Annotated in this window: 54 protein-coding genes and 2 pseudogenes (2 of these 56 cut by a window edge); 39 read left to right on the plus strand and 17 right to left on the minus strand. The window is 70.8% G+C overall.

Features of this window, described 5'->3' with window-relative positions:
• The 4 genes from B5557_RS34090 to B5557_RS34105 form a co-directional block, all read right to left on the minus strand.
• On the minus strand, positions 1-771 hold the 5' portion of the coding sequence (locus B5557_RS34090; protein WP_079663075.1) for a COX15/CtaA family protein. It extends 243 nt beyond the left edge of the window; 771 of the gene's 1,014 nt are visible here — the first part of the coding sequence; the start codon lies at positions 769-771; its stop codon lies off the left edge, out of view.
• 55 nt (positions 772-826) lie between these two features.
• Entirely contained in the window at positions 827-1,543 is a 717-nt protein-coding gene (locus B5557_RS34095; RefSeq protein WP_079665154.1) for an ABC transporter permease, read from the minus strand.
• A 50-nt stretch (positions 1,544-1,593) separates the two neighbouring features.
• Positions 1,594-2,517 carry an ABC transporter ATP-binding protein gene (locus B5557_RS34100; protein WP_079663076.1) on the minus strand — a complete coding sequence of 308 codons (924 nt, stop codon included), beginning with the start codon at positions 2,515-2,517 and terminating at the stop codon, positions 1,594-1,596.
• Positions 2,518-2,605: 88 nt separating this feature from the next.
• Positions 2,606-3,403, minus strand: a complete 798-nt coding sequence (locus tag B5557_RS34105) for an aminoglycoside N(3)-acetyltransferase (protein WP_079663077.1) — start codon at positions 3,401-3,403, stop codon at positions 2,606-2,608.
• A 183-nt stretch (positions 3,404-3,586) separates the two neighbouring features.
• On the opposite strand from B5557_RS34105, the gene B5557_RS34110 reads away from it, so the two are divergent.
• The 8 genes from B5557_RS34110 to B5557_RS34145 are packed head-to-tail and all read left to right on the plus strand — an operon-like array spanning position 3,587 to position 10,150.
• The gene (locus B5557_RS34110) at positions 3,587-4,330 is read left to right on the plus strand and encodes a helix-turn-helix transcriptional regulator (RefSeq protein WP_079663078.1); all 744 of its coding nucleotides are present in this window, start codon (positions 3,587-3,589) and stop codon (positions 4,328-4,330) included.
• Entirely contained in the window at positions 4,327-5,748 is a 1,422-nt protein-coding gene (sufB, locus tag B5557_RS34115; protein WP_079663079.1) for a Fe-S cluster assembly protein SufB, read from the plus strand. The genes B5557_RS34110 and sufB overlap by 4 nt, the downstream gene beginning before the upstream one ends.
• A gap of 60 nt (positions 5,749-5,808) precedes the next feature.
• The gene (gene sufD, locus B5557_RS34120; protein WP_079663080.1) at positions 5,809-6,990 is read left to right on the plus strand and encodes a Fe-S cluster assembly protein SufD; all 1,182 of its coding nucleotides are present in this window, start codon (positions 5,809-5,811) and stop codon (positions 6,988-6,990) included.
• The gene (locus tag B5557_RS34125) at positions 6,990-7,310 is read left to right on the plus strand and encodes a non-heme iron oxygenase ferredoxin subunit (RefSeq protein ID WP_079663081.1); all 321 of its coding nucleotides are present in this window, start codon (positions 6,990-6,992) and stop codon (positions 7,308-7,310) included. Before sufD ends, B5557_RS34125 begins: the two co-directional genes overlap by 1 nt.
• Before the next feature lie 7 nt (positions 7,311-7,317).
• Positions 7,318-8,082, plus strand: coding sequence for a Fe-S cluster assembly ATPase SufC (gene sufC / locus B5557_RS34130; RefSeq protein ID WP_079663082.1), 765 nt, complete (start codon positions 7,318-7,320; stop codon positions 8,080-8,082).
• Positions 8,079-9,335 (plus strand): cysteine desulfurase, encoded by a 1,257-nt coding sequence (locus B5557_RS34135; RefSeq protein ID WP_079663083.1) that lies wholly within the window; start codon positions 8,079-8,081, stop codon positions 9,333-9,335. The genes sufC and B5557_RS34135 overlap by 4 nt, the downstream gene beginning before the upstream one ends.
• Positions 9,336-9,353: 18 nt before the next feature.
• Positions 9,354-9,821, plus strand: a complete 468-nt coding sequence (gene sufU, locus B5557_RS34140) for a Fe-S cluster assembly sulfur transfer protein SufU (RefSeq protein WP_079663084.1) — start codon at positions 9,354-9,356, stop codon at positions 9,819-9,821.
• Positions 9,818-10,150, plus strand: coding sequence for a metal-sulfur cluster assembly factor (locus B5557_RS34145; RefSeq protein ID WP_037743875.1), 333 nt, complete (start codon positions 9,818-9,820; stop codon positions 10,148-10,150). The genes sufU and B5557_RS34145 overlap by 4 nt, the downstream gene beginning before the upstream one ends.
• Positions 10,151-10,243: 93 nt before the next feature.
• On the opposite strand, the gene B5557_RS34150 is transcribed toward B5557_RS34145, so the two are convergent.
• Entirely contained in the window at positions 10,244-11,092 is an 849-nt protein-coding gene (locus B5557_RS34150) for an AbfB domain-containing protein (RefSeq protein WP_079663085.1), read from the minus strand.
• 187 nt (positions 11,093-11,279) lie between these two features.
• On the opposite strand from B5557_RS34150, the gene B5557_RS34155 reads away from it, so the two are divergent.
• From B5557_RS34155 to dapD, 3 genes are all read left to right on the plus strand, one after another.
• Positions 11,280-11,600, plus strand: a complete 321-nt coding sequence (locus B5557_RS34155) for a DMT family transporter (protein WP_079663086.1) — start codon at positions 11,280-11,282, stop codon at positions 11,598-11,600.
• Entirely contained in the window at positions 11,600-12,145 is a 546-nt protein-coding gene (locus B5557_RS34160; RefSeq protein ID WP_079663087.1) for a TetR/AcrR family transcriptional regulator, read from the plus strand. The genes B5557_RS34155 and B5557_RS34160 overlap by 1 nt, the downstream gene beginning before the upstream one ends.
• A 119-nt stretch (positions 12,146-12,264) precedes the next feature.
• Complete coding sequence (gene dapD / locus B5557_RS34165; protein WP_079663088.1) at positions 12,265-13,254, plus strand: 2,3,4,5-tetrahydropyridine-2,6-dicarboxylate N-succinyltransferase; 990 nt, start codon at positions 12,265-12,267, stop codon at positions 13,252-13,254.
• A gap of 92 nt (positions 13,255-13,346) precedes the next feature.
• On the opposite strand, the gene B5557_RS34170 is transcribed toward dapD, so the two are convergent.
• Positions 13,347-13,850, minus strand: a complete 504-nt coding sequence (locus B5557_RS34170) for a hypothetical protein (RefSeq protein ID WP_079665155.1) — start codon at positions 13,848-13,850, stop codon at positions 13,347-13,349.
• Positions 13,851-13,991: 141 nt separating this feature from the next.
• Here B5557_RS34170 and B5557_RS34175 point away from each other — a divergent pair, with 141 nt between their 5' ends.
• On the plus strand, positions 13,992-14,549 hold the full coding sequence (locus B5557_RS34175; protein ID WP_079665156.1) for a SigE family RNA polymerase sigma factor: 558 nt from the start codon (positions 13,992-13,994) through the stop codon (positions 14,547-14,549).
• Entirely contained in the window at positions 14,546-15,760 is a 1,215-nt protein-coding gene (locus tag B5557_RS34180) for a hypothetical protein (protein ID WP_079663089.1), read from the plus strand. The genes B5557_RS34175 and B5557_RS34180 overlap by 4 nt, the downstream gene beginning before the upstream one ends.
• A gap of 30 nt (positions 15,761-15,790) precedes the next feature.
• Here the strand turns inward: B5557_RS34180 and dapA are convergent, their stop codons facing one another.
• Positions 15,791-16,690, minus strand: coding sequence for a 4-hydroxy-tetrahydrodipicolinate synthase (dapA, locus tag B5557_RS34185; protein ID WP_079663090.1), 900 nt, complete (start codon positions 16,688-16,690; stop codon positions 15,791-15,793).
• 423 nt (positions 16,691-17,113) lie between these two features.
• Between dapA and B5557_RS34190 the strand changes: the two genes are divergently transcribed.
• The 4 genes from B5557_RS34190 to B5557_RS34205 all read left to right on the plus strand — a co-directional run bounded on the left by B5557_RS34190 (position 17,114) and on the right by B5557_RS34205 (position 19,569).
• Positions 17,114-17,536: a phage holin family protein gene (locus B5557_RS34190; protein WP_079663091.1), complete on the plus strand. Its 423-nt coding sequence runs from the start codon at positions 17,114-17,116 to the stop codon at positions 17,534-17,536.
• A complete protein-coding gene (locus B5557_RS34195; protein WP_079663092.1) occupies positions 17,533-17,976 on the plus strand; it encodes a DUF3618 domain-containing protein in 444 nt (147 codons plus the stop codon). Before B5557_RS34190 ends, B5557_RS34195 begins: the two co-directional genes overlap by 4 nt.
• A 206-nt stretch (positions 17,977-18,182) precedes the next feature.
• Positions 18,183-18,806, plus strand: coding sequence for an ArsR/SmtB family transcription factor (locus tag B5557_RS34200; RefSeq protein ID WP_079663093.1), 624 nt, complete (start codon positions 18,183-18,185; stop codon positions 18,804-18,806).
• Positions 18,807-18,822: 16 nt separating this feature from the next.
• Positions 18,823-19,569 carry an SRPBCC family protein gene (locus tag B5557_RS34205; RefSeq protein ID WP_079663094.1) on the plus strand — a complete coding sequence of 249 codons (747 nt, stop codon included), beginning with the start codon at positions 18,823-18,825 and terminating at the stop codon, positions 19,567-19,569.
• An 11-nt stretch (positions 19,570-19,580) separates the two neighbouring features.
• Here the strand turns inward: B5557_RS34205 and B5557_RS34210 are convergent, their stop codons facing one another.
• Entirely contained in the window at positions 19,581-21,407 is a 1,827-nt protein-coding gene (locus tag B5557_RS34210; protein WP_079663095.1) for an endonuclease/exonuclease/phosphatase family protein, read from the minus strand.
• Positions 21,408-21,844: 437 nt separating this feature from the next.
• Between B5557_RS34210 and B5557_RS34215 the strand changes: the two genes are divergently transcribed.
• The 3 genes and pseudogenes from B5557_RS34215 to B5557_RS34225 form a co-directional block, all read left to right on the plus strand.
• Entirely contained in the window at positions 21,845-23,281 is a 1,437-nt protein-coding gene (locus tag B5557_RS34215) for a hypothetical protein (RefSeq protein WP_079663096.1), read from the plus strand.
• A gap of 171 nt (positions 23,282-23,452) precedes the next feature.
• Positions 23,453-24,919, plus strand: a complete 1,467-nt coding sequence (locus B5557_RS34220; RefSeq protein ID WP_079663097.1) for an alkaline phosphatase PhoX — start codon at positions 23,453-23,455, stop codon at positions 24,917-24,919.
• Positions 24,920-25,093: 174 nt separating this feature from the next.
• A pseudogene (locus B5557_RS34225) lies at positions 25,094-25,573 on the plus strand (TROVE domain-containing protein); the annotation flags it as partial.
• A 40-nt stretch (positions 25,574-25,613) separates the two neighbouring features.
• On the opposite strand, the gene B5557_RS34230 reads toward B5557_RS34225, so the two are convergent.
• The gene (locus B5557_RS34230) at positions 25,614-27,116 is read right to left on the minus strand and encodes an MFS transporter (protein WP_079663098.1); all 1,503 of its coding nucleotides are present in this window, start codon (positions 27,114-27,116) and stop codon (positions 25,614-25,616) included.
• Positions 27,117-27,283: 167 nt separating this feature from the next.
• Between B5557_RS34230 and B5557_RS34235 the strand changes: the two genes are divergently transcribed.
• Complete coding sequence (locus B5557_RS34235) at positions 27,284-27,856, plus strand: TetR/AcrR family transcriptional regulator (protein WP_079663099.1); 573 nt, start codon at positions 27,284-27,286, stop codon at positions 27,854-27,856.
• A gap of 44 nt (positions 27,857-27,900) precedes the next feature.
• Here B5557_RS34235 and B5557_RS34240 read toward each other — a convergent pair whose 3' ends face one another.
• From B5557_RS34240 to B5557_RS34270, 7 genes are all read right to left on the minus strand, one after another.
• Positions 27,901-29,127 carry a TerD family protein gene (locus tag B5557_RS34240; RefSeq protein ID WP_099937606.1) on the minus strand — a complete coding sequence of 409 codons (1,227 nt, stop codon included), beginning with the start codon at positions 29,125-29,127 and terminating at the stop codon, positions 27,901-27,903.
• A gap of 94 nt (positions 29,128-29,221) precedes the next feature.
• Positions 29,222-30,211, minus strand: coding sequence for a zinc-dependent alcohol dehydrogenase family protein (locus tag B5557_RS34245; protein ID WP_079663101.1), 990 nt, complete (start codon positions 30,209-30,211; stop codon positions 29,222-29,224).
• Positions 30,208-31,032, minus strand: coding sequence for a carbohydrate ABC transporter permease (locus B5557_RS34250; protein ID WP_079663102.1), 825 nt, complete (start codon positions 31,030-31,032; stop codon positions 30,208-30,210). Before B5557_RS34250 ends, B5557_RS34245 begins: the two co-directional genes overlap by 4 nt.
• Complete coding sequence (locus B5557_RS34255) at positions 31,029-31,967, minus strand: carbohydrate ABC transporter permease (protein ID WP_079663103.1); 939 nt, start codon at positions 31,965-31,967, stop codon at positions 31,029-31,031. Before B5557_RS34255 ends, B5557_RS34250 begins: the two co-directional genes overlap by 4 nt.
• Entirely contained in the window at positions 31,964-33,334 is a 1,371-nt protein-coding gene (locus tag B5557_RS34260; RefSeq protein WP_079663104.1) for an ABC transporter substrate-binding protein, read from the minus strand. Before B5557_RS34260 ends, B5557_RS34255 begins: the two co-directional genes overlap by 4 nt.
• A 122-nt stretch (positions 33,335-33,456) precedes the next feature.
• Positions 33,457-34,227, minus strand: a complete 771-nt coding sequence (locus B5557_RS34265; RefSeq protein ID WP_079663105.1) for a DeoR/GlpR family DNA-binding transcription regulator — start codon at positions 34,225-34,227, stop codon at positions 33,457-33,459.
• 296 nt (positions 34,228-34,523) lie between these two features.
• The gene (locus B5557_RS34270) at positions 34,524-35,333 is read right to left on the minus strand and encodes an NAD-dependent epimerase/dehydratase family protein (RefSeq protein ID WP_079663106.1); all 810 of its coding nucleotides are present in this window, start codon (positions 35,331-35,333) and stop codon (positions 34,524-34,526) included.
• 240 nt (positions 35,334-35,573) lie between these two features.
• Here B5557_RS34270 and B5557_RS34275 point away from each other — a divergent pair, with 240 nt between their 5' ends.
• A complete protein-coding gene (locus B5557_RS34275; protein WP_231976119.1) occupies positions 35,574-36,518 on the plus strand; it encodes a 5-dehydro-4-deoxyglucarate dehydratase in 945 nt (314 codons plus the stop codon).
• Entirely contained in the window at positions 36,515-37,678 is a 1,164-nt protein-coding gene (locus B5557_RS34280) for a hypothetical protein (protein WP_079663108.1), read from the plus strand. The genes B5557_RS34275 and B5557_RS34280 overlap by 4 nt, the downstream gene beginning before the upstream one ends.
• On the opposite strand, the gene B5557_RS34285 is transcribed toward B5557_RS34280, so the two are convergent.
• Positions 37,615-38,847 (minus strand): MFS transporter, encoded by a 1,233-nt coding sequence (locus B5557_RS34285; protein ID WP_079663109.1) that lies wholly within the window; start codon positions 38,845-38,847, stop codon positions 37,615-37,617. The two genes, B5557_RS34280 and B5557_RS34285, sit on opposite strands and share 64 nt — an antisense overlap.
• Before the next feature lie 132 nt (positions 38,848-38,979).
• On the opposite strand from B5557_RS34285, the gene B5557_RS34290 reads away from it, so the two are divergent.
• The 16 genes and pseudogenes from B5557_RS34290 to B5557_RS34365 form a co-directional block, all read left to right on the plus strand.
• A complete protein-coding gene (locus B5557_RS34290; RefSeq protein WP_079663110.1) occupies positions 38,980-39,570 on the plus strand; it encodes a TIGR03086 family metal-binding protein in 591 nt (196 codons plus the stop codon).
• 87 nt (positions 39,571-39,657) lie between these two features.
• Entirely contained in the window at positions 39,658-40,419 is a 762-nt protein-coding gene (locus B5557_RS34295; protein ID WP_079663111.1) for an MBL fold metallo-hydrolase, read from the plus strand.
• A gap of 196 nt (positions 40,420-40,615) precedes the next feature.
• On the plus strand, positions 40,616-41,296 hold the full coding sequence (locus tag B5557_RS34300; RefSeq protein ID WP_079663112.1) for a GntR family transcriptional regulator: 681 nt from the start codon (positions 40,616-40,618) through the stop codon (positions 41,294-41,296).
• On the plus strand, positions 41,293-42,204 hold the full coding sequence (locus B5557_RS34305) for a dihydrodipicolinate synthase family protein (RefSeq protein ID WP_079663113.1): 912 nt from the start codon (positions 41,293-41,295) through the stop codon (positions 42,202-42,204). The genes B5557_RS34300 and B5557_RS34305 overlap by 4 nt, the downstream gene beginning before the upstream one ends.
• On the plus strand, positions 42,192-44,003 hold the full coding sequence (gene araD / locus B5557_RS34310; protein ID WP_231976120.1) for an L-arabinonate dehydratase: 1,812 nt from the start codon (positions 42,192-42,194) through the stop codon (positions 44,001-44,003). Before B5557_RS34305 ends, araD begins: the two co-directional genes overlap by 13 nt.
• A 194-nt stretch (positions 44,004-44,197) precedes the next feature.
• Positions 44,198-45,133, plus strand: a complete 936-nt coding sequence (locus tag B5557_RS34315) for a carbohydrate ABC transporter permease (protein ID WP_079663114.1) — start codon at positions 44,198-44,200, stop codon at positions 45,131-45,133.
• The gene (locus tag B5557_RS34320) at positions 45,130-46,029 is read left to right on the plus strand and encodes a carbohydrate ABC transporter permease (protein WP_079663115.1); all 900 of its coding nucleotides are present in this window, start codon (positions 45,130-45,132) and stop codon (positions 46,027-46,029) included. The genes B5557_RS34315 and B5557_RS34320 overlap by 4 nt, the downstream gene beginning before the upstream one ends.
• Positions 46,030-46,040: 11 nt before the next feature.
• The gene (locus B5557_RS34325) at positions 46,041-46,640 is read left to right on the plus strand and encodes a hypothetical protein (protein WP_173877765.1); all 600 of its coding nucleotides are present in this window, start codon (positions 46,041-46,043) and stop codon (positions 46,638-46,640) included.
• Positions 46,637-47,878 (plus strand): Gfo/Idh/MocA family protein, encoded by a 1,242-nt coding sequence (locus B5557_RS34330; RefSeq protein WP_231976121.1) that lies wholly within the window; start codon positions 46,637-46,639, stop codon positions 47,876-47,878. The genes B5557_RS34325 and B5557_RS34330 overlap by 4 nt, the downstream gene beginning before the upstream one ends.
• Positions 47,878-48,732: a PmoA family protein gene (locus tag B5557_RS34335; protein WP_079663117.1), complete on the plus strand. Its 855-nt coding sequence runs from the start codon at positions 47,878-47,880 to the stop codon at positions 48,730-48,732. The genes B5557_RS34330 and B5557_RS34335 overlap by 1 nt, the downstream gene beginning before the upstream one ends.
• Positions 48,729-50,246, plus strand: coding sequence for a glycoside hydrolase family 43 protein (locus tag B5557_RS34340; protein WP_079663118.1), 1,518 nt, complete (start codon positions 48,729-48,731; stop codon positions 50,244-50,246). The genes B5557_RS34335 and B5557_RS34340 overlap by 4 nt, the downstream gene beginning before the upstream one ends.
• Positions 50,247-50,279: 33 nt before the next feature.
• Positions 50,280-51,404 (plus strand): annotated as a pseudogene (locus B5557_RS34345) (pectate lyase family protein); the annotation flags it as partial.
• A gap of 91 nt (positions 51,405-51,495) precedes the next feature.
• Positions 51,496-52,836, plus strand: a complete 1,341-nt coding sequence (locus B5557_RS34350) for an ABC transporter substrate-binding protein (RefSeq protein WP_079663119.1) — start codon at positions 51,496-51,498, stop codon at positions 52,834-52,836.
• 103 nt (positions 52,837-52,939) lie between these two features.
• Positions 52,940-53,737: a rhamnogalacturonan acetylesterase gene (locus tag B5557_RS34355; RefSeq protein WP_079663120.1), complete on the plus strand. Its 798-nt coding sequence runs from the start codon at positions 52,940-52,942 to the stop codon at positions 53,735-53,737.
• An 81-nt stretch (positions 53,738-53,818) separates the two neighbouring features.
• The gene (locus B5557_RS34360) at positions 53,819-55,165 is read left to right on the plus strand and encodes a pectate lyase family protein (protein ID WP_443031301.1); all 1,347 of its coding nucleotides are present in this window, start codon (positions 53,819-53,821) and stop codon (positions 55,163-55,165) included.
• Positions 55,166-55,257: 92 nt separating this feature from the next.
• Positions 55,258-56,328, plus strand: the 5' portion of a protein-coding gene (locus B5557_RS34365; RefSeq protein ID WP_079663121.1) for a pectinesterase family protein. The gene runs 63 nt beyond the window's last position; only the first 1,071 of its 1,134 coding nucleotides appear in the window; the start codon lies at positions 55,258-55,260; its stop codon lies beyond the right edge, outside the window.

Here is a 56,328-nt window from a genome sequence, read left to right on the forward strand (position 1 = left end):
GGAGTCGACCGCCTTCAGGACGAACCACAGGGCGAACGTCAGCGTCACGACGATCCACGCGAGCACGGCGTGCAGCTTGCTCACCGTCTCCCAGTCCAGCGGCATCCGCTCGACCTCGCTGGAGTCGCCCGCGTGCGGGCCGGAGCCGGTGACCACCGTGCCGACGGCGATCAGCAGCGCCGAGGCGCCGACCAGGAACCACACCAGCTGCCGCACGGACGTGCCGACCACCGGCTCGGGCGCCCCGTCGCCCTCCCGGGTGCGCTGCCACATCAGCGTGGCGACGGCGGTGAGCGCCGAGGCCAGCAGGAAGTGCGCCGCGACCGTGTACGGGTTGAGGCCGACGAGCACCACGATGCCGCCGAGGACCGCGTTGCCCATCACGAGCCAGAACTGCGCCCAGCCCAGCCGGGTCAGACTCCTGCGGTACGGCTTCTCCGAGCGCGCCGCGATGATCGCCCAGCCGACGGCCGCGCACAGCACGTACGTCAGCATGCGGTTGCCGAACTCGATGGCGCCGTGGAAGCCCATCGCGCTGGTCGCGGTGAGCGAGTCGGCGGTGCACTTGGGCCAGGTCGGGCAGCCAAGGCCGGAGCCCGTGAGGCGTACGGCGCCGCCGGTGACCACGATGACCACCGACATCACGAGCGCGAACAGAGCCGCCCGCTGCACCGTCCGGGGGGTGGGGGTCCAGCGTTCGGCGATGAAGGCGAGGGGGTTGCGCACGGCGGCTACGGCGTCGGCACGGGTCACGTTTGGCACGCCTCCCATCGTAGGCGGCCGCTTGTGCACGCTTTCACGAGGGGGCCCCGTCCGCCGTGTGTCCTTACTCCCAGCGGAAGAACCGGCCGGCCGCCGCGAGAGCGACGACCGCCCAGACCGCGAGGATCCCAAGGTCGGCCCAGGGCATGCCCGCGCCGTGCTGGAGGACGTCCCGCAGGCCGTCCGAGAGGGCCGAGATGGGCAGCAGACCGAGCACGTCCTGGGCGGCGGGCGGGAACCTGTCGAGCGGGACGATCACCCCGCCGCCCACCAGCAGCAGCAGAAAGACCAGGTTGGCCGCGGCCAGCGTCGCCTCCGCCTTCAGGGTGCCCGCCATCAGCAGACCGAGACCCGAGAAGGCGGCCGTGCCGAGGACCAGGAGCAGCAGGACGGCCACGGGGTTCCCGTGCGGGTTCCAGCCCAGCGCGAACGCGATCACCGTCAGGAGGATCACCTGGAGGACCTCGGTGACCAGGACCGACAGGGTCTTCGCCGCCATCAGGCCCCAGCGGGGCAGCGGCGAGGAGGCGAGCCGCTTCAGGACGCCGTAGCGGCGTTCGAAGCCGGTCGCGATGGCCTGACCGGTGAAGGCCGTCGACATCACGGCGAGCGCGAGGATGCCGGGGGTGAGGAAGTCCACCGCCTTGCCCGCGCCGGTGTCGACGATGTCCACGCTGCTGAACAGGACCAGCAGAAGCGTCGGGATCACGACGGTGAGCAGCAGTTGCTCGCCGTTGCGCAGGAGCATCTTCGTCTCCAGCGCCGCCTGGGTCCCGATCATGCGGGGCAGGGGCGCGGCCCCGGGGTTCGGCGTATAGGTGCCGGTGGCGGTCACGAACGCAGCTCCTTGCCGGTCAGCTCAAGAAAGACGTCTTCGAGGGTGTGCCGTTCCACCGAGATGCGGTCCGGCATCACCCCGTGCTGCGCGCACCAGGACGTGACCGTCGCCAGCAGTTGCGGGTCGACCTTGCCCATGACCCGGTAGGAGCCCGGGGTCAGCTCGGCGGCCGAGCTGTCGGCGGGCAGGGCCTTGAGCAGGGACTGTACGTCGAGGCCGGGGCGGCCGGTGAAGCGCAGGGTGTTCTCGGCGCCGCCGCGGCACAGCTCCTCGGGGGAGCCCTGGGCGATGACGCGGCCCGCGTCGATGATCGCGACGTCGTCGGCGAGCTGCTCGGCCTCGTCCATGTAGTGCGTGGTGAGAATGACCGAGACACCGTCCGCGCGCAGGTCCCGTACGAGGTCCCAGGTGGCGCGGCGGGCCTGCGGGTCGAGGCCGGCCGTCGGCTCGTCCAGGAAGACCAGTTCCGGGCGGCCGACGACGGCCATCGCCAGCGCGAGCCGCTGCTGCTGGCCGCCGGACAGGCGACGGTAGGTCGTCCGGCCGCAGGAGCCGAGGCCGAGACGCTCGACGAGGGCGTCGACGTCCAGCGGATGCGCGTGCAGCTTCGCCACGTGCCGGAGCATCTCGTCGGCCCGGGCACCGGAGTACACCCCGCCCGACTGGAGCATCACGCCGATCCGGGGGCGCAGGTCGGAGGCCTGTCGCACCGGGTCGAGGCCGAGGACGTGCACCGTGCCGGAGTCCGGCTCGCGGTACCCCTCGCAGATCTCGATCGTGGTCGTCTTGCCGGCGCCGTTGGGCCCGAGGACGGCGGTGACGCCCGGCCGGGCGCTCAGGTCGAGGCCGTCCACCGCCGTCTTCGTCCCGTACCGCTTCACCAGGGCCTGGACCCGGACGACAGGCTCAGTTCGCATGGCTCAAGAGTCTAGGTTCGGTGGCGGGGGCTCAGACGGGCGGGTGCGGGAAGTGGCCATGCACGCCGGGCGGGCAAGGCGGGCGCGTTCAGCACTCCTCCTCGCGGGACCGGTGCAGCGGCAGCCACCGCTGTGCGTACGCCACGGCGTCCGCGACCGGAAACAGCCGTACGTCGGCCGCGCCCACCGTGCCCCGTACGACGGCACGGTCGCGTTCGAAGTCATGGCCGAGCTCGTCGAACCGGTCGGAGTCGATCGACACCTCGCGCACCCGCTCCCACCCGTCGGCGCCGGGCCGGCCGACGTCCACGAGCGGGGCGGGTATCCGGTATTCGGCGAGGTGGAAGCTGGTGCAGGTGTCGTATCCGGCGCCGAGGAGCAGCACCCGCGCGCCCAGTTTCTCCAGCCGGGCCAGCGGGCTGTGCTCCCCGAGCCGGCAGTCCGGGGCGTGTCCGTCCACGACCTCCGCCGCCCGGGCTCCCACGGCCGCGAAGGACGTCTGCGGGTGCGCGCTGCGTCGCGCGCCGGGCCAGGTGCGGACCGTCTCCGGGATCACGCCGACGCCGAGGCTGGGGGTGACGAGGGGGTCGTAGGCGGGCATGGTGGCCCGGATCGTCTCCCACCACTCCTCGGGCACCGGCGGATTGCGCCACACCGCCGGATCGGACAGGTCCCCGGTCTGGGTCGGGACCACCACAGTGCCGTCCGGGCCGAGCACGTCCAGCAGTGCGCGCACGACCGTGACGGCGCCTCCACAGACCCAGCCGAGGGAACTGAGCGAGGAATGGACGAGGAGGATTTCTCCGGGTTCGACACCCAGCGCGCGAAGGCCCGCGGTGAGGGTGTCCCGGGTGACAAGTGGGCCGGTGGGAGGGGGTGTGGGCATGGTCCGGCAGTGTCCCCGAAGGGGCCCTGGGGAGCCAGTGATTTAATCGGCCGGCCGCCTCGCTTTGATCGATCAAAGATCGTTTCCCCAGGTCAGATTAGGTATGCCTAAGTGACGCAGGGCACCGTCCGCCTGTCCGGGCGCGGCTTGCCTGCCTCTGAGGAATTACGCAACAATGGCGTTGTGAAAAACGTCGGCGAGGCTCTGGAGACCCCCACGGGGGCCCAGCAGGACGAGCACGCGACCGGTGAGCGTTCGACGCGCAACCGGGTCGCGCGGTCGATCCTGGACCACGGGCCGTCGACCGTCACCGAGCTGGCCGGACGGCTGGGGCTCACCCCCGCCGCCGTGCGCCGCCACCTCGACGCGCTGGTCGCCGACGACGTCGTTCAGGCCCGCGAGCAGCGGGTGTACGGAGCGCGGACCCGCGGACGCCCCGCCAAGGTCTTCGTCCTCACCGACTGCGGCCGGGACGCCTTCGACCAGTCCTACGACAAGCTCGCCGCGGACGCCCTGCGCTGGATCCAGGAGCGATTCGGCGGGGACGAGGCGGTCGTCGCCTTCGCCCGCGCCAGGATCGCCGAGCAGGCCGCCGCGTACCGCAAGGCCGTCGAGGCCGCCGCCCCCGAGGAGCGGACCGAAGCCCTGGCCAAGGCCCTGAGTGCGGACGGGTACGCTGCTACGGCGCGTAGCGCACCGGTCGGCGAGCAGCTGTGCCAGCACCACTGCCCCGTCGCTCACGTCGCGGAAAAGTTCCCGCAGCTCTGCGAGGCGGAGACCGAGATCTTCTCCCAGCTGCTCGGCACGCACGTCCAGCGACTGGCGACCATCGCCCACGGCGACGGCGTGTGCACGACGTTCATCCCCAAAGTTTCCACAGCCACCCACAACGCATCTGCAAGCACGGCCGGGAGGAACCCCGCATGACTCTCCCCACGGAGACTGCTCACCCCGAACTCGAGGGCCTGGGCAAGTACGAATACGGCTGGGCCGACTCCGACACGGCCGGCGCCTCTGCCAAGCGCGGCATCAACGAGGACGTCGTCAAGGACATCTCCGACAAGAAGTCCGAGCCGGAGTGGATGACGAAGCTGCGCCTCAAGGGCCTGAAGCTCTTCGAGAAGAAGCCCATGCCCAACTGGGGCTCGGACCTCTCGGGCATCGACTTCGACAACATCAAGTACTTCGTGCGCTCCACGGAGAAGCAGGCGGAGTCCTGGGAGGACCTGCCCGAGGACATCAAGAACACCTACGACAAGCTCGGCATCCCGGAGGCGGAGAAGCAGCGCCTGGTCGCCGGTGTCGCGGCCCAGTACGAGTCCGAGGTCGTCTACCACCAGATCAACGAAGAGCTCGAGGCGCAGGGTGTCATCTTCATGGACACCGACACCGCTCTGAAGGAGCACCCGGAGCTCTTCAAGGAGTACTTCGCGACCGTCATCCCGGCCGGCGACAACAAGTTCGCGTCGCTGAACACCGCGGTGTGGTCGGGCGGCTCCTTCATCTACGTGCCGCCGGGCGTGCACGTGGAGATCCCGCTCCAGGCCTACTTCCGCATCAACACGGAGAACATGGGCCAGTTCGAGCGGACCCTGATCATCGTCGACGAGGGCGCCTACGTGCACTACGTCGAGGGTTGTACGGCCCCGATCTACAAGTCGGACTCGCTGCACAGCGCGGTCGTCGAGATCATCGTCAAGAAGAACGCCCGCTGCCGCTACACGACCATCCAGAACTGGTCGAACAACGTCTACAACCTGGTCACCAAGCGCGCTGTGGCGTACGAGGGCGCGACCATGGAGTGGATCGACGGCAACATCGGCTCCAAGGTGACGATGAAGTACCCGGCCGTCTACCTGATGGGCGAGCACGCCAAGGGCGAGACCCTGTCCATCGCCTTCGCGGGCGAGGGGCAGCACCAGGACGCCGGCTCCAAGATGGTCCACATGGCGCCGAACACCTCCTCCAACATCGTGTCGAAGTCCGTGGCGCGTGGTGGCGGTCGTACGTCCTACCGCGGTCTCGTCGAGATCGGCGAGGGCGCCCACGGCTCCAAGTCGAACGTGCTGTGCGACGCACTGCTCGTCGACACCATCTCCCGCTCCGACACATACCCCTATGTGGACGTCCGCGAGGACGACGTGTCCATGGGCCACGAGGCGACCGTCTCCAAGGTCTCCGAGGACCAGCTCTTCTACCTGATGAGCCGAGGCCTCAGCGAGTTCGAGGCGATGGCGATGATCGTGCGCGGCTTCGTCGAGCCCATCGCGAAGGAGCTGCCCATGGAGTACGCCCTCGAGCTCAACCGGCTGATCGAGCTGCAGATGGAAGGCGCGGTCGGTTAAGACCCACCCCCCGACAGCAGCGAGCAATTTCTGACGTAGGAAGAGAGCAGACCGACAGCCATGGCTGAGGCTCAGAACATCCCCGTGGGGTCCACCACCGCGGGCCAGATCGCGGTGGCCGCCGAGTCGACCGTCGCCACGCGCATGAGCGCGCCCCCGTCCTTCGACGTCGCGGACTTCCCGGTCCCGCACGGCCGTGAGGAGGAGTGGCGGTTCACGCCGCTGGAGCGGCTGCGCGGGCTGCACGACGGCACCGCCGTCGCGACCGGCGAGGCCGTCAAGGTCGCCGTCGAGGCCCCCGAGGGCGTCACCGTCGAACTCGTGGACCGTGACGACCAGCGGCTCGGCAAGGCCGGCACCCCCGTGGACCGGGTCGCCGCCCAGGCGTACTCCGCGTTCGAGAAGGCCGGCGTGGTCACCGTCCCCAAGGAGACGGTGCTCACCGAGCCGATCCGCATCGCGGTGCACGGCGAGGGCGGGGTGGCCTACGGCCACCAGGTCATCGAGCTGGGCGCCTTCGCCGAGGCCGTCGTCGTCATCGACCACACCGGTGACGCCGTGATCGCCGCCAACGTCGACTACATCCTGGGCGACGGCGCCAAGCTCACCGTCGTCTCCGTCCAGGACTGGGACGACAAGGCCGTGCACGTGGCCCAGCACAACGCCCTCATCGGGCGGGACGCGAGCTTCAAGTCGGTCGTGGTGACCTTCGGCGGCGACCTCGTCCGCCTGCACCCGCGCGTCGCGTACGCCGGTACCGGCGGCGAGGCCGAGCTGCTCGGTCTGTACTTCACGGACGCCGGTCAGCACCAGGAGCACCGCCTGCTGGTCGACCACAACGTCCCGCACTGCAAGTCCAACGTCGTCTACAAGGGCGCCCTCCAGGGCGACAACGCCCACGCGGTGTGGATCGGCGACGTGCTCATCGAGGCCAAGGCCGAGGGCACGGACACCTACGAGATGAACCGCAACCTGGTGCTGACCGACGGCGCCCGGGTCGACTCCGTGCCGAACCTGGAGATCGAGACCGGCGAGATCGTCGGCGCCGGGCACGCCTCCGCCACCGGCCGGTTCGACGACGAGCAGCTCTTCTACCTGATGGCCCGCGGCATCCCGGCCGACGAGGCCCGTCGCCTGGTGGTCCGCGGCTTCTTCGCCGAGCTGGTCCAGCAGATCGGTGTCGACGACATCGAGGAGCGCCTGCTCGCCAGGATCGAGACCGAGCTGGAGGCCACGGTCTGATGACGGCCTTCGTACGCGCCTGCGGACTGAGCGAGCTGGAGGAGGACACCCCGAAGCGGGTGGAACTCGACGGCACGCCGGTCTCGGTCGTCCGCACCGAGGGGGAGGTGTTCGCCATCCACGACGTCTGCTCCCACGCGAACGTCTCGCTCTCGGAGGGCGAGGTGGAGGACTGCCAGATCGAGTGCTGGCTGCACGGCTCCAGCTTCGACCTCCGCACCGGTAAGCCGTCCGGCCTTCCCGCGACGCGCCCCGTCCCCGTATACCCCGTAAAGATCGAAGGGGACGACGTGCTCGTCTCCCTCACCCAGGAGTCCTGAGGCACCCATGGCAACGCTTGAAATCCGAGACCTGCACGTCACCGTCGAGGCCGACAACGCCACGAAGGAGATCCTCAAGGGCGTCGACCTCACTGTGAAGCAGGGCGAGACGCACGCCATCATGGGCCCCAACGGCTCCGGCAAGTCGACCCTCGCCTACTCGCTCGCGGGTCACCCGAAGTACACGATCACCGGCGGCACCGTGCTGCTCGACGGCGAGGACGTCCTGGAGATGTCCGTTGACGAGCGCGCCCGCGCGGGCCTGTTCCTGGCGATGCAGTACCCGGTCGAGGTCCCCGGCGTCTCGGTCTCCAACTTCCTCCGTACGTCCGCCACCGCCATCCGCGGCGAGGCCCCCAAGCTGCGCCTGTGGGTGAAGGAGGTCAAGGAGGCCATGGAGCGCCTCAACATGGACCCCTCCTTCGCCGAGCGCAACGTCAACGAGGGCTTCTCCGGCGGTGAGAAGAAGCGCCACGAGATCCTCCAGCTGGAGCTGCTCAAGCCGAAGGTCGCGATCCTCGACGAGACGGACTCCGGTCTGGACGTCGACGCCCTGCGGGTCGTATCCGAGGGCGTCAACCGCGTCCGCGAGACCGGCGAGGTCGGCACCCTGCTGATCACGCACTACACGCGCATCCTGCGCTACATCAAGCCCGACTTCGTCCATGTCTTCTCCGCGGGCCGGATCGTCGAGTCCGGCGGCGCCGAACTCGCCGACAAGCTGGAGGAAGAGGGCTACGAGGCATACACGAAGGGTGGCGTATCAGCGTGACGCAGCTGCCGGGTCTCCTCGACACCGAGGCGCTCCGCAAGGACTTCCCCATCCTGGACCGACAGATCCACGACGGTAAGAAGCTCGTGTACCTGGACAACGCGGCGACGTCGCAGAAGCCGCGCCAGGTACTGGACGCCCTGAACGAGTACTACGAGCGCTACAACGCCAACGTCCACCGCGGTGTGCATGTGCTCGCCGAGGAGGCCACGGCGTTGTACGAGGGCGCGCGTGACAAGGTCGCGTCGTTCATCAACGCGCCGAGCCGCGACGAGGTGATCTTCACCAAGAACGCCTCCGAGTCGCTCAACCTCGTGGCGAACATGCTGGGCTGGGCCGACGAGCCCTACCGCGTGGACCACGAGACCGAGATCGTCATCACGGAGATGGAGCACCACTCCAACATCGTGCCGTGGCAGCTGCTGTCGCAGCGCACGGGCGCGAAGCTGAAGTGGTTCGGCCTCACCGACGACGGCCGCCTCGACCTGTCCAACATCGACGAGATCATCACCGAGAAGACGAAGATCGTCTCCTTTGTGCTGGTGTCGAACATCCTGGGCACGGTGAACCCGGTCGAGGCGATAGTGCGCCGGGCGCAGGAGGTCGGTGCGCTCGTCTGCATCGACGCCTCGCAGGCCGCGCCGCACATGCCGCTGGACGTGCAGGCGCTGCAGGCCGACTTCGTGGCCTTCACCGGCCACAAGATGTGCGCTCCGACCGGCATCGGTGTCCTGTGGGGTCGTCAGGAGCTGCTGGAGGACCTTCCCCCGTTCCTCGGCGGCGGCGAGATGATCGAGACGGTGTCGATGCACTCCTCGACCTACGCGCCGGCCCCGCACAAGTTCGAGGCGGGCACCCCGCCGGTCGCGCAGGCGGTCGGGCTGGGCGCGGCCATCGACTATCTGTCCGCGATCGGCATGGACAAGATCCTCGCCCATGAGCACGCGCTCACCGAGTATGCGGTGAAGCGGCTCGGCGAGGTCCCCGACCTGCGGATCATCGGCCCGTCGACGGCCGAGGACCGGGGCGCGGCGATCTCCTTCACGCTCGGCGACATCCACCCGCACGACGTGGGCCAGGTGCTGGACGAGCAGGGCATCGCGGTCCGGGTGGGTCACCACTGCGCCCGCCCCGTCTGCCTGCGGTACGGAATTCCCGCGACCACGCGAGCGTCGTTCTATCTGTACTCCACGCCGGCCGAGATCGATGCTCTGGTCGACGGTCTGGAGCACGTACGGAACTTCTTCGGCTGAGGGGTTGGCGAGCGACGCATGAAGCTGGACTCGATGTACCAGGAAGTCATCCTGGACCACTACAAGCACCCGCACGGGCGTGGTCTGCGTGATGGCGACGCCGAGGTGCACCATGTGAACCCGACCTGCGGCGACGAGATCACCCTGCGCGTGAAGTACGACGGCACGAAGATCGAGGACGTCAGCTACGAGGGCCAGGGCTGTTCCATCAGCCAGGCCAGCGCGTCCGTCCTGAACGACCTCCTGGTCGGCAAGGACCTGGCCGAGGCGCAGCGGATCCAGGAGACCTTCCTGGAGTTGATGCAGTCCAAGGGCCGGATCGAGCCCGACGACGTGATGGAGGAGGTGCTGGAGGACGCGGTCGCGTTCGCCGGCGTCTCCAAGTACCCGGCCCGGGTCAAGTGCGCCCTCCTCAGCTGGATGGCGTGGAAGGACGCGACGGCCCAGGCCCTGGGCGGAGCCGACGCCGAAAGGAAGACGGCATGAGCGAGACCGTTGAGATGAAGCCGGCCTCGGAGGAGGAACTCCGCGAGGCGCTGTACGACGTCGTCGACCCCGAACTGGGCATCGACGTCGTCAACCTCGGGTTGATCTACGGCATTCACATCGACGACGCGAACATCGCGACGATCGACATGACCCTGACCTCCGCGGCCTGCCCGTTGACGGACGTCATCGAGGACCAGGCGAAGTCCGCCACGGACGGCCTGGTCAACGAGCTGCGCATCAACTGGGTCTGGATGCCGCCGTGGGGCCCGGACAAGATCACGGACGACGGGCGCGAGCAGCTGCGCGCGCTCGGCTTCAACGTCTGACGACCGTCTGACGGCCTGACAGGTGTGGCCCCCCGGCAGCTGCCGGGGGGCCACACCTGTATGCGGCGCAGCTGTATGCCGCGCCGACCGCGCTCAGCCGAGGCCGTCGACGAGGCGGAACATGAAGTCCTGCCGGTTGGTGGTGTTGTAGCCGTACGGGTCCAGGCGCAGCTGGAAGTTCTTGTGGCGCAGCGCGTAGTTGGGGTAGTTCACCGACTGGAGCAGCATCCCGCCCGAATACCCGGAGTATCCCGGGCAGAAGGTGGCGTCCTGCTTGAACAGCGCGGAGCCGTCGTTGCGTTCGGCGCGCAGGATGAAGTCGCGGTGCCGCAGGTACGTGCCGTCGTGCGTCTTGAACGTGTAGCAGGAGCTGTTGTACAGGCCCTTGACCACGGTGAACGTGGAGTCCTCGCGGAACTCCGAGCCGCCCGGCGCGTCGAGTCGCACCAGGGAGCCGCTCACATGCCAGTAGCGGTCGGGGTAGTTGACCGCCTGTACCGACCGCTCGTTGCCGGACGTTGCCGGGCTGGACGGCTTCCCCGGCGGCGACGCCGGAGGCTTGGCCGAGGCGTGCGGAGACGAACTGCCCTGCGGCCGGGGGGAGGACGAGGACGAGGGCGAGGGCGTCGGTGATGCGGACGCGGACGTGCCCGGCTTGCTGCCCGCCGGTGTCGTCGACCCGCTCGCGGAGGGCGTGGCGAAGGAGATCAGACCGCCCGCCGTCTCGTCGTCCGACAGTGTCTGGCCCTCGCGTGCTTCCGTGTTCTTCCCGTCAGCAGGCTTGTCGTTCAAGGCGATTGCGGTCACGCACGCCACGATGGTGGCCACGGCGAGAGCGCCGGCCAGCCACAGGCGTCGTGTTCCGGGTGCCCGGGAGGTGTCCGGGGCCCAGCCGTTCTCCCAGGGTTGGCCCTGGGACGGCCGGGACTTGTTTTCTGGCATGCGCTGTTCCTCCAGCGGCGCGTCCCTGACGGCGGCCGCGGCTGCGATGGCCCGGTGTGTGAACGGTGAAACAGTAGTGGAACCTGTGGCTCGCGTTCAGCCGTTTGGTCGAGCGCTTTCTATAACGCTTTCGAATCACGGAGCATCATGTGTACGGGTGTACGCATCGTTGTGTACGATTGTACGCATGGGATATGTGACGTTGGCCGGTGCCATTGCCGCCGAGGTGGCGGCGACGACCGCCATGAAGTACAGCGAGGGCTTCAGCAGGCTCTGGCCCTCGCTGATCACGGCCGTCGGCTACGTCGTCTCCTTCGTCCTCCTCGCCCGGACGCTGAAGACCGTGGGGATCGGCACGGCGTACGCGATCTGGTCCGGGGCCGGCACCGCGACCATCGCCGTCCTGGGGCTGGCGCTGTTCGGGGAGGCCCTGACGCCCACCAAGGTCGCCGGCATCCTGCTGATCGTCGGGGGAGTCGTCGTGCTGAACCTCGGGGGTGCGCACTGATGCCCCGCCGCTACGACCCCGAACGGCGCCAGCGGATCATCGACGCGGCGATCCGGGTCGTCGGCGAGAAGGGCCTCGCCGGGCTGAGTCACCGCTCGGTCGCCGCCGAGGCGGACGTGCCGCTCGGCTCCACCACCTACCACTTCGCCACCCTCGACGAATTGATGACGGCGGCCCTGCGGCAGGCGGGCGAGGGCTTCACCAAGGCCGTCGCCTCGCGCGGCGGACTGACCGACCCGCGCGTCGACCTGCCCGCCGAACTGGCCGGGCTGCTCGGCGAGTGGCTGGCGGGCGACCGCACCGACGTCGAGCTGGAGTACGAGCTCTATCTGGCCGCCCTGCGCCGCCCGGCGCTGCGCCCCGTCGCCGCCGAGTGGGGAGAGGACCTCGCCGCCCTCCTCGCCCCCCGCACCGACGCCCTCACCGCACGCGCGCTGGTCGCGCTGATGGACGGGATCTGTCTGCAGGTGCTGCTGACGGACGCGCCCTACGACGAGGAGTACGCACGCGAGGCGCTGGCGCGGCTCATGGCCCCGGCCCGCTGACCGTCGGTTCCCCGGTCTTCCGGCGTGAACGCACCAGGTCGGCGGGGTCCACAGCCCGCCACCTGAGACACCGCTGTGCGGGTTGGCCTCCACGGCCCCCCGCCGGTTAGGTTGCCCGTATGACCGACACGACTGCTCCCCGCACCACCGGCGCCGCGGCCGCCGGCCTCGCCACCCTCGCCGCCGACGGCACCGTCCTCGACACCTGGTTCCCCGCGCCCGCGCTGTTCGCGGAGCCCGGCCCGTCCGGCACCGAGCGCCTGTCCGCCGAGAAGGCCGTGGAACTGCTCGGCGAGGGCGCGGCGAAGGCGATCGGTCCGGACGCCCGTCGGGGCGTCGAGGTCGTCGCGGTCCGCACGGTCATCTCCTCCCTCGACGAGAAGCCGATCGACACGCACGACGCCTATCTCCGTCTGCACCTGCTCTCGCACCGCCTGGTCAGGCCGCACGGGCAGAGCCTGGACGGCATCTTCGGTCTCCTCGCCAACGTCGCCTGGACCTCGCTCGGCCCGGTCGCCGTCGACGCCGTCGAGCAGGTCCGCCTGAACGCCCGCGCCGAGGGCCTGCACCTCCAGGTCACCTCCATCGACAAGTTCCCGCGCATGACGGACTACGTCGCCCCGAAGGGCGTCCGTATCGCCGACGCCGACCGGGTCCGCCTCGGCGCGCACCTCGCCGAGGGCACCACGGTCATGCACGAGGGCTTCGTCAACTTCAACGCGGGCACGCTCGGCACCTCGATGGTCGAGGGCCGCATCTCCGCGGGCGTCATCGTCGGCGACGGCTCGGACATCGGCGGCGGCGCGTCCACCATGGGCACGCTGTCCGGCGGCGGCAACGTGATCATCGCCATCGGTGAGCGCTGCCTCATCGGCGCCGAGGCGGGCGTCGGCATCGCGCTGGGCGACGAGTGCGTCGTCGAGGCCGGCCTGTACGTCACCGCGGGCACCCGGGTCACGATGCCCGACGGCCAGATCGTCAAGGCCCGTGAGCTCTCCGGCGCCTCCAACATCCTCTTCCGCCGCAACTCGGTCACCGGCGCGGTCGAGGCCCGCCCGAACAACGCGGTCTGGGGCGGCCTGAACGAGATCCTGCACAGCCACAACTGATCAGCCACAACTGATCAGCCACAACTGACCGCCGCAGCAGATCGCGTCCGACACGCGCAGCGTCCTCCCGCCCACCGGGGGAGGGCGCTGTGTCATGTGGGCAGTCCTGCCGCGAACTGCGCCAGTGCCGTGAAGTCCTCCTCGCGCAGCCCGATGCGGGGGTTCACGTGGTGCAGCAGGGCCGGGGCGAGGTGGTGGGCGGTGACGTAGGCCGCGTCGGCGGGTGACTGCTCGTCGTCCACCCAGGCGAAGGGGCGGCCCGCTGCGTGGGCGACGATCGCCTCCGTCTTCCAGTGGACGCCGTCGGGCCGATGGGCGAACAGCACCGCGCCGAAGTCGACGTACGGAAGCTCGGGCAGCCCGATCACGGGGGCGATCCAGCGGTTGGCCTCGGCCATCCAGGTCGTGGCCCAGCACAGGTCGTAGGGGAGGCGGAGCAGGGCGGCGCCGTGCCCGGGGTGCAGCCAGACCCGCAGCGGCCGCGCCCGGCCCACGGACGCCCTGATCGTCGTATAGCCCACCGGCCGCTTCGACGGCGTGGCGGCGTACGGATTCAGGGGACCGTCGACATCGAGGTAGAGCACCGGCCGACTCATGGGCTCACCGTACGACAGCACCGCCGCGCGTCCGACGGAATTTCCCGCGGACCGTGGGCATAGCGGGGGCGGGCCACGCGCGTCACAAGGGGCACAGGGACCGGACAGACGGGTCCGCTCCCGGGGGAAGAGAAGGTGACGATGGATGCCGAAGCGCTGGAGAGCTTCCGACAGTTCGTGGACAGCAGGTCGTCGGCCCTGCTGAGGACGGCCGTCCTGCTCAGCGGCGGCGACCGGCACGCCGGGGAGGACCTGCTCCAGAACGCCCTGGTCAAGGCCGCGGGCCGCTGGCACCGCATCGACGAGCCCGAGGCCTACGTACGCCAGGTCCTCTACCGGCAGCAGATCAGCCGGTGGCGTCTGAAGTGGCCGCGGCGCGAGGTGAGCGTCGCCGAGCCGCCGGACGGCGGAGCCGGCCCGGACGCCTCCTCGGCCGCCGACCTGCGCGTGGTGATGCGCGCGGCCCTGTCCCGGCTGACCGCGCGGCAGCGCACCGTGCTCGTCCTGCGCTATTTCGAGGACCTGCCGGAAGCCGAGGTCGCCGCCCTGCTGGGCGTCTCCGTGGGCACCGTACGGTCCACCACCCACCGCTCCCTCGACCGGCTGCGCGCCCTCGCGCCCGAACTGGCCGCCCTCGGCCCCGCGGACGCCGAGCAGGCGTCGTCCCGTGACTTCTCGCCCGTGGAGGTGCGTCCGTGAACGTCGACGAAGTCGTGCGCGACTCCTTGCGGGAGCTGGCCGAAGAGCAGTCCCCGGCCGGTCCGGGGCTCGCCGGCCGGGTGCTGGCCCTGCGCCGGCGCCGCCGTACCCGCCGGCTGGTGGCCGTCGCCGCCGCGACCGCCGCCGTGGTCGCCGTCACCGTGGCGGTGCCGATGCTGGACTCCGGCGGCACCACGGACGTACGCCCGGCGGACGTCACCGCGCCGAACCGGATCTCCCCGCACCCGGACCAGTCGCCCCCGCGCGACATGATCGCCGCCGGCCGGACCGCGCTGGCCGCGTACTACGGCACGACCCTCGTCCAGCGCTCCGCCGACGAGGCGGTGGCGGTCCGGACGTACTGGCTGCTCAACCCGGCGACGAAGAAGTACGTGAAGACGACCAAGTGGTCGTGGGTCGCCGTCGCCCCGGGGCTGAGGACCGCCGCCGTACTGGAGCAGAGCCTCCCCGTGCGCCGGATCGGTCTGCTCGACCTGGCCAGCGGCGAGGTCAAGCGGTGGGTAGCGGTCGACCACCCCGTGGGCGGACTCGCCTTTTCCCACGACGGACGGGAACTCCTCACGACGACCTACAGCCGCAACCCCGATCTACGGGTCAAGTGGCCGGGCGACGACGGCTGGATGCCGTATGCGGAGAAGTCGTACCGAACCGGTTTCCACATCCTCGACGTCGTCTCCGGGAAGGGCTCCTGGACCGAGGTCGGCCCCGACGTGGACCGGCTGGCGTCCGTCCGTGTCAACAGCCGTCAGGACTTCACCTTCAGCCGGGACGGCAGCCGCGTCTGGGCCGACATGCCCATGCCTCCGGGCTACTTGTGCGTCGACCGCAAGGGGTCCGGGGCCAACCAGTCGGCCGGTGAGAAGTACGTGTCCTGGTACGTCCCGGCGGGTCTCTCCCCGGACGGGAAGCGCCTCGCCGGTGACTTCGCGGGCGGCAAGTACAAGTCGTCGTCCTGGATCCTCGACCCCCTCACCGGAAAGAAGGTCACCGAGACGCGCGGCCGGCAACTGCTCGCCTGGGCGGACGACTCCTCGCTCGTCGCCTGGGACGACAGCCCGGACGGCAACGAGTCCCGCCAGCGGCTGGTTCTGGTGACACCGGACAGTGAGAAGGTCGTGCCGCTCAGCGGCTACCGCTCCACCAAGGTCGACACCCCGGGACGTTGGGAGCCGATCTTTGCGGACCGCTGACTGGCCCTCGCCGGGCATCCACCGGGCGGTTCAGCCCACCAGCCGTTCGTAGGCCGCGCGCAGCCCGTCGACCGTCTCCCGGTCGGCGGGCCGGAGCGGCGCCCGCACGGGACCGGCCGGCAACCCGAGCTCGGCGAGCAGCCCCTTGGCGGTGACCGTGCCGGGCAGACCGGATGCCATCATCAACTCCACCAGTTCCGTGGCCCGTTGCTGGAGCAGGGCCGCCTCGGCGGTATCGCCCGCGTCGAACGCGTCCAGGACGGCGCGGAGTTGGGCGGGAACCACGTTGGCGACCGTGCTGACGTAGCCCGCCGCGCCGACCGCGTAGAGCGCGAGATTGTGCTCGTCGCAGCCCGCGTAGTACGCCAACTCGGTTCGGGAGAGCACCTTTTGCGCGCCGAGGAAGTCGTAGGAGCAGTCCTTGACCGCGACGATCCGGGGGTGCTCGGCGAGTCGGAGCAGGGTGACGGGTTCGATCCGGGTGCCGGTGCGGCCGGGGATGTCGTAGAGCATGACCGGCAGCCCGGACGCGTCCGCGACCTCCCGGAAGTGCGCCTCCAGGGCGTCCTGCGGGGGTCTGCTGTAGTACGGGCTGACGACGAGGACCCCGTCCGCGCCGGCCTTCTCGGCGGCCGTCGCGAGGTGGGCGGTGTGGCGGGTGTCGAAGGTCCCCACCCCCGCCACGATCGACGCCCGCTCGCCCACCGCCTCCCGCACCGCCGCCACCAGGTCCGCCTTCTCGGTGTCGGAGGTGGTCGGCGACTCGCCCGTCGTCCCGGAGAGCACCAGGCCGTCGCAGCCGGCCGACACCAGCCGGTCGGCGAGCCCCTGCGCCCCGTCGAGATCGAGCGCGCCGGAGCCGGTGAAGGGAGTGATCATCGCGCAGAGTGCGCGGCCGAAGGGAGGGGGAGCGGAGGAGATGGTCGCCATGGGGGTAGTGTCGGCCGGGCAACGGCGAAGCTCCACTTAAATTTCGTACGAGGTACCGGTAAGAGTTTCTACGAGGTGGGGGGCGCGTCGCGGTCGCGGTCGCCGTGGCGGTTGCTGTCGCATGTGTTTGGCGCGCGGTCTCCGGACCGTGCCCGAACTCGCCGAAAAGAAGGCCCTGTTGCCGGACTGCCGCGACTGAGTGCGGAGCCGGCCGACCGGGCCGGCCGAGCACGGTCCCGGAGGCGCCCGGCACGGGTAACGGAGTCCGGCCGGGGTACCCGGATGTTTCCGGGACCGGCAGGAAAAACAGAACCGACGGGACCAGATCCGTCAGGAGCAGAACCGGCAGGAGCAGAACCGGCAGGAACAGAACCCACGGGACCGGAGATCCATAGGACCGGAACCGAGAGGAGGCGGAACCCCGTGACCGGGACCACGGACATCCGGCCCGTCCGCGACGACGGGCACCACAGTGTCGGCGAACTCGTCGGCCGGGCCACCGAGCAGCTCTCCCGGCTGGTACGGCAGGAACTGGCCCTCGCCAAGGAGGAGTTCGCCGAGAAGGGGCGGCGCGCCGGGCGTGGCGGCGGCCTGCTCGGCGCCGCGGGCGCGTTCGCCTACGCCGGCCTGCTCGCCCTCGCCGGCACGGCCGTCGCCGCCCTCTCGCTGACGCTGCCCGTCTGGGCGGCGGCGCTCATCGTGACGGCAGTGCTGTTCGCGATCGCCGGCCTGCTGGGCGCGGCCGGCCGCACCCAACTGCGCCGGGCCGCGCCGCCCACTCCCGAGGAGACCCTCGGCAGCGTCCGGGCCGACGTCGAGGAGATCAGGGAAAGGGCGCACCGATGACGGACAGGACAGCTGCGGACCTGCGTCGGCAGATCGAGCAGACCAGGCACCAACTTGGGGCCACGGTCGAGGAGTTGGCGGCCAAGGCGGACGTGCGCGGGCGCACCCGGGCGCGCGCCGCCGATCTGCTGGACCGCGCCGGAGCGATGACCGTGCAACTGCGCAGCACGGCCTCCCAGGCGGGGCACCAGATACAGGAGCGCGCAAGCCGCGCGACCGACACCGTCCACGCCGTCCAGCACAGGGCGACCCACGCCGGTCACGCCGTCCAGCACAGGGCGACGCACGCCGGTCACGCCGTGGAGGACCGGGTTCCCGCCCCGGTCCGGGTGCCCGTGCGGTTCGCGATGCGGCACCCGCGGCCGATCGTGATCGTGGGCGCGGCGGGAGTGGCCCTCGTGGCGGCGGGGTGGCTCGGGAGGCGTCGGGCCAGGCGTTGATCACCGGCCCCCTCGCACGGCGCACGGCGCACGGCGCACGGCACGCGGCGCGCAAGAAGAACGGGTTCGGCCCGGCACCTCGCAGGGGGTGCCGGGCCGAAACCGTTGGGCAGCCGGCAGCCGGCAGCCGGCAGTCGGCCGGTCCGCCCTCCGCCGAACATTCGAATCGCCTGGACAAAAAAAGTGTTCGGTGAGACGGTGGACGCATGCTGGACGTCACCGTGATCGAGGACCCCGAGGCCGCAGCCGTTTCCCTGGACCCCATACGGGCCAGGCTGCTCGCCGAACTCGCGGCCGGACCCGCGTCGGCCGCGATGTTGGCCGGCAAGGTCGGACTGCCCCGGCAGAAGGTGAACTACCACCTCAAGGCACTGGAGCGGCACGGCCTGGTCGAGCTGGCCGGCGAGCGCCGCAAGGGCAACGTCACCGAGCGGCTGATGCGGGCCACCGCCGCGTCGTATGTGATCTCGCCGCTCGCACTCGCCGCCGTGCAGCCGGATCCCGACCGCTTCCGGGACCAGCTGTCCGCGCGCTGGCTGCTCGCGCTCGGCGCCCGGCTGGTGCGGGACGTCGGCTCGCTGATCACCGGTGCCGCGAAGGCCCGCAAGCGGCTCGCCACCTACGCGCTGGACGGCGAGGTGCGCTTCGCCTCGGCGGCCGAACGAGCCGCGTTCATCGAGGAGTTGACGGCCGGGGTGAGCGCGCTGATCCGCAGGTACGACGCGCCCGACGCGGAGGGCGGCCGGGACCACCGGATCGTCGTCGCCGTGCATCCCACGCTCAAGGACCAGCAGCCCACTCGGCCCACCAGCCAGGAAATCGACCAGTAGGACTCAGGAGCACGCCATGACCAACGAAACGTCCAAGGAATTCGAGATCGCTCGCGAGTTCGAGGTCGACGCCACGCCCGAGGAGGTGTGGGCGGCGATCACCACGGGGACCGGAGGGTATCTGTGGCCGATGGAGCCGCCCGAGCCGCGGGTCGGCGGCACGGGGCCCTTCGGGTCCAAGGTCACCGCCTGGGACCCGCCGCACCGCTACACCAACCGCGTCGAGGACGTCGACGGCATCGCCGAGCAGACGCTCAACCAGCTCGACTACACCATCGAGCCGCGGGACGAGGGCCGGCGCGCCTGGGTGCGGTACGTGCACAGTGGCATCTTCGTCGACGACTGGGACAACCAGTACGACGGCGCCGCCAAGCACACCGACTTCTATCTGCACACCCTGCGGGAGTACCTGGTGCACTTCGCGCCCCGGCCCGCCGCCTTCGCCACCTTCGACGGGCCGGAGGCCTCCAAGGCCCCCGACGCCCTCGCCGCGGTCGCACGGGCGCTCGGCGTCGGGGAGGACGTGGCGGCAGGCACCCGGGTGACGGTCCGGGGACCCGACGAGTTCGACGCCGTGGTCGACTTCCGCGACCCGTACTTCATCGGGCTGCGCACGGAGCGGGGTCTCACCCGCGTCTTCGGACGCAACCACTGGGGCCACCCGGTCGGCGTCTCCCTGCACGACTTCACGCCGGGCGCCGACATCAAGGAGTGCGAGGCCGCCTGGCAGGGCTGGCTGAACGAGGTGTTCAGCCGGCCCTGACCGAGCCGGGGTTACGGCTCGAAGCGCAGCACCTGCGGGTCGTGGTCGCTGATCTGGTCGTGGAACTCCGAGTTGATGTGCACGCTGTCGTACGCGAAGTCGCAGCCGCGCCGGATCGAGGGGCTCACCAGGATCTGGTCCAGGACCTGCTGGTTGCCCTGGTAGTCGTAGGTGTAACGCTCGCTCTTCGGCAGCGACTTGATCGCCGACCACAGCTCGCCGTCGCCTTCGAGGATCTTCGCGGTGTCGGAGAACTCGAAGTCGTTCATGTCGCCGAGCGCGATGACGTCCGCGTTCTTCTGGACGTCGAGGATGCTCTTGGCGAACGCGTTGACCAGCGTCGCCTGCGCGTGGCGCTGGGTCTCCGAACTGCGCACCACCGGCTGGTACTGCGAGGTCAGACCCTGGTCGCCGCCCTTGGAGTTGAGGTGGTTGGCGATCACGAAGACCGTCTTCCCGCGGAAGACGAACTCGCCGGCCAGCGGCTTGCGGCTGGACTTCCAGGCCTCGTTCCCGGGGTCGATCCGGCCCGGGGAGGCCGTCAGCTGCGCCTTGCCGTGCACCTTCGTGACGCCCACCGCAGTGGTGGAGTCGCCGCCCGAGCGGTCGGTGAAGGAGACCCGCTCCGGGTTGAACAGGAACACCTGACGGATGTTGCCGCCAGGCTCGCCGCCGTCCTGGTCGTTGACCGGGTCGATCGAGCGCCAGTCGTACGTCGGGCCGCCGGCCGCCACGATCGCGTCGATCAGCTTGTTCACCGTCACGTCGGCGGCGACCGTGCCGTCGTCCTTCGCGCCGTTGTTGTCCTGGATCTCCTCCAGGGACACGATGTCGGGCGACTTCAGGTTGTTCACGATCGCGGAGGCGTGCGCCGCGAAAGTGGCGTCGGACGGGTCGAGGTTCTCGACGTTGTACGTCGCGACCGCCAGCTCGCCCCTCTTCTGCTTCTGCGTCGTCTCCCGCTGCAGACCGCCGCTCTTCAGCGTGCCGAGCTGGTTGGCCACGACCGTGTAGCCGCCGAACTGGTTGTAGTCCAGCGGGCCGGCCGTGACACCCGTGAGGGTGTCGCCGACGTTCGCGACGGGGAAGTCGGCCGTCGCGCCCAGCGACTGGATCTGCAGCCGGCCGGTGTTCTGCGAGGTGTAGGAGCCGTACAGCGTGCCCCCGCGGCGGGTGGTGTTCTCCCGCGGCTTCACCGTGACCCACAGCTCGGTGTAGGGGTCGGTGGCGGTGACCACGCGCGCGTCGGCGACCTGGACGTTCATGCCCTCCAGGGACTCGTAGTAGTCCAGGGCGTATGTGGCGGGCCGCAGGGTCAGGCCGTTGATCGAGTTGCTCGCCGCGGTGTCGCCGGCCGGGGCGTACGCGGCCGGGACCGACTTCGCGTTCACGGCGGTCGCGGCCGGAACGGCGTTGCCGCTGGAGAGGACCGTCACCGTCGGCTTGGTGATCTCGGTGATCGACTGGTTGCCGGTGGAGGTGCCCCCGGGGACGAACTCCGACACCGTGCCGGTGACCGTGACGGAGTCGCCGACGGCGACCTTCGGGGTGGAGCCGGTGAAGACGAAGACGCCCTCACTGGTGGCCGGGTCGGCGTCCGGGTTCGGATCCTGGATCCAGAAACCTTTGGACGAGCCGTAGGTGCGTACGCCGGTGACGATTCCGGCCACACCCGTGACCGCCTTGCCGGCGTACGGCGATATCCGGGTCGTGCCCTGGATGTCGTGAATGGCCACCGTGTCCGCGTGCGCGGGCAGGGTGAGGGCGACGGTGGAGGCCGCGGAACAGACGGCGGCGACGGTGAGCGCGGCGAGACGCGCGGACTTCTTGCTCGGCAACGGAATCCCTCCGGGGACGTACGTGAGCGCCGGAACGAGGTGGAACGACGTGGAACGAGGTGGATCGGGCGGAACGAGGTCGAGCCAGGTGGAGCGAGGTGAGCCAGGTGGAGCGGGGTGGAGCGAGGTGGAGCAGGGTGGAACCGGGGGTCGAACGAGGGGGGAGACAAGCGTGAAAGCGAGCGTGGAGCGCGGAAACGAGGGGGCGTGACCGGTGGGGCGGAACGCGACGCGCGTAGAAATCCAGTGCACAGCTGTCCAGTGGATTTCTACGCGCGTCAATCTCCTGCCTGGTCACGCCAGTTGTCAAGGTTTCAGCCATGTACGCAGGCCGACGGGGAGATGAACCGGGCGGCATGGGCCCATATCCGTCTAGGCTGAGTGGCCCAGTGCCCCCAGCGGGCCGGTGGCACGACGCGCCCGAGGAGAACCAGCCGATGTCAGACAGCTCCCCCCTGCCGCCGGTGCGGCTGCACACCGAAGCGGAGCTGGCGCGCGACGCCCTGTCCACGCCGTTGCTCTCCCGGGCCGCCCTGCTCGCCCGTTGGGCCGGTCCCGACACCCGCGTCGACGCGGGCGGCCAGCTCGTCGAGGAGCAGCTGCCCGCCGCCGCGCAGGCGCTCGGACTGACCGGGGACGACGCCGCCGCCGAGGCGAGCGAGGCCTGGCGGGTCGCCATGGACACCGGGCTCGTGGAGGTCGTCGACGAACAGGCCGACACCGTCACGACCGGCGAGGACCTGGCCCTGCTCACCGGCGGCTCCCCGCACGACATCCTCGCCGTCTGGCTCGGCGCCCTGGAGTCCGTGATCGCCGACGCCGCCGTACCCGACCTGGACGCACTGATCGACGTCATGGACGAGGGCGGGGCCGTCGACTTCTCCAAGCTGGACTGGGACCCCGAGGCCGAGGCCGGGTTCCTCGACGGTGTGCTCGGCAACCTCTACCTGCTGACCGCCGGCGAGGACGGCCCCGGCGACGCCCCCGTCCCGCTCCCCGCGCTCGCCGCCTCGATGATCATCCCCGGCGACATGAACGAGCCCACCAACGACGTCCTGGAGCAGGTCTCCGACGCGATGATGCGGCTCGACGACCAGTTCCGGCTGCTGGAACCGATCGGCCTGGTCGCCTACCAGCCCGTCGACGACGCCCTGATGGGGGACATGGACGCGGAGGCCGACGAGCCCGCCGCCCCGGTCGACGAGACCGACGTCACCCGCTACGGCATGGTCCGCCTCACCCCGCTCGGCCTGTACGGGCTGCGCGCCCGGCTGCTGGAGGCCGGCTTCGCGGCCCCCGCCGTCGGCGACCTCGCCGACAAGGGCGCCGACGCCCTCCTCGACGGCAGCGCCGGCTACAGCTCGCGCGCCGCCCTCGCCGAGACCGAACAGTGGCTCGCCCGCCGCGAACCCCTCGCCGCCGCACGGGAGTTGCTGGCCGCGGCCCGCGGCGCGGACCCCGGCGCCCCGCTGCGCCGGCTGCGCTGCCAGCAGGCCCTCTCCCTCGTCGGCACGCACGCCGAGCCCGCCGTGCGCGAGGTCCTCGACGACGCCGAACTCGGCGGCCTCGCCCGCGTCTGGCTGAGCGAGCTCGGTGCGACGGACGTCCCCGCGCCGTCCGAGGACCTGGTCTTCTGGCTCACCATCGACACCCTCGCCGCGCAGCTCGCCGCCGAGGGCAACTCCGACGAACTCCAGGCCCTCGTCGAGGGGCTGGCCCAGCAGCACAGCGGCTTCTTCGCCGCGGCCTGGCGCGTCGACCACCCGGCGACCCCGGAGGTCCTGGAGGCGATGGGACGCCTGCACCCGGACAAGCGCATCGCGAAAGAAGCACGCAAGGCGGCGTTCAAGGCACGCTCCCAGCAGGGCGGCTGACTCTTCCCAGGGGCCTCCTTGGGGCTCCCGTGGGGTGATCCGTACGGGTTCATGGAACCGGGTCCTTCGACGTCGCTCCCCGTTCAACTCCCGTTCAGACATGGGCGGGACGGTGGCGCCGAACCCAGGTCCGCCACCCTCCACGGCACTTTTCGAGTCTCAGGAGACACCATGTCGCTCACCCGCAGGGACTTCGCCAGAAAATCCGCGGTCACCGGTGCCGGGGTCGCGCTGGCGGGCAGCGTCAGCGCCCTCGCCACCGCGCCGAACGCCCTCGCGTCCTCGGACGTCGACTCCGCGGCAGACACGGCGGACGCGGCGCAGGAGTCGGCGGCCGGACACCACGGGGTCGGCTACGGGCCTCTGCTCCCCGACCCCGACGGCCTCCTCGCGCTGCCTGCCGGGTTCAAGTACCGCGTCATCACCTACAGCGGCAGGACCACGCTGGAGTCGGGCGAGAGCACCCCGTCCAACCACGACGGCACCGCCGCCTTCTGCGGACCGCGCGGCGCGACCCTCCTCGTCAACAACCACGAGCTCAAGGGCCCGCGGGCCAACTGGAAGTACCCGGTCCCGCTCACCGAAGGCCTCGTCTACGACCCGGCGGCCTCCGGCGGCTGCACGGTCGTCGAGGTACGCCCCGGCGGCCACGTCGCCGAGTGGGTCGGCATCGCCGGCACCTCCACCAACTGCGCGGGCGGCAGCACCCCTTGGGACACCTGGCTCACCTGCGAGGAGACCGAGGACAAGGCCGGCCAGAACGGCATGACCAAGGACCACGGCTACGTCTTCGAGGTCGACCCCGAGGACCGCCGCGCCAACCGCGGCCCGAAGCCGATCAAGGCGCTCGGCCGGTACGCCCACGAGGCCGTCGTCATTGACCCCAAGCGCGGCCACGCCTACCTCACCGAGGACGCCTCCGGCCCCAACGGCCTGCTCTACCGCTGGACCCCGCCGGCCGGCTTCCACCACGGCCGCGGCAAGCTGCGCACCCTCGCCGACGACGCCGGCGTCCTCGAGGCCTTCAAGTGCTTCGACTCCGGCGGCAAGTTCATCGACGACCTCTCCCGCGCCACGAAGATCGGCACGGTGTACGGCGTTGACTGGGTCGTCGTCCCCGACCGCGACGCGAGGACGACATCCGTCCGCAAGCAGTTCACCGAAGGACAGGTAACCCGCGCCCGCAAGCTGGAGGGTATGTGGTGGGGCGACGGCGGCACCTACATCGTCTCCTCGTACGCCCGTGACGAGAGCCCCGTGCAGCACGACGGCGCCGTCTGGTTCTACGACCCCAAGCGTCGCACGCTGACCCTGAAGGTCCTGCTCGGTGTGAACCCCGACCCGTCCGTCGACGGCGCCTTCGACGGCCCCGACAACATCACCGTCTCCCCGTACGGCGGGCTCGTCATCGCCGAGGACGGCGAGGGCGTCCAGCACCTGTTCGGCGCCACCGACAGCGGCCGTACCTACCCCATCGCCCGCAACGAGCTCAACATCGGCACCGCGGAGAAGCCGGAATACAGCGAGTTCACCGGCGTCACCTTCTCCCCCGACGGCCACACCCTGTACGCCAACATCCAGACCCCGGGCATCATGCTGGCCATCACCGGACCCTGGAAGCGGCAGAAGCGCGGCTGAGCCTAATTCGCTCGCTCTTCCCGAGCTGTGCCTCCTACAGTGAGATCACGAAAGCGCACCTCCCGGTGCGAAGGCAGCGGCTACTTCTTTGTAACAGAAATCCACGCCGCCGCCGACTTGATCTCGGGAGGCGCAGCATGGGGTGGATGCCCGGTGCGCAGGCAACGGTTACTTTCGGGCTCGATGTTCTACTCCCGGCTGTCCGACCGTTCCGAACTCAACCGGGCCGACGCGGCGGCGATCTTCGGCACGGCGCTCGCGCTGCGGGCGGCGCAGGCGGACCTCGTCGAGTTCGGGACCACGAGCCGGCGCCTCACGTTCGGCAAGGGCGAGTCGGTACTCAAGATCCTCGGCCGCTTCGGCGATCTGGGCGGCACCGACACCACCAGCGCGGTCCGCGCGCACTATCGAGGCCAGGACCGGGTGCTGATCGTCACCGACGAGCAGTACGCCTTCAGCCACCACGGTGACCCGACCGGGCAGATCCCGGCGCACGTGCCGGTCTACACCTGGAACCTGGCCGGGTACCGCGTGGGCCACGGTCCGTCGGGGACGGCGAACCGGCACACCTTCGGTGGGCTCTCGGACGCGGCGTTCCGGATGGTGCCCCTGCTGGAAGCCGCCACGGACGCCGACTGGCCGTGGAGCGCCTGATCTTCGGCGTGCCACACCGGTCCGCCCGCCCCGGGGCTTCCTATGCGGCGGCCTTCGGCCGCCCTCTGATCGCGAAGACCGCCGTCAGCAGTGCCGTCAACGCGATCAGGGCGGCCGCGCCGAACGCGTGGGCCGCGCCATGGGTGAGGATCTCGGCCGGGGTGCCCGACGCGCGCCGGGTGGCCGTGCCGTACACCGTGACCAGAACCGACAGGCCGAGCGTGCCGCCGAGCCACTGCAGAGTCTGCAGCAGGCCGGACGCGGCGCCCACCTCCTGAGGGCGGATCTTCGCCAGGATCGTGGCGTTCAGCGGCATCAGGGCCAGGCCGACGCCGACGCCCAACAGCAGCAGCGGGCCGAGAAGCCCGGTCGCATAGGCGTCGTCGGGGCCGACCCGCCACAGCCAGGCGGCCGCGCCGGCGAGCAGGGTCATGCCGGTCAGGATCAGCGGCTTGGCGCCGAAGCGGGCCAGCAGGCGCGGCACGAACCGTACGGTCGAGAACATCACGACCGTCATCGGCAGGAAGGCGAAGCCCGCGCGCAACGGGCTGTAGTGCAGGACCTGTTGGCTGATGAGGGTGAGGAAGTAGAAGGCACCGAACATGCCCGCGGGCAGCAGCAGGACGCCGACGTAGGCGCCGGCCCGGTCGCGGTCGGCGAAGAGCCTGAGCGGCATGATCGGCTGCTCGGCGCGGGCCTCGATCAGGGCGAAGCCGGCCAGCAGCGCGGCGGCGCCGGTGAAGCCGAGCAGTGCCAGGGTGTCGCTCCACCCCTCTTCCGAGACCCGGATGAACGCGTACACCAGTGAGGTCGTCCCGGCGGTCCCGGTCAGGGCGCCGGCCGCGTCGAACCGGCCCGCGTGGCGCGGGGTCTCGGTGACAAAGCGAGGCAGGGCGAGGGCGACCGCGAGGCCGATGGGCACGTTGATCAGCAGGGCCCAGCGCCAGGACGCCCAGGCGGTGAGCGTCCCGCCCAGGATCAGGCCGACGGAGGCGCCGATGCCGGCCATGGAGGAGTAGACGCCGAGGGCGTGGTGGCGGCGGGGGCCCTCGGGGAAGTTGGTGGTGATCAGGGCGAGGGTGCTGGGGGCGGTGAGGGCGGCGCCGACGCCCTGGAGGGCGCGGGCGGCGAGCAGCCAGCCGCTGTCGCCGGCCAGCCCGGCGAGCAGCGAGGAACCGGTGAACAGCAGGACGCCGAGGGTGAGTGTGCGGCGGCGGCCGAGCAGGTCGCCGACGCGTCCGCCGAGCAGCAGCAGCCCGCCGAAGGCGAGCGTGTAGGCGTTCAGCACCCAGGACAGTCCGGTGGGGGAGAAGCCGAGGTCGCGCTGCATGGCGGGCAGGGCGACGTTGACGACGGTGGAGTCGACTCCGACCATCAGATAGGCGGTGACGACGACCAGCAGGACGGCGCGCAGCCGGACGTCGGAGCCGGGTGCCCCGGGCGGAGCGGACGGCCCGGAGGGGGATGTGCCTGTCGTGGACGAAGGCGTGGACGAAGGCGTGGACGAAGGTGTCGACGAAGGTAAGGGGGACGGCGTGGACATGGAGTACTCCCTGTCTGGTGTCCCCGCGTGATGTGGTGGAACATGCGGGCAGCACGGCAGGGCCCGGCCGTGGGCTCGCAGAGACCCGAACACAGTAAGCGGGGACTGTCTCCGTTTAGTCCTCGCTAAAATACGGAGAGAGTCCCCGGTTCGCAAGGAGTAACTGGATGACGCAAGGAAGACCCATGCGCGCGGACGCTCGCCGCAACTACGAGCGCCTGCTGAAGGTGGCGGCGGAGGCCTTCGCCGAGCATGGGGAGGGCGCCTCCCTCGACGACATCGCCAAGCGGGCGGGCGTCGGATCCGGCACGTTGTACCGGCACTTCCCGACCCGCCAGGCGCTGTTGGAGGCGGCCTACATCGACCGGATCGAGGCGCTGGCCGTGCGGGCCGACGAACTCGCCGGGGAACTCCCCCCGGGCGAGGCGCTGGTGGAGTGGATCAACGAGCTGTGCGTCGGCACGATCCAGGTCCGCGGCATGAAGGCCCTGCTGGGTTCCGCCGTCACGGACGGCAGCGCGGCCGCGGTCACCGCCTGCGGCACGCACATGAAGGACGCGGCGGCCCGGCTGGTGGAGGCGGCGCAGCGGGAGGGGACGCTGCGGGCGGACATCGAGCCGATCGACGTACTGCGCCTCGCGCACGGGGTGGCGACGGCGTCGGAGCTGGCGAAGGGGGACAGCAGCGCCATCCGCCGCTATGTGTCGCTGCTGACGGAGGGTCTGCGACCCGCGCGGTGACGGCGGCGGGCGCCCCCGTGCAGGCGGGCGCCCTTGGCCGGGTCCTACAGGGCCTGGGCGCCCGGCTTCACCATGTTCCGTACGGTGCGGGCCTTGACGAAGTCGCCCATGGCCGTCATCTCCCACTCGCCGGAGAACTGCCGGATCAGCTTGGCCATCAGCACGCCCGTCTGCGGTTCGGCGCCGGTGAGGTCGAAGCGGACGAGCTCCTCGCCGGTCGAGGCGTCCAGCAGCCGGCAGTACGCCTTGGCGACCTCGGTGAACTTCTGGCCGGAGAAGGAGTTCACCGTGAAGACCAGACCGGACACCTCCTGGGGGAGGCGCCCGAGGTCGACGACGATCACCTCGTCGTCACCGCCGCCCTCGCCGGTGAGGTTGTCGCCGGAGTGCTTGATCGCGCCGTTCAGGATGGAGAGCTTGCCGAAGTAGCAGCTGTCGATGTGGTTGCGCTGGGGGCCGTAGGCGATGACCGAGGCGTCCAGGTCGATGTCCTTGCCGCGGAACGCGGGCTCCCAGCCCAGACCCATCTTGACCTGCGAGAGCAGCGGACGGCCGCCCTTCATGAGGGACACGGTCTGGTTCTTCTGCAGGCTGACGCGGCCCTTGTCGAGGTTGATCTTCCCGGTGCCCGGGGCCGCGGCGGGCGGGGCCGGGGGAGCGGCCGGCGGGGCGGGGGCGGTGAGCCTCGGGTCCATGGGCGGGGCCGGCGGCGTGACCGGGGCCTGCATCGGCGGCGGGGGCGGGGTGACCGGCTGGGCCGGGGCGGCGGCCGGCGCCGGCTCCTCCACCGTGACTCCGAAGTCGGTGGCGATGCCGGCCAGACCGTTGGCGTACCCCTGGCCGACCGCGCGGGCCTTCCAGGCGCCGCCGCGCAGATAGATCTCCACGACGACCAGCGCCGTCTCGCTGCCGAGCTGCGGGGGCGTGAACGTGGCCAGCACATGGTCGTCGTCCGCGCTGCGGATCGTCGCCGTCGGCTCGACGCCCTGGAACGTCTGGCCCGCGGCGTCCGGGCTCGCGGTGACGACGATCTTCTCGATGCCGGGCGGGAGCGCGGCCGTGTCGACGATGATCGCGTCGGGCGCCGTGCCCCCGCCGGAGCGGTATGTCACGCCCGGGCCGTGGGGCTGGTTGTAGAAGATGAAGTCGTCGTCCGAGCGCACCTTGCCGTCTGCGGTGAGCAGCAGGCCCGAAACGTCGAGTCGCACCGGGGCGGCGACGTCCACCGTCACGCGGGCGACGGAGAGAGGGATGTTCGAGCCGGGGGTCATAGCTGTCATGCCCCGTGAACGACTGAGACCACTTTGCCGTTCCCTTACCCGCGCCCGAAGCCGCTGCCCGGGTGAGGAACCCGAGAACGCTCGGTCAGGGCACCACCACGATCTTGCGCCCGACCCCCGCCGCGAACTGCTCCAGCGCCTGCGGGTAGTGCTCCAGCGGGATCCGGTCGCTGATGAAGACCTCCGGGTCCAGCACCCCGTTCGCGAACAGCTCGGCCGCCCGCTCGAAGCTGTGCAGGACCGCCATGGACCCCGTGACGGTGATCTCCTGGTTGTAGATCCGGTACGGGTCGATCGTGACCCGGGTCGCGTAGTCGGCGACGCCGAACTGCAGGAACGTCCCCGCCTTCGCCACCCGGTCCAGGCCGTCCTGGATCGCCGCCGCATTGCCCGTCGCGTCCACGACCAGGTCCCAGCCCTGCGGACGCTCCAGCTCGTCCGGGCTCGCCGCCGCCCCGGAGACGCCGAGCCGCCGGGCCGTCTCCAGGCGCGCCGGGTTCACGTCCACGACGTCCACGCCGGCCGCGCCCGTGCGCTTGGCCAGCTCCAGCATCATCAGCCCCATCGTCCCCGAGCCGTAGATCAGCACGTGCGCGCCCAGCCGCGCGCGGAGCACGTCGTAGCCGCGCACCGCGCACGACAGCGGCTCCACCAGCGCCGCGTCCTGGGTGCGCACGTGCTCGGGCAGCCGTACGCAGTTCGCCACCGGCGCGACCGCGTACTGCGCCGCACCGCCGGCCGTGGTGACGCCGATCGCGGCCCACCGTTCACAGAGGTTGTTGTGGCCGGTGCGGCAGTAGCGGCACTCGTGGCAGTACAGGGACGGGTCGACCGCCACCCGGTCGCCGACGGCGACCTCCGTGACCTGGGCGCCCACCCCGACCACCGTGCCCGCGAACTCGTGCCCCGGCACGATCGGCAGCTTGGGCGCGAACTCGCCCCCCAGGATGTGCAGATCGGTGCCGCACAGCCCGCAGGCGGCGACCTCGACGACCACCTCGCGCGGCCCGGGCGTCGGGTCGGGGACCTCGGTGACGACGGCACGGCCCACGGACTCGATGACGGCGGCCTTCATTTCACGGCTCCCAAGGACAGGCCCTGGACCAGTTTGTCCTGGGCGGCGAACCCCGCGGCGAGCACCGGCAGGGAGATGACGAGCGACGCGGCGCACACCTTCGCCAGGAACAGCCCCTGGCTGGTGATGAAGCCGGTGAGGAAGACGGGGGCGGTCTCCGCGACCACACCCGTCAACACCCGCGCGAACAGCAGTTCGTTCCAGCTGAAGATGAAACAGATCAGGGCCGTCGCCGCGATGCCCGGGAGCGCGATCGGGGCGACCACACGCGCGAGGATCGTCGGCAGCCGCGCCCCGTCCACCCGTGCGGCCTCGATGATCGCCACCGGGACCTCGGACAGGAACGACTGCATCATCCACACCGCGATCGGCAGGTTCATGGAGGTGTACAGCACGACCAGCAGCCAGATGTTGTCCAGCAGACCCGCGTTCTTCGCGAACAGGTAGATCGGCAGCAGGCCCGCCACCACCGGCAGCATCTTCGTCGACAGGAAGAAGAACAGGACGTCCGTCCACTTCTTCACCGGACGGATCGACAGCGCGTAGGCCGCCGGGAGGGCGAGGAGCAGGACGAGGACGGTCGACCCGAGGGACGCCACCGTCGAGTTGACCAGCGCCGGCCAGGGGCTCGCGCCGCCGCCGGTGCCGAAGAACTCGCGGTAGCCGTCGAGGGTGAGCGAGGCGGCGAAGGACGGCGGGTTGGTCGCCGCGTCCTGCTCGGAGTGGAAGGACGTCAGGGCCATCCAGGCGACGGGCAGGAAGAACACGATCCCGGCCACCCAGGCCAACAGCCCGAGGCCGCCACGGCGTACGACGTTCATGCGCGGGACACCTCCTCGCGGAACAGGGACGAGACGACCCGCAGGGCGAAGGTCGCGATGACGATCGAGCCGATGACCACCAGGACGCCCGCGGCCGAGGCGAGGCCGTTCTCATGGGCCTGGTAGAAGCTCTGGTAGACGGTGTAGGGCAGGTTGGCGGTGCCCAGGCCGCCGGAGGTGATGGTGAAGACGGCGTCGAAGTTCTGCACGATGTAGATCGAGCCGAGCAGGGCGCCGAGCTCCAGATACCGGCGCAGGTGGGGCAGGGTGAGGTGGCGGAAGATCTGCCAGTCGCTCGCGCCGTCCACCCGCGCCGCCTCGATCTGCTGCTGGTCCCGGCTCTGCAGTCCGGCCAGCAGGATCAGCATCATGAACGGCGTCCACTGCCAGACGAGGGAGGCCTCGACGGCGAGCAGCGGCGTGTCGGATATCCAGTCGGGCTGTGGACCGCCCACGTAATGCAACAACCCGTTGAACAGGCCGTATTCGGGGTTGTAGAGGACGTGCTTCCACAGCAGGGCCGCGGCCACCGGCACCACCAGGAAGGGCGCGATCAGCAGCGTGCGGACCACGCCCCGGCCACGGAAGCGGCGGTCCAGCAGCAGCGCCAGCGCCAGCCCGAGCAGCAGGCTGACCAGCACCACGGCCGCCGTCAGCAGCACGGTCGTCCACACCGAGTGGCGCAGGTCGGCGTCGGTGAGGACCTGGTGGTAGTTGTCGAGGCCGGTGAAGCGGCGGGCCTTGGGATAGAGGGCGTTCCAGTCGAAGAAGGAGATCACCAGCGTGGCCACGAAGGGGAGTTGGGTGACCACGATCATGAAGACCAGGGCGGGCAGCAGCGGAGCCCGGGTCGCCCAGGCGCGCAGCCGGTCGGAGGGCTGCCGCAGGGGGCGTACGGGTGCGGTGGTCGGCGGGGCCGTCGTCGTCGCGGTCATCGTCCCTCGTACTCCTCGGAGATCCGCTCGGCGATCTTCTGGGACTTCTTCAGGGCCGACTCGACGGACTGGCGGCCGGCGATGGCCGCGCTGATCTCCTGGGAGACCCTGGTGCCGAGGTCGGTGAACTCGGGGATGCCGACGAACTGGATGCCGGGCGCGGGCCGCGGCTGCACCCCGGGGTCGTTGGGTTTCGCCCCCTCGATGGCCTGTTTCGTCATCTCCTGGAAGGCGGCGGCCTCTTTCACGTAGTCGGCGTTCGTGTACGTCGACGCCCGCTTGCCGGCCGGCACGTTCGACCAGCCGATCTCCCGGCCGACCAGCTGTTCGTACTGCTTGCTCGACGCCCAGGAGACGAACTTCCAGGCCTTGTCGGCGTTGCGGGAGGCCTTCTGGATGCCCCAGGCCCAGGTGTAGAGCCAGCCGGAGGCGTCGGTTTGCTCCACGGGGGCGGGGGCGTATCCCATCCTGCCCTTGACCGGGGACTTCGCCGCCTCCAGGGAGCCGGCCGCGGAGGTGGCGTCATACCACATCGCGACCTTGCCCTGGGTCATGTTGTTCAGGCACTCGGCGAAGCCGGACTGGGCTGCCCCGGACTCGCCGTGGGCGCGGACGAGGTCGACATAGAACGCCGTCGCCTTCGCGAAGGCGGGCGAGTCGAGCCGTGCCTTCCAGTCCTTGTCGAACCAGGTGCCGCCGAAGGTGTTCACGACGGTCGTCAGGGGCGCCATCACCTCGCCCCAGCCGGGCAGTCCGCGCAGACAGATGCCCTTCATGCCGGGTTCCGCGCCGTCCGCCTTCGCCGCGAGGTCGGCGACCTGCTGCCAGGTGGGGTGCGCGGGCATCGTCAGGCCCTTCGCCGCGAACACGTCCTTGCGGTACATCAGGAAGGACGACTCGCCGTAGAAGGGCTGGCCGTAGAGCTTGCCGTCGTCCGCGGTGAGGGATTCGCGCATCGGCTTCAGGACGTCCTGCTCGTCGTAGCCGGGGTCCTTCGCGACGTATCCGTTCATGGCCTGCAGCCAGCCGTTGCGGGCGTAGATCGGTATCTCGTAGTTCGACAGGGTCGCCACGTCGTACTGGCCCGCCTGGTTGGCGAAGTCCTGGCTGATCTTGTCGCGGACGTCGTTCTCCGGCAGGACGGTGAAGCTGACCTTGATGCCGGTCTCCTTGGTGAAGTGGTCGGCGGTGAGCTTCTGCAACTCCGTCATCTGCGGGTTGTTGACCATGAGGACGTTGATGGAGTCGCCGCCGGAACCCGCCCCGCCGGCCCCGGCCCAGCAGCCGGAGAGCAGCGGGGCGAGCAGCGTCCCTGCGGCGACCGCGGCGAGTGTGGCTCGCGGCCTCCGTCGGCTCTGGGTTCGCATGGATCACTCCTGGACGTAAGGGGAGATCTAGGGCGTCGAGCGGCATGGAGGTGCCCTAGGGGGTGAGTTGGATTTACGAACCGGGTCGGTCCGGTACGGCCGTACGAGGGTGGGTCGGTTTTTCAAACCCTGATGATCTGGGGTCCCAGCAGTGAGTAGCGGTGGGCTTCGGCCGCCGGGAGCAGGGTGCTCGTCACGATCGTCTCCAGCGTGCCCACCTCGGCGAACCGGCAGAAGCTGACCGCGCCGAACTTGGTGTGGACGCCCGCGAAGACCACGCGCCGGGCCGCCCGCACGGCCTGCGCCTTGACCTCGCCCACGGCCGGGTCCGGGGTGGTCAGACCGTGCTCGCGGGAGATGCCGTTGGCGCCGAGATAGGCGAGGTCGACGACGAAGCCGGCCAGCATCTTCGTCGTCCAGTGGTCGACCGTGGCCAGCGTGCCGGAGCGGACCCGGCCGCCGAGCAGCAGCACGGACGTGTTCTCCCTCCCGGCGAGCGCGCCCGCGACCGGCAGGGACGCGGTGACCACGGTCAGCGGCCGGTCCCTGGGCAGCGCCTCGGCGATGAGCTGCGGGGTGAAGCCCTCGTCGACGAAGACGGTCTCCGCGTCCCCGGCCAGGGCGGCCGCCGCAGCGGCGATCCGGCGCTTCTCGGGTACGTGGCTGGTGGCGCGGAAGGCCAGCGTGGTCTCGAAGCCGGCGCTCTCCACGGGGTAGGCGCCGCCGTGCGTACGGCGCACCAGCCCGTGGTCCTCCAGGGCGCGCAGATCCCGCCGTACGGTCTCCCTGGCCACGCCCAGTTCGGCGGCGAGCGCGGCGACGTCGACCGAGCCGGTGGCCCGCGCGGTGCGCACGATCTCGCGTCGCCGCTCCTCCGCCGTCCTCGGGGTCATGCCGTCACCTCGCTCTCCCGCCGTCCTGCCCGTTCGGGCCCGGTGCGGCCCATGGGGGAAGTTCTACAGCGGGTGCGCGGCACTGACCAGGCCTGTTGCAGGCCCGTCGCTGCCCGTCTCGGCCCGTTTCCCCGTCCCGGCCGCCCGCCTCGGACCTGCGGCGGAGCCGGAGGACGGGTGGGTTCGGGCAGCGCGCGTGCCCGGATACGGCGGCGGGCGGGCCCGTTCGGTGCCCGCCCGCCTCCCGCGAGGTGTGCTTCTCGGCCGGTACGGCCGGTATCCGGTACGGCGATGGGTCAGTACGGCCAGATCGGCGGGTCGCTGACGAAGTGGCCGCCCAGGTGGGCGTGGGCGATGTTCTCCGGGTCCAGCTCGCCCTGCTCGGCGATCAGCTTCTCGGCGTACGGCTCGGAGTCGTCCTGCGGCTCGTAGCCGAGCGCCCGCGCGGAGCTCAGGTCCCACCACAGCCGGGTGTTCGCGGAGGAGCCGTACACGATCGTGTGGCCGACATCCTCGGCGGTCAGGGCCGCGTGGAAGAGGCGGGCGCCGTCGGCGGGGCTCATCCACACCGACAGCATCCGCACGCCGGTCGGCTCGGCGAAGCAGGAGCCGATGCGCACCGACACGCTCTCCAGGCCGTGCTTGTCCCAGTAGAGCTGGGCGAGGTCCTCGCCGAACGACTTGGACAGGCCGTAGAAGGTGTCCGGGCGGTGCGGGGTGTCGACGGGGATCAGGGGGTCGTCGCCCTGGGGGCGGGGGGTGAAGCCGACCGCGTGGTTGGAGGAGGCGAAGACGATCCGGCCGACGCCCTCTTCGCGGGCCGCCTCGTACAGGTGGTAGGTGCCCTCGATGTTCGCCTTGAGGATCTTCTCGAAGGGGGCTTCCAGGGAGATGCCGGCGAGGTGGAGGATCGCATCTACGCCCCGCACGGCCTCCCGGACCGCCTCCCGGTCGGCCAGGTCCGCGACGATCGCGTCCGGCTCGCCGTCGATCGGGCGCAGGTCGAACAGGCGCAGCTCGTAGCCGTAGGCCGGCAGCAGGTCCCGCATCAGGGTGCCGAGGCCGCCTGCGGCGCCGGTGAGCAGGACGGTGCGCGGAGCGGGCATCCTCGGGTCTCCTTGGATCGGTCGCGGGACTGTTCGCAGCGGCGGACGCATGCGTGGCCATAGTTCACATTCGTGGACACGCTAAGGAGCCACGGCGTCACCCGTCAAGGGTTCAGCATGCCTGGCAAAACTGCTGGTGTCTCGGGGGTTGGTCGGCTTGACCGGGCTCGATCGGGCACCTTAGCGTGAGCCTGTTCAGGAATATGGACGCTGCTCAAGAATATGGACTCGGGAGAGCCTGTGACGTCAGCCCCGCTCGCCGCCCGCCTCCGCGTCCCCAGCGGACCGCTGTTCTTCCCCGTGACCGCCTACGGCCCCGACGGCTCCCTCGACCTCGACGTCTACCGCGCCCACGTCCGCCGTGGAGTGGAGGCCGGCTCCGCGGCCGTCTTCGCCTGCTGCGGCACCGGAGAGTTCCACGCGCTCACCCCGGAGGAGTTCGAGCGGTGCGTACGGGCGGCCGTCGAGGAGACCGACGGGCGGGTGCCGGTGATCGCCGGCGCCGGATACGGGACCGCGCTCGCCGTGCGCTACGCCGGGCTGGCGGAGGCGGCCGGAGCGGACGGCCTGCTCGCCCTGCCGCCCTACCTCGTCGTCGCCGCCCAGGAGGGCCTGCTGCGCCACTACCGGGAGGTGACGGCGGCGACCCGGCTCCCCGTGATCGTCTACCAGCGCGACAACGCCGTCTTCACCCCGGAGACCGTCGTCGCACTCGCCCGAACCGAGGGGATCATCGGCCTCAAGGACGGCCTCGGCGACCTCGACCTGATGCAGCGGATCATCAGCGCCGTCCGCACCGAGGTCCCCGGCGACTTCCTCTACTTCAACGGCCTGCCGACCGCCGAACAGACCCAGCTCGCCTACCGGGCCCTCGGCGTCACCCTCTACTCCTCGGCCGTGTTCTGCTTCGCCCCCGAGATCGCCCTCGCCTTCCACCGGGCCCTCACCACCGGCGACGACACCACCGCCCACCGCCTCCTCGACGGCTTCTACCGGCCGTTCGTCGAACTGCGCGCCCAGGGCCGCGGTTACGCCGTCTCCCTCGTCAAGGCCGGCGTCCGGCTGCGCGGCCTCGACGTCGGGGAAGTCCGCCCGCCGCTGCACGAACCGAGCGAGGATCATGTCAAGCAACTCGCCCAGGTGATCGAACGCGGCTATGCGCTGCTGGAGGAGGACAAGGCGTGAAGGCGTCGGCATTCGTCTACCCCTGGGACGTCATCGGCGATCCCGCGGCCCCGGCCCGTATCGCCGCGCTCGGCGTGGAACAGGTGACCCTCGCCGCCGCCTACCACTCCACCCGCGCCCTCACCCCCCGCCACCCGCGCCACCGCATCGTCACGGCCGAGCACGCCGCCGTGCTGTACCCGCCGGACGCCCGCTGGGAGGGCCGTGCCCTGCGCCCGTACCCGGCCGGCGAGTGGGCCCCGGGCGACGCCTACGGGGAGGCCGCAGAGGCGCTCGCGGGGGCCGGGCTCGACGTGCACACCTGGGTGGTCCTCGCGCACAACTCCCGCCTGGGCGCCGACCATCCGGACACCTCCGTCGTCAACGCCTACGGCGACCGCTACCCGTGGGCCCCCTGCATCGCACAGCCCGCCACGCGCGCGTACCTCGTCGACCTCGCCGCCGAAGCCGCCGTACGCCCCGGCGCGGGCGGCACCGAACTGGAGTCCCTCGGCTGGTACGGGCTGCAGCATCTGCACGCCCATGACAAGACCGGCGGCGTCGGCCTCGGGGACGCCGGCCAGTACCTGATGGCGCTCTGCTTCTGCCCCGCCTGCCGGGCCGGCTACGGCGCCCAGGGCCTGGACGCCGACGCGCTCGCCGCCGCCGTACGGGAGGCGCTGGAGCCGCTCTGGCGGGGGGCGCCCGACGACGGGGACTGGGCGGGGGTCGAGAAGCTGCTCGGGCAGGAGACGGCGGCGGCCACGCGCGCGTGGCGCGACGACACCGCCCGCACGCTCCAGGAGAGCGCGGTCGGGGCGGTGCGCGGCGCCGCGCGCGACGGCTTCCAGGTCCTGCTGCACGCCGACCCCGTGACGTACCACGTGGGCGCCAACCCGGGCGTCGACCCCGCGCACATCCTGTCCGTCGCGGACGGCGTCGTCGTCCCCTGCGCCGGCGGCCCCGCCCTGCTGACGCCCTTCGCCGGGCAGGGCCGCGCGGACGCGGTCGTCGCCGCCAACCTCGGCGTCGTCTCCGGCATGGGCGGCAGTCCGGGCACCCTCTCCGCCGACGCCGCGCGGGCCCGGGAGCTCGGCGCGACGGAACTGCGGCTCTATCACGCCGGGCTGGCGTCGGACGACGACCTGGAAGCGGTGCGCTCGGCGCTCGCCGGGCGCTGAAGGAGCAGGGCGGCCGTCACCGACAGGCATACCCCCAGGGCGAGCAACAGGGGGCGGTGGTCGACGAGTTCGACCAGTGCCGCCCCCGCCGCGAGCCCGACGGCGTTCGGCGCGTACAGCAGCGTCCCGGCCGTGGCGGTGACCCGGCCGAGCAGCGCGTCCGGCGTCTCCCGCTGTACGGCGGTCAGCGCGGCGATCAGCACACAGGGCAGCCCGGCCCCGACGGCCGCGCCGCACATCAGGGCGAGCGGGTCCGAGGGGACGGCCCGCGCGGCGACCGCGACGGCCGTCAGACCGATCCCGTACGCGGCGAACCGGCGTGGCCCCAGCCACCGCAGCGCGGGCCCCGACAGCAGTCCCACCGCGACCGAACCGGCGCCCTGGACGGCGTACAGCGCGCCCGCGTACGCGGGGGAGCGGCCGAGGCCCTCGACGACGGCGTAGACCAGCGCGCCGTTGACACCCGCGAACAGCATCGTCGCACCGCCGGCCAGGACCAGCGGGCGCAGCGCCGGGTGCGCCCACAGGAAGCGCGCGCCCTCGGCCGTCCGCGCCCGCAGACCGCCGGTGGCCCGCCGCGGCCTTTCCTCACGCACCCGCACGCGCGCGTACAGCCCCGCCGCGGCGACGAAGCTCGCGGCGTCCAGCAGCGCCACGCCCGCGCCGCCGTACGCCGCGTACAAGCCCGCGCCCGCCAGGGGAGCGACCAGCTTCATGCCCTCCACGGCTGTCGTGCGCAGCCCGTTGAAGTCGCCGAGCAGCTCCGGGGCGACAGCGGCGGCGACGAGCCCGGACTCGGCCGCGTCGGCCACCACCGAGGCGGCGCCGTACAGCACCAGCACCGCGAACAGCAGCCACAGCCGGCCGGGGGAGTCGACGCCGAGGACGGTGAGCAGCAGGGCGGCCGGGCCCAGGTTGAGGGCGATGAGCAGGGGGCGGCGGCGGGCGCGGTCGGCGAAAGTGCCCAGCAGCGGGCCGGCCAGGGTCGGAGCCCACAGCGCGAGCACACACAGCGCCGCAAGCCCGTTCGAACCGGTGAGGTCCTTCACCCACACACCGGACGCCAGCCACAACGCCGACGTACCGAACCCGGAGACCACCAGCGCCGCCAGACAGATCGCCGCGTCGCGGTCCCGCAGGACGCGCACCACGGACCAGTTCTTCGTCATGCCTGGTCATCGTGGGTCTAAGGAGGCCCTCCCCGCATCGGGCAGGTGCCCTACGCGCGGCGGACGGACCCCGGACGGACCACGGGCGGACCCCGGCCGATGAGTTCTCGGCGGGCGGGCGGTCTACCTTCCATGACCGACACGACGACTCTTGACCTCGAACCGCAGGCCCGGATCATCGCGCGCCTCGCGGCGGGCGTCCGTGACGAGCAGCTCGCGGATCCGACGCCCTGCCCGGGCACCGCGGTCCGCAACCTGCTCGGGCATCTGACCGGCCTCGCCGGCGCCTTCCGCGACGCCGCCCGCAAGGACCTCGGGTCCACGACCGACACCCCGCCGGACACCACCGCGACGGACATCGGCCCCGGCTGGCGCGAGGAACTGCCCAAGGTGCTCGACGAACTCGCCGACGCCTGGCGCGACCCGGCCGCCTGGACCGGCATGACCCGCGCGGGCGGCGTCGACCTGCCCGGCGGCGTCGCGGCCGCCGTCGCCGTCGACGAACTCGTCATCCATGGCTGGGACCTGGCCCGGGCCACCGGGCAGGAGTACACGCCCGACCCGGCCGCGCTGCGGACCTCGCACGACTTCCTGCGGGCGGCCGCCGAGGAGTCGGACCGCGGGAACGGCATCTTCGGCCCCGTCGTGCCCGTCCCGGACGACGCCCCGCTGCTCGACCGGGCGGTCGGACTGAGCGGACGTGACCCGGGCTGGACGCCGTAGGACAGGTCCTGGCGCCGACCCGATGATCGTGTCGTAGACGGACCCGATCAGGGCGTGCCGGGCAGGCGCGAACCGTACGCTCCCCGTATGCCCCTCAGCCTCACCATCCTCGGCACCGCCTCTTCGCACCCGGGGCCGGGCCGCCCCTGCTCCGGCTATCTGCTGCGTGGGGCGGGGGCCGAGGTCTGGGTGGACGCGGGGTTCGGGACGTTCGCGGAGTTGCGACGGCACACGGATCCCGACCGGCTCACGGCGATCTGGATCTCCCACCTCCACGCCAGTCACAGCGCCGATCTCCTCGCCGCCGCCCACGCCTTCGCCTACGGCGGGATGACCCCGCCGGCCCCGATCCCGGTGTACGCGCCGCTCGACTGCGCCCGTCGCCTGGCCGGCTTCCTCGGCCGCTCGGACGTACGGTTCCTGAGCGAGGTCCTCGACTTCAGGCCCCTGTTCGACGGACACACCGTACGGCACTGGAACGTGCGCCTGACCTCGCGCGCCATGGCGCACGACACCGAGGCGTACGGGCTGCGGGCCGAGTGCCAGGGAAGCGTCTTCGCGTACTCGGGCGACAGCGGGCCGTGCGCCGCGCTCACCGAACTCGCCAGTGGGGCCGACCTGTTCCTGTGCGAGGCGGATCTCGACCGGCATCGCGAAGGCGAACACGAACAGCAGGTCCACCTCACCCCGGAGGACGCCGGCGACGCCGCCCGCAAGGCGGGGGTGCGGGAGCTGTACATCACCCACGTCGGGCCCGCCCTGACCCGGAAGGCCGCGACCGAGCGGGCCGCCGTCGTCTTCGACGGCCCGACCCGCACCGCACGCGAGGGCGAGACCATCCCCTTCTGACCCCCGGGTCCCGACACGCCCTTCCGGCGCCTCTTCCCAACACCCCCCTCCAACACCTCTTTTGACACTTCCTTTGTCGGAACCATTGACGAATCACAGGGGCCCTCCTACCTTCAACGCGTCGTACTTCGTACGTCATATATGAGACGCGATACGCGAGATCCGAGATCGGATACGCGACTTCCGAGAGGCGCGCATGACCTCTGTGCCCACGCCGATCCCCTCCCGCACGCAGTACGTGCTGGAGGAGATCAAACGCCGCATCCTCACCGGGCGACTGACGCCCGGTCAGGCCCTGGTCGAGACCGAGCTCGCCGCGCAGTTCGGGGTCTCCAAGACCCCGGTGCGCGAGGCCCTCAAGACCCTGGCCGGCACCGGACTGGTCGTCATGAGCCAGTACAAGGGCGTCACGGTGCGCATGGTGGACGCGGACATGGCGCGCGAGGTCTACGACGTCCGGCTGCTCCTCGAACCCGAGGCGCTGAGACGGGCGGTACGGCGCGGCGCCTCCCTGGACGCGGCCCGCGATGCGCTGACGATGGCCGACGAGGCGACCGACACCGCCGAACGGTCCCTGGCCAACCGGGAGTTCCACCGCGCGCTCTACCTGCCGTGCGGCAACCCGCTGCTCGGCCGGATGCTCGACGAGGTCCGTGACCAGGCCGCCCTGGTCTCCGCCGTCGCCTGGGCCGCCTCACCCTCCTGGGAGCGGGAGGCCGGCGAGCACCGCGAGATCCTGCGGCTGGCCCTGGACGGCGACGCGGACGGCGCGGCCCGCGCCCTGCACGCCCACATCGCGTCCTTCGTGCACCGGGCGTTCCCCGAGACCGACGACGGGACCCTCGCGGGGGCCCAGGCAGAGGAAGGTCAGGAATGAGCAGCGTGGCGTTCGAGACCCAGCGTGCGGCCCTGGCCGACGTGGTGGCCATCCCGGTGACCCCGTTCGCCGGGGACGGCTCCATCGACCAGGACGCCCACCGGGCCCTGCTGCGCCGTCTGCTCGACGGCGGGATCACCACGCTCACCCCGAACGGCAACACCGGCGAGTTCTACGCCCTCACCCCCGAGGAGCGCCGCCTGGTCACGGAGTTGACGATCGAGGAGGCGGGGGATCGTTCCGTCATCCTCGTCGGCGTCGGACACGACGTCCCCACCGCCGTCACCTCCGCCCGGCACGCCTGGGAGCTGGGCGCGCAGATGGTGATGGTCCACCAGCCCGTCCACCCCTACGTCTCGCAGGGCGGCTGGGTCGACTACCACCGGGAGATCGCGCAGGCGGTGCCCGAACTGGGCGTCGTCCCGTACATCCGCAACACGCAGCTGCACGGTGAGCGCCTGGCCGAGCTCGCCGACGCCTGTCCCAACGTCGTCGGCGTCAAGTACGCCGTCCCGGACGCCGCCCGCTTCGCCGCCTTCGCGCGCGACGCCGGCCTGGAACGCTTCGTCTGGGTCGCCGGCCTCGCCGAGCCGTACGCCCCCTCCTACTTCTCCGCGGGCGCCACCGGCTTCACGTCCGGGCTGGTCAACGTCGCCCCCGCCGTTTCGCTGAACATGATCGAAGCGCTTCGATCGGGGGACTATCCGGCCGCGATGAAGGTGTGGGAACAGATCAGGCGCTTCGAGGAGCTGCGCGCCGCCAACGGCTCCGCCAACAACGTCACCATCGTCAAGGAGGCCCTTGCCTCCCTTGGCCTGTGCCGCCGTGAGGTCCGCCCTCCGAGCCGTCCGCTGCCCGAGGACGAGCGTGCCGAGGTCGCCGCCATAGTCGCCGGATGGTCCATATGAAGCGCTTCGACGATCATGCCGTCAGCCGCGCGGACGACGGCACCGCCGCCGCACGTCCTTCGGCGAAGCGTCCTGCGCTGAAGCGTCCGGAGGAACTCCGAAGCCACCAGTGGTACGGCACCGACGGCCTGCGCTCCTTCAGTCACCGCGCCCGCACCCGCCAGCTCGGCTACCTCCCCGAGGAACACCTCGGCAAGCCGGTCATCGCGATCCTCAACACCTGGTCCGACATCAACCCCTGCCACGTCCACCTGCGCGACCGCGCCCAGGCCGTGAAGCGGGGCGTGTGGCAGGCGGGCGGTTTCCCGCTGGAGTTCCCGGTCGCCACGCTCAGCGAGACCTTCCAGAAGCCGACCCCGATGCTCTACCGCAACCTGCTCGCCATGGAGACCGAGGAGCTGCTGCGCTCCTACCCGGTCGACGGCGCCGTGCTGATGGGCGGCTGCGACAAGACGACCCCCGCGCTGCTCATGGGCGCGGCGAGCGTCGACCTGCCGACCGTCTTCGTGCCGGCCGGGCCCATGCTGCCGGGCCACTGGCGCAATGAGGTCCTCGGCTCGGGCACCGACATGTGGAAGTACTGGGACGACAAGCGGGCCGGCGTGATCGGCGACTGCGAGCTGGCCGAGCTGGAGAACGGCCTCGCCCGCTCGCCGGGTCACTGCATGACGATGGGCACGGCGTCCACGCTGACGGCCGCGGCGGAGGCGCTGGGTGTGACGGTGCCGGGTGCGTCCAGCATCCCGGCCGTGGACTCCGGGCACGATCGGATGGCCGCATCGTCCGGCATGAGGATCGTTGAACAAGTCCACAAGGGGCGCGTCCTTTCCGAGATCCTCACCCGCGACGCCTTCGAGGACGCGGTGACGACCGTCCTCGGCCTCGGCGGTTCGACGAACGCCGTCATCCACCTCATCGCCATGGCCGGCCGTGCGGGCGTCAGGCTCACCCTCGACGACTTCGACCGGATCGCCCGCACGGTTCCCGTCCTCGCCAACGTCCGCCCCGGCGGCCAGAAGTACCTCATGGAGGACTTCCACTTCGCGGGCGGCCTGCCCGGCTTCCTCTCCCGGATCCCGGACCTGCTCCACCTCGACCGCCCGACGGTCTCGTTCGACACCCTGCGCGAACAGCTCGCCGGCGCGCGGGTCCACCACGACGACGTCATCCGGCTCCGGGACAACCCGGTCGCCGCCGAGGGCGGGGTCGCCGTACTGCGCGGCAACCTCTGCCCGGACGGCGCCGTCATCAAGCACATCGCCGCCGAGCCGCAGCTGCTCAAGCACACCGGACCCGCGGTCGTCTTCGACGACTACAGGACCATGCAACGCACCATCAACGACCCCGAGTTGGGCATCACCGCCGACACGGTCCTGGTGCTGCGGGGCTCCGGCCCCAAGGGCGGTCCGGGCATGCCCGAGTACGGCATGCTGCCCATCCCCGACCATCTGCTCAAGCAGGGCGTGCGGGACATGGTGCGGATCTCCGACGCCCGGATGAGCGGGACGAGTTACGGCGCGTGCGTGCTGCACGTGGCGCCCGAGTCGTACGTCGGCGGACCGTTGGCCCTGGTGCGCACGGGCGACTCGATCACCCTCGACGTCGAGGCCCGCACCCTCCAACTCAACGTGGACGACGAGGAGCTGGAGCGGCGCAGGGCGGACTGGACGCCGCCGCCCGCCCGTTACGAGCGCGGTTACGGAGCGCTCTACAACGAACAGATCACCCAGGCCGACACCGGCTGCGACTTCGAGTTCCTGGCACGGCCGGGCAAGGTCCCGGACCCGTACGCAGGCTGACCGGGCCCGCTCAGGGGCGCGGGGCCGTATCGATATGCGGCTCCGCCGCGTGGGCCCGACCGGCCACGACGCATCCGTAGCCGCCACACAGCAACAAGAGGCACCCCGTACCGCGAAAGGGGCCGACCCCCGCACGTCGAGAAAGCGCTTCCTGTACGACCTCCGCACGACGTACCGAGAACGGAGACCCTGTCATGGCCCAAGCCGCAGCCGTGGCGAAACCGCCCGCGCCACCCCGGCGGCGCCGTGCCTCCGCCACGCCGCGCAGACTGCCGTATCTGCTGATCGCGCCGGCGGTCCTGCTGATGCTGGGCTTCATCGCCTACCCGGTCATCAGCGTCTTCTACTACAGCCTGCAGAACTACAACCCCACCAAACCGTGGCGGAACGGCTACGCGGGCTTCGACAACTTCGTCCACGCCTTCACCGACGACCCGCAGTTCTGGGACACACTGACCTTCAGCGCGAAATGGGTCGTCGTCGAGGTCGGACTGCAGCTGCTGTTCGGTCTGGCCCTGGCGCTGATCGTCAACCAGACCTTCGTGGGGCGCTCGCTCGGCCGCGCCCTGGTCTTCTCGCCGTGGGCCGTCTCCGGCGTGCTGACCTCCGCGATCTGGGTGCTGCTCTACAACTCCCAGACCGGCATCACCCGTTACCTCGCGGACATGGGCATCGGCGAGTACGGCACGAGCTGGCTGTCGGACACCTCCACCGTCTTCCCGGCGGCGATCGTCGCCGACCTGTGGCGCGGTGTCCCCTTCTTCGCGATCCTCATCCTCGCCGACCTCCAGTCCGTCTCCAAGGACCTGTACGAGGCCGCCGAGGTCGACGGGGCCAGCAGGATCAAGCAGTTCTGGCACATCACCCTGCCCCATCTGAAGGACGCCATCGTCCTGTCCACGCTGCTGCGCGCGGTGTGGGAGTTCAACAACGTCGACCTGCTGTACACGCTCACCGGCGGCGGCCCCGCGGGGGAGACCACCACCCTCCCGCTCTACATCGCCAACACCAGCGTCGACGCCCACAACTTCGGCTACGCGTCCGCCCTCACCACGGTCGCGTTCGTGATCCTGCTCTTCTGCTCGATGGTCTATCTGCGGCTGAGCAAGTTCGGAGGAGGCGACAAGTGATCACCAAGGAGGCAACCGAGGTCGCACCCGCCCCCGTGCGCGTGCCCGCCGCCGCCGACCGACGGCCGCCTGGGAAGAAGCGCGCCTGGGACGAGGCGCCCCGCTGGCAGATCTACGTCCCGCTGGGGATCTACCTGGTCTTCACCCTCGTCCCCTTCTACTGGATCCTGCTCTTCGCGCTCCGCCCGGCGGGCTCGACCTCGCTCGTGCCCTGGCCGATGACCTTCGACCATTTCGAGAAGGTGTGGAACGAGCGGGACTTCGGGATCTACTTCCAGAACAGCCTGATCACCGGCGTGGCGACCCTGCTGCTGACCACCGGCGTCGCCCTGGCCGGCGGCTATGCCCTCGCCCGCTTCGACTTCAAGATCAAGCGCGGCTTCATGCTCGCCCTGCTGTGCACCCAGTTCGTGCCGGGCGCGCTGCTCCTGGTCCCGCTCTTCCAGATCTTCGCCGAGCTGAAGATGATCAACTCGCTGTCGAGCGTGATCATCGCCGAGACCGTTTTCCAGCTGCCTCTGTCGATGATCCTGATCAGCGGCTTCATCCGGAACGTGCCCTACTCCCTGGAGGAGGCCGCCTGGGTCGACGGCTGCAACCGGTTCACCGCCTTCCGCATCGTCGTCCTCCCCCTGCTGCGCCCAGGACTGATCGCCGTCGGCTCCTTCGCCTTCGTGCACGCCTGGAACCACTTCCTGTTCGCCCTGATGTTCCTCTCCGACCAGACCAAGCAGACGATCCCGGTCGGCCTGAACACCCTGATGAGCGCGGACAGCGTCGACCTGGGCGCGCTGGCTGCGGGCGGCATCATCGCCGCCGTGCCCGTGGTGGTCGTCTTCGCCTTCATCCAGAAGTGGCTGATCACCGGGTTCAGCGCGGGGGCGGTGAAGGGATGAGGACACGCCAGATGAGGCTTCGTCAGATCGTGGTGACGGGGGTCGCGTTGGGCACCCTCTGTGTTCCCGCCCACGCCGAGGCCCGCGACCTCAGCCGCGACACCCTCGCCGCCGACGACGGCTGGGCCGCGTACGGCACCGGCACCACCGGCGGATCGGCGGCGGACGACGCCCACGTTCCCACCGTCACCGACCGCGCCGGACTCCTCCGCGCCCTCGACGGCGGCAGCGACACCCCGAAGATCATCAAGATCGCCGGGACGATTGACGCCGACACCGATGCCGACGGCCATCACCTGGACTGCGCCGACTACGCCACGTTCACCGAGTCCGCGATCTACGCAGAGAACAACGCCTTCCACACCCCCGGCCATGTGGAGGCCGCCGACCTGGTGAAGAGCTGGAACGGCACCGCCCTGCACCAGACCGGCACCCTCTTCAACGGCTGGCCCGTCGACCTCCTGGCGATCCACAACGCCTACAACAGCGGCAGTGAGCGTGATCGCACGGCGGACGTCGGCTGGACGCCTACCCTGCACCAAAAGATCGACAGCGCCGCGGCGGCCGACCGCGAGGTGGCACGCGGCGCGGGCGCAGGGAGGACCCCATGAGCACTTCAGGCACTTCACGCACCACAGGCATCACAGGCATCACAGGCACCACAGGCACCACAGGCACTTCAGGCACCACAGGCACCGCCGTCCCCATCGTCCTCGCGGGTGCGCGCGGCCACGGCCGCTGGCACCTGGACAACATCCGCCGACTCCAGGACAAGGGGATCGTCCGGCTGGCGGGCATCTGCGAGCTGACCCCGCTGGCCCCGGACGAGATCCCCGAGGGCCTCGGCACGCCCGAGCAGTCCGCCGACTTCGGCGCCCTGCTGGACACCACCGGCGCCCGGATCGCCGTCGTCTGCACCCCCATCCCCACCCACACCGACCTGGCGCTGACCGCGGCCCGCAAGGGCGTGCACCTGCTCCTGGAGAAGCCGCCCGCGCCGTCCTACGCCGAGTTCCGCCGGATGGCCGACGGGGTCGCCGAGGCCGGCGTGGTCTGCCAGATCGGCTTCCAGTCGCTGGGCTCGCACGCCGTGCCCGCGATCCGCACCCTGATCGCCGACGGCGCGATCGGCGAGGTGAACGGCGTCGGCGGAGCCGGGGCCTGGGCGCGCGCCGAGTCCTACTACCGGCGGGCGCCCTGGGCGGGCAAGCGGCGGCTGAACGGCGTCGACGTGATCGACGGGGCGCTCACCAACCCCCTCGCGCACGCCGTCGCCACCGCCCTCGCGCTGGCCGGAGCGACCCGCGCCGAGGATGTCACCGGCATCGAGACCGAGCTGGCGCACGCCAACGCCATCGAGTCCGACGACACCTCGTGCGTCCGCGTCACCACCGCCGACGGCCGTCACATCGTCGTCGCGGCCACCCTGTGCGCCGAGGAACCCGACGAGCCGTACGTCGTCGTCCACGGCAGCCGCGGCCGGATCACGTACTGGTACAAGCAGGACCGCGTCCTGCTCCAGCGAGCCGACCACGGCCCCGAGGAGTACGAGTACGGCCGCACCGACCTGCTGGAGAACCTCGTCGACCACCTCACCGACGGGGCCGAACTGCTCGTCCCGCCCGCCGCGACCGAGTCGTTCATGCGGGTCGTCGAGGCGATCCGGACCGCCCCCGACCCGGTCCAGCTGCCCGACGACGCCTGGCGCCTGCTGCCCGACGAGGACCGGCGGGTCGTCCCCGGCATCGACGGCCTCGTCGCGGCCGCCGCCGACACCCTCGCCCTCTACTCCGAACTGGGCGCCCCCTGGGCGTTCACGACCGCGCATCCGAAAGAGGTGAGCCCCTGATGACCGCACCGGCACCCGACGCACCGGTCGTCCTGCGCGTCGCAGGCCGCCCGGTCGGCCGCTACGTCACCCGCCCCGAACTGCCCGCCCGGCTCTCCCCGCGCCCCTACCTGCACCCCGTCACCACCCTGGCCGGCACGACGGTCACCGAACTGAGCCCGGCCGACCACCCACACCACCTCGGCGTCGGTGTAGCCGTACCCGACGTCGAGGGGCACAACTTCTGGGGCGGCCGGACCTACGTCCGGGATCAGGGCCCGACCGAGCTCGACAACCACGGCGCCCAGCGCCACGGCTCCTTCCAGCTGCGCGACCCCGACGGCTTCGTCGAGGAGCTGCGCTGGGTCGCCGCCGGGGCCGAGCTGCTGCGCGAGCGCCGCACGGTCGCCGCCACCGAACTCACCGACACCGCCTGGGCGTTGGACTTCACCTTCTCCCTCACCAACGTCACCTCCGGCCCGCTGTCGATCGGCAGTCCGGCGACGAACGGCCGCCCCGGCGCGGCCTACGGCGGCTTCTTCTGGCGCGCCCGCAAGGAGGCCGGGGCTCCGCAGGTCTTCACCGCCGACACCGAGGGCGAGGCCTCGGTCCACGGCGAGCGCGCCCACTGGCTCGCCCTGGCCGGCGCCGGCTGGACCCTCGTCTTCGCGGGCGCCACCGACACCACCCGCCGCGACCCCTGGTTCGTGCGCACCGGCGAGTATCCGGGCGTCGGATCCTCGCTGGCCTCTGCCGAGCGGCTGCCGATCCCGCCGGGCGAGACGGCCGTACGGCGCGTCGTCACCGTCGTCGCCGACGGCCGCCCGGACCGGGACGAGGCGGCGGCACTGGTCCGGAAGGCGGTCAGCCAGTGACCCACGAGCCGCACGGCACCTACACGAACCCGATCCTGAACGCCGACTGGTCCGACCCCGACGTCGTGCGCGTCGGCGACGACTTCTACCTCACCGCCTCCAGCTTCGGCCGCGCCCCCGGCCTGCCGCTGCTGCACTCGCGCGACCTGGTCAACTGGACCCTGGTCGGACACGCCCTCGAACGCCTCGAACCCGCAGGGGAGTTCAAAGCCCCGCGCCACGACTGCGGTGTCTGGGCACCGGCGTTGAGATGGCACGACGACCGTTTCTGGATTTTCTGGGGCGACCCCGACCAGGGCATCTTCCAGGTCAACGCCCCTGAGATCAGAGGCCCTTGGACCCGTCCGCACCTGGTGAAGGAGGGCAGGGGACTCATCGACCCCTGCCCCCTGTGGGACGACGACAGCGGCGAGGCGTATCTCGTCCACGCCTGGGCGAAGTCCCGCGCGGGCGTCAAGAACCGGTTCACCGGCCACCGTATGCACCCCGAGGGGACGGCCGTCCTCGACGAGGGCAAGCTGATCGTCGACGGGGACCGCATCCCCGGCTGGTTCACCCTCGAAGGCCCGAAGCTGTACCGGCACGACGGCTGGTTCTGGATACTCGCCCCTGCCGGGGGAGTGGAGACCGGCTGGCAGGGCGCCTTCCGCGCCCGGGACTTCTTCGGACCGTACGAGGAGCGGGTCGTCCTGGAACAGCGGGACACCCAGGTCAACGGCCCCCACCAGGGCGGCTGGGTGCGCACCCCGTCCGGCGAGGACTGGTTCCTGCACTTCCAGCAGCGCGGCGCGTACGGCCGCGTGGTCCACCTCCAGCCCATGAGCTGGGGTCCGGAGGGCTGGCCGGTCATCGGCGACGAGGGCGCTCCCGTCCTCCGGCACCGGCGGCCCGGCCTGCCCGTGCAGCCCGCCGCCGCGCCCGCCACCGACGACGACTTCCCCGGCGGACGCTTCGGCCGCCAGTGGTCGTGGACGGCCAACCCCCATGACGGCCTCGCCACCCAGCACTCCGCCGACGGACTGCGCCTGACCTGCGTACGGACGGCCGACGCGTACGACCTGCGCACCCTGCCGAACATCCTCACCCAACGACTGCCCGGCGTCCCGTCCACCGTGGAGGTGGAGCTGCGGCTGCACAGCGAGGAGCCGGACGCCCGCGCCGGGCTGGCGGTCCTCGGCGACGCCTTCGGCTGGATCGGCCTCCAGCGCGGCGCCGACGGCGCCGTCCACCTCGTGCACCGGTTCGCCGAACAGGTCGCCGAGCGGGAACGTGACGCCGCTCACCCGCGGCTCGCCCCCGACGGGCGGGCCCGACTGCGGATCGAGATCGGCGCGGGCGCCCGCTGCCGTTTCGCCTACGACGTCGGCGACGGGCTGCGCTGGTCCGGCCCCGTCTTCGCCGCCACTCCCTGGCGCTGGGTCGGCGCCCTGCTCGGCCTCTTTGCCGTCGCGCCGGTCGGAACCGGGCACGCGGGGGCCGCCACGTTCAACGAGTTCCGGATCAGACCTCTTTAACTCACCTGCTCTGTACGCCTGTTGGGAGCCGCAATGACGCACTTCCCTAGCAAGCGCTTGCCGAGACCCTGGTTGGTCATGGCGGCCGTGGCCGGCCTGGTGGCGGCGCTCGGCCTCGGCGCGGTCGGCGAGGCGAGGGCCGCCGCCCGGCCGACGACCACCGTCGCCGCCACGTCCTCGACGTCCTCCGCCCCGACGTCCTCGGCGGCTCGCTGGAGCGACCGGGCGCACGGTTTCGCCTCCCTCGCCGGGGGCACCACCGGAGGCGCCGGCGGCACGGTCGTCACCGTCACCGACCAGGCCCGGCTCGCGAAGTACGCGGCCGCCGAGGAGCCCTACGTCATCCGGGTCAAGGGCGCGGTGGCCGTCGAGCCCTTCGGCTCCGACATCGTCGTGACCTCGAACAAGACGATCATCGGCGTCGGCGACACCGGCGAGATCGTCCACGGCGAACTGCACCTGAACCCCGGCACGCACAACGTGATCATCCGCAACCTGACGATCCGGGACTCCTACGTCGAGGGCGACTGGGACGGCAAGACGACCGACTTCGACGCGATCCAGATGGACACCGTCGACCACGTCTGGATCGACCACAACACGTTGACGCACATGGGCGACGGACTGCTCGACATCCGCAAGGACAGCCAGTACATCACCGTTTCCTACAACCGATTCAGCAACCACAACAAGGCGTTCGGCATCGGCTGGACGACCAACGTCCGCACCCAGATCACCATCGACCACAACTGGTTCACGGGCACGAAACAGCGCAACCCCTCGGCCGACAACTGCGCCTACGCCCACCTCTACAACAACTACGTGTCGGCGCAGGTGGCCGACGGGGACCCGGTGTGGACGTACGGGAACTGGTCGCGAGGCCACACGAAGATGGTCATCGAGAACGGTTACTACGACGGCGTCCAGCATCCCTACCAGGCCGACGCGACGGCCGAGCTGGTCGAGCGCGGGTCGATCCTGCGCAACACGAGCGGGCGCACCGACGAGTGGGGCGCCGCCTTCGACCCGCGCGGGTTCTACGCCTACCGGCTTGACCCGGCGGCGGCCGTTCCCGCGCTGGTCACCCGGTTCTCCGGGCCGCAGGCACGGATCGGCGCCGCGCTCCCGCCGACCGTCCCGGGCGACCACCCGACCGTCCCGGGCGACCACCCGACCGTCCGGTGACCCCCCCCATGACCCCCCACAACTTCATATCTCCGTTGGGATCCAGAAGAAGAGAGCCGACCATATGAAGAGCAGCATCCGCAGAAGCAGGCGCGCCGCCCTGGCCGTCGCCCTGGGCTCCGTGCTCGCGCTGACCGCCACCGCCTGTGGTGACGACGGCAGCGGCGCCGCGGGGGACAAGGGAGGCGAGGGCTCCGGCAAGGGTGAGATCACCTTCTGGGACAACAACGGCGGTGTCCGCACCGACATCTGGAAGGAGATCATCGCCGACTTCGAGAAGGCCAACCCGGACATCAAGGTCAAGTACGTCGGGATCCCGGCCGCGAGTGCGCAGTCCAAGTACGACACCGCCATCCAGGGCGGCGGTCTGCCCGACGTCGGCGGGGTGGGCACCGCGATGCTCGCCGAGGTCGCGGTGCAGGGCGCGCTGGAGCCGCTGGACAGCCGGCTGGAGAAGAGCGGCCTGAAGGGAAAGCTGAGCCAGAACCTGCTGGACAGCAGCCGGTCGGCCGGCGGCGGCAAGGAGCTGTACCAGATCCCGACCTCGTCCAACAACGGCACCCTGTGGTACCGCACCGACCTGTTCCAGAAGGCCGGTCTGGACGCGCCGACCACCTGGACGAAGTTCTACGAGGCCGCCGACAAGCTCACGAACCAGAGCAAGAACGAGTTCGGCTTCACCATCCGCGGCGGCGAGGGATCCATCGCGCCGGCCCTGGACGCGGCGTACAGCCAGTCCGGCATCGACACCTTCTGGAACGGCGACAAGACCACCGTCAACGACCCGAAGCTCGCCGCCGCGCTGGAGAAGTACGTCGCCCTGTACAAGAAGGACACTCCGTCCGCCGACGTCAACAACGACTTCACCAAGATGGTCGCCCAGTGGGACAGCGGCACCATCGGCATGCTCAGCCATAACCTCGGCTCCTACCAGGACCACCTGAAGGCACTGGGCGCGGACAAGTTCCGGGGCATCCCCAGCCCGACCCAGGACAGTGGCGCCCGGGTGCAGGTCTCCAACCCCGTCGACGGGCTGAGCGTCTTCAAGACCAGCAAGAACAAGACGGCCGCCTGGAAATTCGTGGAGTTCGCCGTCTCGCACGAGGAGAACTCCAAGTACAACAAGGCCGCGGGGCAGATCCCGGCGAACACCGAGGCCGCGAAGGACGCGTGGATCCAGCAGGCCGAGCCGACGAAGCTGGCCGCCGAGGCGCTCAACGGAGCCAACACCAAGATCGTGCAGTTCCCGTACTACCTGCCCGACTGGAACACGATCTCGAAGGCGGACAACGAGCCGAACTACCAGAAGGTGCTGCTCGGAAAGATGAGCGCAAAGGAATTCCTGGACACGTTGGCCGAGCAGCTGAACGCCGCGCAGGCCGACTGGAAGAAGAACCACGGATAGTTCGTGCGGTTTCGGTTCGTGGGGGACTGCCGGCCGGTTGGGGCTGGTCGCGCAGTTCCCCGCGCCCCTTCATTGCCTACCCTCTGTTGAAAGGTGCACGTTGGTGTCCCTTACCCGCAGACAGGTCACTTCCGCGGCCCTTGCCGCCCTTCCTCTCGGTGCCGCGGCAGCCGTTCCTGCCCACGCCGGTGGATCCCGGCCCCGCACGCTTTTCATCGCCGGTGACTCCACCGCCGCCCAGAAGTATTCCGACGCCGCTCCCGAGACCGGGTGGGGCATGGCGTTTCCGTTCTTTCTGCACAAGGACCGGCCGGTCGCCAACCACGCCGTGAACGGACGCAGTTCCAAGAGCTTCGTCGACGAAGGCCGGCTCGACGCCGTCCTCGCCGCGATCCGCCCGGGGGACTTCCTGCTGATCCAGTTCGCGCACAACGACGAGAAGACCACCGACCCGACGCGGTACACCGAGCCCTGGACGACGTACCAGGACTACCTGCGGATGTACATCGACGGCGCCCGTGCGAAGGGCGCGCGGCCCGTGCTCGCCACACCGGTCGAGCGCCGCAGGTTCGACGCCGAAGGCAACGCCCTGCCCACGCACGGCGAGTACCCCGCCGCCATGCGCGCGCTCGCCGAGTCGGAGCGGGTGGCGCTGCTCGACGTCCAGGCCCTCTCGCTCGCGCTGTGGCAGCAGCTCGGGGTCGAGGCGACGAAGACGTACTTCAACTGGACCGCGACCGAGCAGGACAACACGCACTTCAATCCACCGGGCGCGATCGCCGTGGCGCGACTCGTCGCCCGGGAGCTGCTGCGGACGCGGGTGCTCGCGCCGCGGGACGTCGTCCGGCTGCACGACGAGATCCCCACGTCCTGGATCACCTGGCCCGCGCCCCTTTCGTAACCCGCGCCGCCTTCGTAACCGCTCTCGCACCACGCACCGCTCTTTCACTCAGAGGAGACCCGCACAGTGCGTACACAGGTATTGCGTACACAGGTATCGCGTACACAGCTATGTCATGCTCGCGTCATAGCCGCTCTGGTGGGTTGCACCGCCCTGGTGCTGTCCGTCACCGGCACGGCGTCCGCCCAGTCCCAGGCCCACTCCCACTCCGCCTCCCCTGACCTCGGTCGGCAGGCTCTGGGCGTCAACGACGGCTGGGGGTCCTACGGGACCGGGACGACGGGCGGGTCGGCCGCCGACGCCGCCCACGTCCACACCGTCACCGACTGGGCCGGCTTCAAGGCCGCCCTCGCCGCCGGCGGCAGCGCGCCGAAGATCATCAAGGTGAAGGGCACCATCGACGCCGACGGGCCGAGCTGCGCCTCGTTCGCGGCGCCGGAGTACGACTTCGACACCTACCTGAAGACCTACGACCCCGCTGTCTGGGGCCACGACAAGAACCTGGACGCCGAGCCCGACGGCAGCCCCGAGGGTCTGCGCCGCGCCTCCGCCGCCAACCAGGATGCCTACATCAAGGCCACCGTGCCCGCCAACACCACCATCGTCGGCATAGGCCGGGGCGCCGGTTTCAAGGGCGCCAGCCTGCAGATCAAGGGCGTCGACAACGTCATCGTCCGCAACCTGTCCTTCGAGAGCCCCCTCGACTGCTTCCCGCAGTGGGACCCGACCGACACCGCCGACGGAAACTGGAACTCCGAGTACGACAGCGCGGTGGTCTACGGGTCGACGCACGTCTGGATGGACCACAACACCTTCACCGACGGCGACCACCCGGACAGCACGCTGCCCTCGTACTACGGGCGGATCTTCGAGCAGCACGACGGCGAGCTCGACATCGTCAAGGGCGCCGACTACGTCACCGCCTCCTGGAACGTCTTCACCGACCACGACAAGACGATCCTGATCGGCAACAGCGACAGCGCCTCGACGGCCGCGGTGGACCGGGGCCATCTGAAGGTCACCTTCCATCACAACCTTTTCTCGAACCTCGTGGAGCGGGCTCCCAGGGTCCGCTTCGGGCAGGTCGACTCCTACAACAACCACTTCGTCGCGGGTGACGGCTACTCCTACAGCTACGGCATCGGCATGGAGTCCCAGCTCGTCGCCGAGCACAACGCCTTCACGCTGCCGGCCGGGACCGGCGCCGGGAAGATCCTCAAGAAGTGGAAGGACGCGCCGCTCACCGCCGCCGACAACTACGTCAACGGTGAGCCGACCGACCTGATCGCCGTCCACAACGCCGAGGTGCCGACCGAGATCCTGCGGTCCGGCGCGGGCTGGACGCCCACCCTGCGCACCAAGGTCGACCCCACCCGGTCCGTTCCGCGGATCGTCGACTGCGGCGCGGGCGCGGGACGCCTCGGCTGAGCCGTCCGTACGACGACCGGGGCGGCGCCCACTCGTCGCCCCGGCCCTTCTCCCCGCACCGCCGCACCGCCGCACCGCGAAGGAGCACCCGCATGCCCTCGCCCCACCTCGGTCAACTCCCCCTGTCCAGAAGGGGATTCCTCGCCGCGAGCGCCGGCACGGTCGCCGCCCTCGGCCTCGCCGCCCCGCCCGTGCGGGCAGCCACCGGACAGCGCCGCCCCTTCGGCCGCTACGGCAGCCCCGCCGCCCGTCGCCCCCAGACCCTGTACGTCGCCCCGGACGGTCAGGGCGACTTCACCTCCGTCCGTGCCGCCGTCGCCGCCACCACCGGCAGCGGCTGGACCCTCGTCCTCGCACCGGGCGTGTACCGGGAAACGGTCGCCGTCGACGTCACCCGCACCGAGGCCACCTGGATCGGCGCCTCCGAGAACCCCCGTGACGTCGTCATCGTCTACGACAACGCGGCCGGCACCCCCAAGCCAGGCGGCGGCACCTACGGCACCACCGGATCGGCCACCACCACCGTGCAGGCCGACGGCTTCACCGCCCGCTGGATCACCTTCGCCAACGACTGGCTGCGCGCCGACCACCCCGACATCACCGGCACCCAGGCTGTCGCCATCAAGGTCCAGGGCGACCGTTCCGCCTTCCACCACTGCCGCTTCCTCGGCCACCAGGACACCCTGTACGCCGACTCCATCGCCCTCGGCGTCTTCGCCCGCCAGTACTACGCGCACTGCTACGCCGAGGGAGACGTCGACTTCGTCTTCGGCCGGGCGACGGCCGTCTACGAGCAGTGCCACTTCCGCACCCTGAACCGCACCGACCTGGCCGCCGCGCCCTACGGCTTCGTCTTCGCGCCCTCCACGGCCGGCGCCAACCCGCTCGGATACCTGGTCAGCCGGAGCCGGGTCAGCAGCGCGGCCCCGGACGCCTTCTACGAACTGGCCCGCCCCTGGGTCCCCAGCTCCGACACCACCGCCCGCCCGAGCCTCACCGTCCGCGACACCCGCCTCGACGCCGGCCTCGACGCGGTAGCGCCCTACACCAACATGTCGAACTCCTTCCCCTGGCAGAACCAGCGGTTCGCCGAATACCGCAACAGCGGCCCCGGAGCCGTGGTCTCCGTGCCGGAGAACCGCCCCCAACTCACCGCCGAACAG

Origin of the sequence: Streptomyces sp. 3214.6 (genome assembly GCF_900129855.1) — a bacterium.
Taxonomy (GTDB): domain Bacteria; phylum Actinomycetota; class Actinomycetes; order Streptomycetales; family Streptomycetaceae; genus Streptomyces; species Streptomyces soliscabiei.

Excerpts from the sequence above, each read along its gene's own strand:
- B5557_RS34095 (WP_079665154.1), bottom strand. The coding sequence starts at position 1,543 with ATGATCGGGACCCAGGCGGCGCTGGAGACGAAGATGCTCCTGCGCAAC.
- B5557_RS34100 (WP_079663076.1), bottom strand. The coding sequence starts at position 2,517 with ATGCGAACTGAGCCTGTCGTCCGGGTCCAGGCCCTGGTGAAGCGGTAC.
- B5557_RS34105 (WP_079663077.1), bottom strand. The coding sequence starts at position 3,403 with ATGCCCACACCCCCTCCCACCGGCCCACTTGTCACCCGGGACACCCTC.
- sufB (WP_079663079.1), top strand. The coding sequence starts at position 4,327 with ATGACTCTCCCCACGGAGACTGCTCACCCCGAACTCGAGGGCCTGGGC.
- sufD (WP_079663080.1), top strand. The coding sequence starts at position 5,809 with ATGGCTGAGGCTCAGAACATCCCCGTGGGGTCCACCACCGCGGGCCAG.
- B5557_RS34125 (WP_079663081.1), top strand. The coding sequence starts at position 6,990 with ATGACGGCCTTCGTACGCGCCTGCGGACTGAGCGAGCTGGAGGAGGAC.
- sufC (WP_079663082.1), top strand. The coding sequence starts at position 7,318 with ATGGCAACGCTTGAAATCCGAGACCTGCACGTCACCGTCGAGGCCGAC.
- sufU (WP_079663084.1), top strand. The coding sequence starts at position 9,354 with ATGAAGCTGGACTCGATGTACCAGGAAGTCATCCTGGACCACTACAAG.
- B5557_RS34145 (WP_037743875.1), top strand. The coding sequence starts at position 9,818 with ATGAGCGAGACCGTTGAGATGAAGCCGGCCTCGGAGGAGGAACTCCGC.
- B5557_RS34150 (WP_079663085.1), bottom strand. The coding sequence starts at position 11,092 with ATGCCAGAAAACAAGTCCCGGCCGTCCCAGGGCCAACCCTGGGAGAAC.
- B5557_RS34155 (WP_079663086.1), top strand. The coding sequence starts at position 11,280 with ATGGGATATGTGACGTTGGCCGGTGCCATTGCCGCCGAGGTGGCGGCG.
- B5557_RS34160 (WP_079663087.1), top strand. The coding sequence starts at position 11,600 with ATGCCCCGCCGCTACGACCCCGAACGGCGCCAGCGGATCATCGACGCG.
- dapD (WP_079663088.1), top strand. The coding sequence starts at position 12,265 with ATGACCGACACGACTGCTCCCCGCACCACCGGCGCCGCGGCCGCCGGC.
- B5557_RS34170 (WP_079665155.1), bottom strand. The coding sequence starts at position 13,850 with ATGAGTCGGCCGGTGCTCTACCTCGATGTCGACGGTCCCCTGAATCCG.
- B5557_RS34175 (WP_079665156.1), top strand. The coding sequence starts at position 13,992 with ATGGATGCCGAAGCGCTGGAGAGCTTCCGACAGTTCGTGGACAGCAGG.
- dapA (WP_079663090.1), bottom strand. The coding sequence starts at position 16,690 with ATGGCGACCATCTCCTCCGCTCCCCCTCCCTTCGGCCGCGCACTCTGC.
- B5557_RS34195 (WP_079663092.1), top strand. The coding sequence starts at position 17,533 with ATGACGGACAGGACAGCTGCGGACCTGCGTCGGCAGATCGAGCAGACC.
- B5557_RS34200 (WP_079663093.1), top strand. The coding sequence starts at position 18,183 with ATGCTGGACGTCACCGTGATCGAGGACCCCGAGGCCGCAGCCGTTTCC.
- B5557_RS34205 (WP_079663094.1), top strand. The coding sequence starts at position 18,823 with ATGACCAACGAAACGTCCAAGGAATTCGAGATCGCTCGCGAGTTCGAG.
- B5557_RS34215 (WP_079663096.1), top strand. The coding sequence starts at position 21,845 with ATGTCAGACAGCTCCCCCCTGCCGCCGGTGCGGCTGCACACCGAAGCG.
- B5557_RS34220 (WP_079663097.1), top strand. The coding sequence starts at position 23,453 with ATGTCGCTCACCCGCAGGGACTTCGCCAGAAAATCCGCGGTCACCGGT.
- B5557_RS34230 (WP_079663098.1), bottom strand. The coding sequence starts at position 27,116 with ATGTCCACGCCGTCCCCCTTACCTTCGTCGACACCTTCGTCCACGCCT.
- B5557_RS34235 (WP_079663099.1), top strand. The coding sequence starts at position 27,284 with ATGACGCAAGGAAGACCCATGCGCGCGGACGCTCGCCGCAACTACGAG.
- B5557_RS34240 (WP_099937606.1), bottom strand. The coding sequence starts at position 29,127 with ATGACCCCCGGCTCGAACATCCCTCTCTCCGTCGCCCGCGTGACGGTG.
- B5557_RS34245 (WP_079663101.1), bottom strand. The coding sequence starts at position 30,211 with ATGAAGGCCGCCGTCATCGAGTCCGTGGGCCGTGCCGTCGTCACCGAG.
- B5557_RS34250 (WP_079663102.1), bottom strand. The coding sequence starts at position 31,032 with ATGAACGTCGTACGCCGTGGCGGCCTCGGGCTGTTGGCCTGGGTGGCC.
- B5557_RS34255 (WP_079663103.1), bottom strand. The coding sequence starts at position 31,967 with ATGACCGCGACGACGACGGCCCCGCCGACCACCGCACCCGTACGCCCC.
- B5557_RS34260 (WP_079663104.1), bottom strand. The coding sequence starts at position 33,334 with ATGCGAACCCAGAGCCGACGGAGGCCGCGAGCCACACTCGCCGCGGTC.
- B5557_RS34265 (WP_079663105.1), bottom strand. The coding sequence starts at position 34,227 with ATGACCCCGAGGACGGCGGAGGAGCGGCGACGCGAGATCGTGCGCACC.
- B5557_RS34270 (WP_079663106.1), bottom strand. The coding sequence starts at position 35,333 with ATGCCCGCTCCGCGCACCGTCCTGCTCACCGGCGCCGCAGGCGGCCTC.
- B5557_RS34285 (WP_079663109.1), bottom strand. The coding sequence starts at position 38,847 with ATGACGAAGAACTGGTCCGTGGTGCGCGTCCTGCGGGACCGCGACGCG.
- B5557_RS34290 (WP_079663110.1), top strand. The coding sequence starts at position 38,980 with ATGACCGACACGACGACTCTTGACCTCGAACCGCAGGCCCGGATCATC.
- B5557_RS34295 (WP_079663111.1), top strand. The coding sequence starts at position 39,658 with ATGCCCCTCAGCCTCACCATCCTCGGCACCGCCTCTTCGCACCCGGGG.
- B5557_RS34300 (WP_079663112.1), top strand. The coding sequence starts at position 40,616 with ATGACCTCTGTGCCCACGCCGATCCCCTCCCGCACGCAGTACGTGCTG.
- B5557_RS34305 (WP_079663113.1), top strand. The coding sequence starts at position 41,293 with ATGAGCAGCGTGGCGTTCGAGACCCAGCGTGCGGCCCTGGCCGACGTG.
- araD (WP_231976120.1), top strand. The coding sequence starts at position 42,192 with ATGGTCCATATGAAGCGCTTCGACGATCATGCCGTCAGCCGCGCGGAC.
- B5557_RS34315 (WP_079663114.1), top strand. The coding sequence starts at position 44,198 with ATGGCCCAAGCCGCAGCCGTGGCGAAACCGCCCGCGCCACCCCGGCGG.
- B5557_RS34325 (WP_173877765.1), top strand. The coding sequence starts at position 46,041 with ATGAGGCTTCGTCAGATCGTGGTGACGGGGGTCGCGTTGGGCACCCTC.
- B5557_RS34330 (WP_231976121.1), top strand. The coding sequence starts at position 46,637 with ATGAGCACTTCAGGCACTTCACGCACCACAGGCATCACAGGCATCACA.
- B5557_RS34335 (WP_079663117.1), top strand. The coding sequence starts at position 47,878 with ATGACCGCACCGGCACCCGACGCACCGGTCGTCCTGCGCGTCGCAGGC.
- B5557_RS34350 (WP_079663119.1), top strand. The coding sequence starts at position 51,496 with ATGAAGAGCAGCATCCGCAGAAGCAGGCGCGCCGCCCTGGCCGTCGCC.